Consider the following 57332-nt stretch of genomic DNA (forward strand, 5'->3'; position numbering starts at 1 on the left):
AGGCACTGGATTCTGATTCCAGCATTCCGAGGTTCGAATCCTCGTACCCCAGCCAATTTAAAAAGACGTTTGCTCACGCGAACGCACCCTGTTGGGGTATCGCCAAGCGGTAAGGCACTGGATTCTGATTCCAGCATTCCGAGGTTCGAATCCTCGTACCCCAGCCACATAAAACAAAAAAGCTCGCTTCGGCGGGCTTTTTTGTTTTTGTCCTTCGGTGAAATTCGCATGCCGGGCTGCCCCGGCATCAATGTTACAGGCCTAGCGCATACTTCAGCGCCTGCGTTTTCAGCACCCCTGCCCGCTGGGCAGCCATCAGGCCCATGTTGCGCAGCACGCGCAGCGGCCCCAGGTTGTTGCTGAATCCAGCATAGAAGAGATCCATGCCGCTCTGCATAATGTAGTTGTCCATCATCCGCCGCGTCTGATAGCGCTTAAGCACGCGCTGGCTGGCCCACTCCTCGCCCTGGCCGCGGGCAGTAATCAACACCTCCAGCAGGGCATCAGCGTCGCGATAGCCCAGATTAACCCCCTGCCCCGCCAGGGGATGGATCGTATGGGCGGCATCGCCTACCAGCGCCAGCCCAGGTTTCACATACTGTAGGGCATGGCGGCGGGTCAGCGGGAAGGCACCTGCCGCCACCGGCGTCACCTTGCCGAGCCGCGCCGGGAAGAACTTCTCAATCTCTTTTTGCAGCTGCGGCATCGTCAGGGTACGAAGCTGACGAATGCGCGCCGGGGTGTCATACCACACCAGCGAGGCCCAGCGATCGAACAGCGGCAGGAAGGCGTGCGGACCATGAGGAGTAAACTGCTGCCAGGTGCTGTCGCCCGGATCGTTTTCGCACTCAACGGTGATGAGCATACAGGACTGCTGATACTGCCAGGCATGAACGCCAATCCCCGCCCACTGTCGCACCTGCGAGTTGGCACCGTCAGCCCCAATCACCAGCTTTGCCAGCAGCGTCTCGTCATTATCAAACACCAGCTCATGCTGATGACCATGAGTGTGCATTGCTTTGAGCATCGCCGGGGCGCACAAGGTGACCTGCGGATGAGCCTCCAGCGCATCCCACAGTGCGCGCTGTAATACGTTATTCTCAACCATATAGCCGAGATGAGGCAGCTTAAGATCGCTGGCGTCAAAGACTACGTGAGCGTTCTCCCACTCCCAGGTCTCTAACCTGCGCCAGGGGTGGCAGCGCATCGCCAGCACGCTGTCCCAGACGCCTAACCCACGCAGCAGTGCCACAGATGCGGTGCTTATCGCAGAAATGCGCACGTCCGGCGCTATACTGGCGTCAAACGCAGGGGGTGCGGCCTGCTCGATCACCGTTACCGCAAAACCATGCTGCGCCAGGCCAAGGGCCAACGCGCCGCCGACCATACCGCCGCCAACGACGGCGACTTCAGTTGGTTGATTTATCATGGTCAATCGTCCTTATTTATAATTCTTTTAAGTTTACAGGATTTTCGATTTTGTGGGGTCGGGAGATGAACTATGGTCAGCGCCCGACCAAAGCATTACAATACGCGGCCTGAAATCCTCGCGTTTATTAGAGCAAGTCGATGACCAAAAAACTCCATATTAAAACCTGGGGCTGTCAGATGAACGAGTACGATTCATCGAAGATGGCCGATCTGCTGGATGCCACCCACGGCTATCAGCTGACCGACGTGGCGGAAGAGGCAGATTTGCTGCTGCTTAATACCTGCTCTATCCGCGAGAAGGCTCAGGAGAAGGTGTTCCATCTGCTTGGGCGCTGGAAGCTCTTAAAAGAGAAGAATCCGGATCTGATTATCGGCGTCGGCGGCTGCGTAGCCTCCCAGGAGGGCGATCTTATTCGCCAGCGCGCCCGCTGCGTCGACATCGTGTTTGGTCCACAGACCCTGCACCGCCTGCCGGAGATGATCAACTCAGTGCGCGGCAACCGCAGCCCGATCGTCGATATTAGCTTCCCGGAAATCGAAAAATTTGACCGCCTGCCGGAGCCGCGTGCCGACGGTCCGACCGCCTTCGTCTCTATCATGGAAGGCTGCAATAAATACTGTACCTACTGCGTGGTGCCCTACACCCGTGGTGAAGAGGTGAGCCGTCCCTGCGACGACATCCTGTTTGAGATCGCCCAGCTGGCGGCGCAGGGCGTGCGTGAGGTTAACCTGCTGGGCCAGAACGTGAACGCCTGGCGCGGCGAGAACTACGACGGCACCACCGGCTCCTTCGCCGAGCTGCTGCGTCTGGTTGCTGCCATCGACGGTATTGACCGCATCCGCTTTACCACCAGCCACCCGATTGAGTTTACCGACGATATCATCGAGGTCTACCGCGATACGCCGGAGCTGGTGAGCTTCCTGCACCTGCCAGTACAGAGCGGCGCGGATCGCGTCCTGAACCTTATGGGCCGGACCCATACCGCGCTGGAGTACAAGGCGATTATCCGTAAGCTGCGCGCGGCGCGTCCGGATATCCAGATCAGCTCCGACTTTATCGTCGGCTTCCCGGGTGAAACCACCCAGGACTTCGAGCAGACCATGAAGCTGATTGCCGAGGTGAATTTTGACGTGAGCTACAGCTTTATCTTCTCTGCCCGTCCGGGTACGCCGGCCGCCGATATGATCGATGACGTTCCGGAAGAGGATAAGAAGCAGCGTCTCTACATTCTGCAGGAGCGTATCAACCAGCAGGCGATGGCCTGGAGCCGCAAAATGATCGGCACCACCCAGCGTATCCTGGTGGAGGGGACCTCCCGCAAGAGCATTATGGAGCTGTCGGGCCGTACCGAGAACAACCGCGTGGTTAACTTTGAGGGTACGCCGGAGATGATCGGCAAGTTCGTGGACGTCGAGATCACCGATGTCTATACTAATTCATTGCGCGGTAACGTTGTGCGCACCGAAGCGGAGATGGGCCTGCGTGTAACCGAAACGCCGGAATCGGTGATTGCCCGCACCCGTAAAGAGAACGAACTGGGCGTCGGTCTCTACCAGCCCTGATCCCCCCGGCCTGCCCCTCCGGCAGGCCTTGTTTTTTCCGCCCATCGCCCCCATATCACTACTCCATCCGGCCAGTCAGGTAAAAGAGGAATCGATTGAATACTGAAACCTGTGAAATCACCCTTGAACCAGCTGACAATGCCCGTCTGCTGAGTTTATGCGGCCCGTTTGACGACAATATCAAACAGCTTGAACGTCGACTGGGCATCGAAATTAACCGCCGCGATAACCACTTCAAACTCACCGGACGCACCATTAGCGTTAACGCCGCCGCAGATATCCTGCGCAGCCTCTACGTTGATACCGCCCCGATGCGCGGCCAAACCCAGGATATTGAACCCGAACAGATCCATCTGGCCATTAAAGAGGCCCGCGTGCTTGAGCAGAGCGCCGAGAGCGTGCCGGAGTATGGCAAAGCGGTCAATATCAAAACCAAGCGCGGCGTAATCAAACCGCGTACGCCAAACCAGGCGCAGTACATCGCCAATATTCTCGATCATGACATCACCTTCGGAATTGGGCCGGCAGGGACAGGGAAAACCTACCTCGCCGTCGCCGCCGCGGTTGATGCCCTGGAGCGTCAGGACGTTCGCCGTATTCTGCTGACCCGTCCGGCGGTAGAAGCCGGTGAGAAGCTCGGCTTCCTCCCAGGGGATCTCAGCCAGAAGGTTGACCCGTATCTGCGTCCGCTGTACGACGCGCTGTTTGAGATGCTGGGCTTTGAGAAAGTCGAGAAGCTGATGGAGCGTAACGTGATTGAGGTTGCGCCGCTGGCCTACATGCGCGGCCGCACGTTGAACGACGCGTTTATCATTCTGGATGAGAGCCAGAACACCACCATCGAGCAGATGAAGATGTTCCTGACGCGTATCGGCTTTAACTCGAAAGCGGTGATCACCGGGGATATCACCCAGGTCGACCTGCCGCGCAGCACCAAATCCGGCCTGCGCCACGCGATTGAAGTCCTGGCAGAGGTCGATGAAATTAGCTTTAACTTCTTCCACAGCGAAGACGTGGTGCGCCACCCGGTGGTTGCCCGCATCGTGACCGCCTATGAGGCGTGGGAAGAGACAGAGCAGAAACGTAAAGCCGAGCTGGCCGCCGAGCGTAAGCGCGAAGCCCAGCATCAGGAGCATGAGCAGAAATGAGTTCGGTAATCCTCGATTTACAGCTGGCGTGTGATGACGCGAGCGGCCTGCCAGACGAAGCACAGTTTCAGGGCTGGCTGAACGCGGTTATCCCGCAGTTTCAGGAGGAGTCCGAAGTGACGATCCGCCTCGTGGATGAGGCGGAGAGCCACGAGCTTAACCTGACCTACCGCGGCAAGGATAAGCCCACCAACGTGCTCTCCTTCCCGTTTGAGGCCCCGCCGGGCATCGAACTGCCGCTGCTCGGCGACCTGATTATCTGTCGTCAGGTGGTTGAGCAGGAGGCCCGCGAGCAGGAGAAGCCGCTGGAGGCGCACTGGGCGCATATGGTGGTACATGGCAGTCTGCACCTGCTGGGCTACGATCATATTGAAGATGACGAGGCTGAAGAGATGGAGAGCCTGGAAACAGAGATAATGCTTGCTCTGGGCTATGAGGATCCGTACATTGCCGAGAAGGAGTAGCCTGGCTGCTCCTGAACCGTCTGGCGCTGAGTTTGCGCGCCGGACAACATATTTTTATTAACATGAGAACCCATACGACGCCATGAGCGACGACAATTCACACAGTAGCGACCCACTTAACAGCAGCAAAAAGGGATTCTTCTCCCTCTTACTGAGCCAGCTCTTTCACGGCGAACCGAAAAACCGTGACGAACTTCTGGCGCTGATCCGTGACTCCGGGCAGAACGAGCTTATCGACGAAGATACGCGCGACATGCTTGAAGGGGTAATGGATATTGCCGACCAGCGCGTTCGCGACATCATGATCCCTCGCTCGCAGATGATCACCCTGAAACGTAACCAGACGCTGGATGAGTGCCTCGACGTGATTATCGAGTCTGCCCACTCCCGCTTCCCGGTGATCAGCGAAGATAAAGATCATATCGAAGGGATTTTGATGGCCAAGGATCTGCTGCCCTTTATGCGCAGCGACGCCGAAGCCTTCAGCATGGAAAAAGTGCTACGTCCGGCGGTTGTCGTCCCAGAGAGCAAACGGGTCGACCGGATGCTGAAAGAGTTCCGCTCACAGCGCTATCATATGGCAATCGTTATTGATGAGTTTGGCGGCGTCTCGGGCCTCGTGACCATCGAAGATATTCTTGAGCTGATCGTCGGCGAAATTGAAGATGAGTACGACGAAGAGGAAGATATCGACTTCCGTCAGCTAAGCCGTCACACCTGGACGGTACGCGCCCTGGCCTCCATTGAAGATTTCAATGAGTCGTTTGGTACCCACTTCAGCGATGAAGAGGTGGACACTATCGGTGGGCTGGTGATGCAGGCCTTTGGCCATCTGCCGGCGCGGGGCGAATCCATCGACATCGATGGTTACCAGTTTAAGGTCGCGATGGCCGACAGCCGTCGTATTATTCAGGTTCACGTAAAAATGCCAGAAGACGCAGCGCAGCCTAAACTGGACGAGTAATCCACCTGGACGAGTAATGTAAATGGTATTTGCCTCACTGTTTGAGCGTCAGCGCATGCGTTTGCTGCTGGCGCTGTTATTAGGAGCCAGCGGAACGCTGGCTTTTTCTCCTTATGATATCTGGCCTGCCGCGCTTATCTCCCTTATCGGCCTACAGGGGCTGACGCTTAACCGCCGCCCGCTGCAGGCGGCGGCAATTGGCTACGCGTGGGGATTCGGCCTCTTTGGCACCGGCATTAACTGGGTCTACGTCAGCATCGCCCAGTTTGGCGGTATGCCGGGGCCGGTCAACGTCTTCCTCGTGGTGCTGCTGGCGGCCTACCTGTCGCTCTATACCGGTCTGTTCGCTGGCATCCTCTCCCGCCTCTGGCCGCGTACCAGCGCCATCCGCATGGCCATCGCCGCGCCGGTAGTGTGGCAGATCACCGAGTTCCTGCGCGGCTGGGTGCTGACCGGCTTCCCGTGGCTGCAGTTTGGCTACAGCCAGATTGACGGCCCGCTGAAGGGCCTTGCGCCGGTGATGGGCGTCGAGGCAATCAACTTCCTGCTGATGGTGATCAGCGGCCTGCTGGTGCTGGCGGCGGTACACCGCAGCTGGCGTACCCTGGCGGTAGCGGTGGTGCTCTTTGCCCTCCCCTTCCCGCTGCGCTACATTCAGTGGTTTACCCCGCTAACGGAGCGCACTACCCAGGTCTCGCTGGTGCAAGGCAATATCCCGCAGTCCCTGAAGTGGGATGAGGGGCAGCTGGTGAATACGCTCAACATCTATCTCAACGCCACCGAGCGGGAGATGGGCAAGTCGCAGCTCATTATCTGGCCAGAGTCGGCCATTCCCGATCTGGAGATCAACCAGCAGCGCTTTTTAAGCATGATGGACGATCTGCTGCGGGCGAAGGACACGACGCTGATTACCGGCATCGTCGATGCGCGTCTGAACAAGCAGAACCGCTACGACACCTACAACACCATTATTACGCTGGGCAAAGAGAGCGCGTATAGCTACAACTCTACGAATCGCTACAACAAAAATCATCTGGTGCCGTTTGGCGAGTTTGTGCCGCTGGAGTCTATTCTGCGTCCGCTGGCCCCGTTCTTCGATCTGCCGATGTCTTCGTTTAGCCGCGGTCCCTATGTGCAGCCGCAGCTCTCGGCCCACGGCTTTGAGCTGACTCCGGCCATCTGCTATGAGATCATCCTCGGCGAACAGGTGCGGGATAACTTCCGGCCGAACACCGACTTCCTGCTGACCATCTCCAACGATGCGTGGTTCGGTAAGTCCATCGGTCCGTGGCAGCACTTCCAGATGGCGCGGATGCGCTCCCTGGAGTTGGCCCGTCCGCTGCTGCGCAGCACCAATAACGGTATTACTGCCGTGATTGGCCCGCAGGGTGAAATTCAGGCCATGCTGCCGCAGTTCACTCGTCAGGTGCTGACCACCAAAGTCACTCCCACTACCGGCCTGACGCCGTACGCCCGTACCGGCAGCTGGCCGCTGTGGATCCTTACCGCGCTGTTCGGCTTTGGCGCGGTGATCATGAGCCTGCGCCAGCGTCGTAAATAGCCAGTCCCTCCCCTTACCCGGCCCGATTTTGTAGGCCGGGTAAGGCGCAGCCGCCACCCGGCAAATCCCCCTCTCACTTTCCCAACCTGGCACAGCAATTGCTTAATAATATCAGGCAGCTGCGGATCTTTGCCGATGCGCCATAACGGTGCACCAGCGGTGAACACCTGAAGCACTAAAAAGGTGCAATCGGCGTTTTCTGCCTCGAAATGGTGCGGTGCGCTTCGCAAAACTAAACAATAAAGCAGCAAAATGTTTACACCAAGCCACACTAAATGTTAACAAACACGCATAACACTGCATGCTTGTGCTGCAGGATATAACAACACAAACACACACACTGGGTATCAATGCGTCCCTGGCGCTGATGATGAAGGAGTTGGATATGCAATTACGTAAACTGACCGCGGCAATGCTGTTAGTGGGAATGAGCGCCGGTCTGGCACACGCCGAAGATGCAGCCGCGCCGGCAGCCGGCAGCACGCTCGATAAAATTGCCAAAAACGGTGTGATCGTGGTCGGCCACCGTGAATCTTCCGTCCCGTTCTCTTACTATGACAACCAGCAGAAAGTCGTAGGCTACTCACAGGACTACTCCAACGCGATCGTTGAAGCCGTTAAAAAGCAGCTGAACAAACCCGATCTGCAGGTCAAGCTGATCCCGATCACCTCCCAGAACCGTATTCCTCTGCTGCAGAACGGCACCTTTGATTTTGAATGTGGCTCTACCACCAACAACCTTGAGCGCCAGAAGCAGGCCGCCTTCTCTAACACCATTTTCGTGGTTGGCACCCGCCTGCTGGTGAAAAAAGGTGGCGACATTAAAGACTTCCCGGATCTGAAGGGGAAAGCGGTCGTGGTCACCTCCGGTACTACCTCTGAGGTGCTGCTGCACAAGCTGAACGACGAGCAGAAGATGGATATGCGCATCATCAGCGCGAAAGATCACGGCGACTCCTTCCGTACTCTGGAGAGCGGGCGTGCAGTAGCCTTTATGATGGATGACGCCCTGCTGGCAGGCGAACGCGCGAAGGCGAAGAAGCCGGACAACTGGGAGATCGTTGGCAAACCGCAGTCTGAGGAAGCCTACGGCTGTATGCTGCGTAAAGACGATCAGCAGTTCAAAAAGCTGATGGATGACACCATCGCCCAGGCGCAGACCTCCGGTGAAGCGGCGAAGTGGTTTGATAAGTGGTTTAAGAACCCCATTCCGCCGAAAAACCTGAACATGAACTTCGAGCTCTCTAGCGAGATGCAGACCCTGTTCAAAACGCCGAACGATAAAGCACTTAACTAACTAGAAACACAGGGCGACTATCGCCCTCTCGATTGACGGGAAGCACGGACAGACTAGACGCTGGAGGGTCGTTCCCCCATCCGGCGCGACGCTTACGCATAAAAAGGTGCGTAAAGCTTCTCACCAATCTTCGAGGGTAGCGCTGCTACCCTTTTTTTCTGAGGTACATGTATGTCAATAGACTGGAACTGGGGTATTTTTCTGCAACAGGCCCCGTTCGGCAACACCACCTATTTAGGCTGGCTGTGGAGCGGTTTTCAGGTCACGGTCGCGCTGTCGATTACCGCCTGGATCATCGCATTTCTTGTCGGCTCGCTGTTCGGTATTCTCCGTACCGTGCCCAACCGTTTCCTCTCCGGGATCGGTACTCTCTACGTTGAGCTATTCCGTAACGTTCCGCTGATCGTGCAGTTCTTCACCTGGTATCTGGTGGTACCTGAGCTGCTGCCGGAAGATCTCGGCATGTGGTTTAAGGCGGAGCTTGACCCCAATATTCAATTCTTCCTCTCGTCGATGATCTGCCTCGGGCTGTTCACCGCGGCGCGCGTCTGTGAGCAGGTGCGGGCCGCTATTCAGTCGCTGCCGCGCGGGCAAAAGAACGCCGGGCTGGCGATGGGGCTGACGCTGCCGCAGACTTACCGCTACGTGCTGCTGCCCAACGCCTACCGCGTCATTGTGCCGCCGATGACCTCCGAGATGATGAACCTGGTGAAAAACTCCGCCATCGCCTCGACCATCGGGCTGGTGGATATGGCCGCGCAGGCGGGCAAGCTGCTGGACTACTCCGCCCACGCCTGGGAATCTTTTACCGCGATCACCCTCGCCTACGTGCTGATTAACGCCTTCATTATGCTGGTAATGAATCTGGTGGAACGTAAAGTTCGCCTGCCGGGCAATATGGGGAGCAAATAACGATGTATGAATTTGACTGGAGTTCCATTCTCCCGGCGATGCCCTACCTGCTGGACGGACTGGTCATCACCCTGAAAATTACTATTACTGCGGTGCTGGTCGGCATCGTCTGGGGCACCATTTTGGCGGTGCTGCGCCTGTCGAGCTTTAAGCCGTTCGCCTGGTTTGCCACCGCCTACGTCAACGTGTTCCGCTCTATCCCGCTGGTGATGGTGCTGCTGTGGTTCTACCTGATCGTGCCGGGGCTGCTGCAAAACGTGCTCGGCCTGTCGCCCACCACCGATATTCGCCTGATCTCGGCGATGGTGGCCTTCTCGATGTTTGAAGCGGCCTACTACTCGGAGATTATCCGTGCCGGTATTCAGAGTATCTCGCGCGGGCAGTCTAGCGCGGCGCTGGCCCTGGGCATGACCCACTGGCAGTCGATGAAGCTTATCATCCTGCCGCAGGCCTTCCGGGCGATGGTGCCTCTGCTGCTCACCCAGGGGATCGTCCTGTTCCAGGACACCTCGCTGGTGTACGTGCTCAGCCTGGCGGACTTCTTCCGTACCGCGTCCACCATCGGTGAGCGTGATGGTACTCAGGTAGAGATGATCCTCTTTGCCGGCTTCGTCTATTTTGCAATTAGTCTCAGTGCTTCACTGTTGGTCAGCTATCTGAAGAAAAGGACAGTTTAATGATTTCCCTGAAAAACGTTTCAAAATGGTATGGTCACTTTCAGGTGCTAACCGACTGCTCCACGGAAGTGAAAAAAGGTGAAGTGGTAGTGGTTTGCGGGCCGTCCGGCTCCGGTAAGTCAACGCTGATTAAAACCGTTAACGGCCTGGAGCCGGTGCAGCAGGGTGAAATCCTGGTAAACGGCACCAAGGTGACCGATAAGAAAACCAACCTCGCCGAGCTGCGCTCCCACGTTGGGATGGTATTTCAGCACTTTGAGCTGTTTCCCCATCTGTCGATTATCGAAAACCTGACGCTGGCACAGGTAAAGGTATTGAAGCGCAACAAAGCGGCGGCGCGGGAAAAAGGCCTTAAGCTGCTGGAGCGCGTCGGGCTTTCCGCCCATGCCGATAAGTTTCCGGCCCAGCTCTCCGGCGGCCAGCAGCAGCGCGTGGCCATCGCCCGCGCCCTCTGCATGGATCCGGTGGCAATGCTGTTTGATGAACCCACCTCTGCACTCGATCCCGAGATGATCAACGAGGTGCTGGACGTTATGGTGGAGCTGGCGCAGGAGGGGATGACCATGATGGTGGTCACCCATGAGATGGGCTTTGCGCGCAAGGTCGCGACACGGGTGATCTTTATGGACGAGGGGAAAATCGTCGAAGACTCCGCCAAGGAGGATTTCTTCGCTAATCCAAAATCCGAACGGGCAAAGGATTTCCTCGCCAAGATCCTGCACTAATGTGGGTAATTGCCGGGCGGCACTGCGTTTGCCCGGCCTACAATGGGCACGGTGCAATGTGTAGGCCCGGTAAGCGCAGCGCCACCGGGCGTTACCATCTGCATTACGGCTCAAACGGCCGGCGCTGGAACTGGTCATGGCCGCACTTCGGACAGAGCGGCAGCGCATCCGGAGTGTAGACCGCCAGGTGGTAGTGGCACTTCTCACACACCAGGTTCCCCAGCCCTACAACTTCGCCGCTGTGGTAGACCCCGTGATGGTTCAGATCCTGAAACACCTCGCGCCACTCCAGCTGGGTTTTGTCGGTAATGTCCGCCAGCTCCTGCCAAAGGCTCTCTTTGATCACCCGCATAAATACGCTGTCGGTGACCTCCCCCTGGCTTTCGTTATAGCTGCGGGCAAACTCTTCGAGGTCGCGACGCAGGGCGCGCGTCAGCTCTTCGACCTCGGTTGGCGTTAACTCGCCCGTCTGGGTGACGCGCAGCCGCGCCTGCTCCACCAGCGCATCGATATCCCGATCGCCACTGCGCAAACGCTCGGTCAGCGTCGCAACCTGTTCACGATAATATTGAGCAACCTTGTTCATCCTTTCGCCTCCGGGCTGGGTAACGTCTTCTAATAATAGACCTTATTTTTCCGCCGCTTTGCTACCTTTGCCACAGCCTGTGTAAATTCGTGCAAGGATACCCGCTGGCCCTTTTCACCGCCGTCAGCGCGAAAGGCTGTTTTGAGACTGGCGTTTGGGCTATGCTATGCGGATCTTACACACCACATCTTAATGCTACGCTTGTAGCTGTATTGAAAACAGGACCACTGGCTGCCATGCAAGAGCAATACCGCCCGGAAGAGATAGAATCCAAAGTCCAGCTTCACTGGGAAGAGAAGCGCACATTTGAAGTCACTGAAGATGAGAGCAAAGAGAAGTATTACTGCCTCTCTATGCTTCCCTATCCTTCTGGCCGGCTACACATGGGCCACGTGCGTAACTACACCATTGGCGATGTGATCTCCCGCTATCAGCGCATGCTGGGTAAAAACGTGCTGCAGCCCATCGGCTGGGACGCATTCGGCCTGCCGGCGGAAGGCGCCGCGGTGAAGAATAACACCGCACCTGCGCCGTGGACCTACGACAATATCAACTACATGAAAAGCCAGCTCAAGATGCTGGGCTTTGGCTATGACTGGAGCCGCGAGCTGGCAACCTGCACCCCGGAATACTACCGCTGGGAGCAGAAGTTCTTCACCGAGCTGTATAAGAAAGGCCTGGTCTATAAGAAGACCTCGGCGGTGAACTGGTGCCCGAACGACCAGACCGTGCTGGCTAACGAGCAGGTGATCGACGGCTGCTGCTGGCGCTGCGACACCAAAGTTGAGCGTAAAGAGATCCCGCAGTGGTTTATCAAAATCACCGCCTACGCTGACGAACTGCTGAACGATCTGGATCATATGGATCAGTGGCCAGATACCGTTAAAACCATGCAGCGCAACTGGATTGGCCGCTCTGAAGGCGTAGAGATCACCTTTGACGTCGAGAACAGCGACGACAAGCTGACCGTCTATACCACCCGTCCGGACACCTTCATGGGCGTTACCTACCTGGCCGTGGCTGCGGGCCACCCGCTGAGCACCCAGGCAGCAGCCTATAATCCGGCGTTGGGCGACTTCATTGCCGAATGCCGCAACACCAAGGTTGCCGAAGCGGACATGGCGACAATGGAGAAGAAAGGCGTCGACACCGGCGTCCGCGCAATTCACCCGCTGACCGGCGAAACGATCCCGGTCTGGGCAGCGAACTTCGTGCTGATGGAGTACGGCACCGGCGCAGTCATGGCCGTTCCTGGCCACGATCAGCGTGACTACGAGTTTGCCACGAAATATGGTTTAGATATCAAGCCGGTAATCCTCGCGGCCGACGGCAGCGAGCCGGATCTCAGCGCCCAGGCGCTGACGGAAAAAGGCGTGCTGTTTAACTCCGGCGAGTTTAACGGTCTGGACTTCGAGGCTGCGTTTAACGCCATTGCCGACAAGCTGGCCGCTAACGGCGTCGGCGAGCGTAAGGTCAACTATCGCCTGCGCGACTGGGGCGTCTCCCGCCAGCGCTACTGGGGCGCACCGATTCCAATGGTGACCCTGGAAGACGGTACCGTGCTGCCGACTCCGGAAGATCAGCTGCCGGTTATTCTGCCGGAAGACGTGGTCATGGACGGTATCACCAGCCCGATCAAAGCCGATCCTGAGTGGGCCAAAACCACCGTCAACGGCCAGCCTGCGCTGCGTGAAACCGACACCTTTGACACCTTTATGGAGTCCTCCTGGTACTACGCGCGCTACACCTGCCCGCAGTACAACGAGGGGATGCTGGATCCGAACGCCGCCAACTACTGGCTGCCGGTGGATATCTACATCGGCGGTATCGAACACGCCATTATGCACCTGCTCTACTTCCGCTTCTTCCACAAGCTGATGCGCGATGCGGGCATGGTGAACTCTGATGAGCCAGCGAAGCAGCTGCTCTGTCAGGGCATGGTGCTGGCAGATGCCTTCTACTACGTGGGCGCAAACGGCGAGCGTAACTGGGTCTCCCCGAAAGAGGCTATCGTCGAGCGCGATGAGAAAGGCCGTATCGTGAAAGCGCAGGACGCGGCGGGCCATGAGCTGGTCTATACCGGCATGAGCAAGATGTCCAAGTCGAAAAACAACGGCATCGACCCGCAGGAGATGGTAGAGCGCTACGGCGCGGATACCGTGCGTCTGTTTATGATGTTCGCCTCGCCGGCGGACATGACGCTCGAGTGGCAAGAGTCCGGCGTTGAGGGGGCGAACCGCTTCCTGAAGCGCGTCTGGAAACTGGTCTACGAGCACACTTCTCAGGGCGATGCCCCGGCGCTGGACGTCGCCGCGCTGAGCGAAGACCAGCAGGCGCTGCGTCGTGACGTGCATAAAACCATTGCTAAAGTGACCGACGATATCGGTCGCCGTCAGACCTTCAACACCGCCATTGCGGCGATTATGGAGCTGATGAACAAGCTGGCGAAAGCGCCGCTGAACGGCGAGCAGGATCGCGCCCTGATGCAGGAAGCGCTGCTGGCCGTGGTGCGTATGCTCAACCCGTTCACCCCGCACGCCAGCTTCACCCTGTGGCAGGAGCTGAAAGGCGAAGGCGATATCGACAACGCGCCGTGGCCGGTGGCAGACGAACAGGCAATGGTTGAGAACACCACCCTGGTCGTGGTGCAGGTAAACGGTAAAGTACGCGGTAAAATCACCGTGCCGGTCGACGCCAGCGAAGAGCAGGTGCGCGAGCGCGCGGGCCAGGAGCCTCTGGTAGCAAAATATCTTGATGGCGTTACCTTACGTAAAGTGATTTACGTTCCAGGTAAACTGCTCAATCTGGTCGTTGGCTAAGCGCGGGAGGAAGCGTGCGATTTTTAACAACATTATTGTTGTCGTTGGCGGTGCTGGTCACCGCCGGATGCGGTTGGCATCTGCGTAACAGTTCAGCGATCCCTGACGAGATGAAAACCATGATTTTCGACTCGTCAGATCCGAACGGTCCGCTCAGCCGCGCGATACGTGCGCAGCTGCGCCTGAACGGCGTAACGCTGGTAGAGAAGAGCTCCGTGCGCCAGGATGTGCCCTCCCTGCGTCTGGGTACATCAACAGTTAGCCAGGATACTGCGTCGATCTTCCGCGATGGCCGTACGGCTGAGTACCAGATGGTGATGAGCGTCCAGGCGACGGTGCTGATCCCGGGCCAGGGCATCTATCCGCTGCACACCAAGGTCTATCGCTCATTCTTCGATAACCCGCAGACCGCGCTGGCGAAAGATGCCGAGCAGGAGATGATCGTTACGGAGATGTACGATAAAGCCGCCGAGCAGCTGATCCGTCAGCTGCCAAGCGTGCAAACGGCAGAGAAGCAGGAGAAAATGGCGGAAACCAAAGCAGAAGCCAAAGCGACCGACACCTCCTCCCGCGTCTCAACCACGCTGGGTAACTGATGTTAAAGCTGTACCCTGAACAGCTCCGCGCGCAGCTCAATGAAGGGCTGCGCGCGGCGTATCTGCTGCTTGGCAACGATCCGTTGCTGCTGCAGGAGAGCCAGGATGCAGTGCGTCAGGCAGCGGCGGCTCAGGGCTTTGATGAGCACCACACCGTTGCTCTCGACGCCAGCACCGACTGGACCGCGCTCTTCTCCCTCTGCCAGGCCATGAGCCTGTTCGCCAGCCGCCAGACGCTGCTGCTCCAGCTGCCGGACAACGGCCCTAATGCCGCCATCAATGAACAGCTCGCCACCCTGACAGGACTGCTGCATGACGATCTCCTGCTGATCGTGCGGGGCAATAAGCTCACCAAAGCGCAGGAGAATGCGGCCTGGTTTACCGCCCTGGCTAACCGTGCCGTGCTGGTCACCTGTCAGACGCCAGAGCAGGCGCAGCTCCCGCGCTGGGTCGCCAACCGCGCAAAGCAGAATAATTTACAGCTTGACGATGCCGCTAACCAGCTGCTCTGCTACTGCTATGAGGGTAACCTGCTGGCGCTGGCACAGGCGCTGGACCGTCTCTCTCTGCTCTGGCCAGACGGCAAGCTTACCCTGCCCCGCGTTGAACAGGCGGTGAACGATGCCGCACACTTTACCCCTTTCCACTGGGTGGATGCCCTGCTGGCGGGCAAGAGCAAACGCGCCCTGCATATTTTGCAGCAGCTGAAGCTTGAGGCCAGCGAGCCGGTGATCCTGCTGCGTACTGTGCAGCGTGAACTGCTGCTGCTGTTGACCTTAAAGCGTCAGATGGCACATGCCCCGCTGCGCACCCTCTTTGATAAACACCGGGTGTGGCAGAACCGCCGTGCCGTCACTACCGAGGCGCTCAATCGTCTGAGCCATGCCCAGCTCCGCCAGGCGGTGCATCTTCTGAGCCGCACCGAGCTAACCGTGAAGCAGGACTACGGCCAGTCGGTGTGGGCCGAGCTGGAAGGGCTCTCTCTGCTACTCTGTCATAAGTCGCTGGCGGACGTTTTTATCGATGGGTGAGATGAATCAGCTCCAGGCGCTGTTTGGCGGGACCTTCGATCCCGTCCACTACGGCCACCTTTTACCGGTAGAGGCGCTGGCAGAAGCGATTAACCTTGCGCGGGTGATCGTTATGCCAAACAACGTGCCGCCTCACCGCCCACAGCCGGAGGCCACCAGCCAGCAGCGTAAGGCGATGCTGGCGCTGGCGATAAACGACCGTCCGCTGTTTACCCTTGATGAGCGGGAGCTGCGGCGCGACACGCCGTCTTACACAGCGGAAACGCTGGAGATATGGCGTCAGGAGAGCGGCCCAGCCCGGCCGCTGGCCTTTATCATTGGCCAGGACTCGCTGCTCAGCTTCCCGACCTGGTATCGCTACGACAGCATACTTGGCTACTGCCATCTTATCGTCTGCCGTCGCCCCGGCTACGCGCTGGAGATGCGCGACGAGGTACATCAGCGCTGGCTGGAGCAGCACCTCACCACCGATGCCCGTGAGCTGCACACCCTGCCCGCCGGAAAAATTTTTCTCGCCCAGACCCCGTGGTTCGATATCTCCGCCACGCAGATCCGCCAGCGGCTGCGGCAGAATCAGCCCTGTGACGATCTGCTCCCGCCCGCCGTGCTCGACTACATCATGCAGCAGGGGCTGTACCGCTAACTCTCCGATTAGCGCATTAGGAGATTGACACGATCCTCCAGACTGCTATTCTCCGCTGCCAGACTTTTCCCTCCGCGGCAGTTCCATAGAAATTGTTTTACAAAAATGGCGATGCAATCTTGTGCGGAGGGTGGGATGATAGCCCACTTTCAGACACATATGGGCAACTCTTGTCCCGAAAAGGCCGGGCTTCAGGTATACTGGCTGACTATCTATTGAATATCGTTATTTGCATCCACCCAGGGGGAACACTTGCAGGGTAAAGCACTCCAGGATTTTGTTATCGACAAAATTGATGACCTGAAAGGTCAGGACATCGTCACCTTAGACGTTAAAGGTAAATCAAGCATCACCGACTGCATGATCATCTGCACCGGTACCTCTACGCGTCACGTTGTCTCTATCGCCGATCACGTGGTTCAGGAATCCCGCGCGGCCGGTCTGATCCCGTTTGGCGTAGAGGGTGAAAACGTTGCGGACTGGGTCGTGGTCGATCTGGGCGACGTCATTGTCCACGTGATGCAGGAAGAGAGCCGCCGTCTCTACGAGCTGGAAAAACTCTGGGGCTAATGGGTGAAGCTGCAACTGGTCGCCGTCGGCACGAAGATGCCCGACTGGGTACAAACCGGCTTTACTGAATATCTGCGTCGATTTCCGAAAGATATGCCGTTTGAGCTGGTAGAGATCCCTGCCGGCAAGCGCGGCAAAAATGCCGACATCAAACGCATCCTTGATAAAGAGGGTGAGCTTATGCTCGCTGCGGCAGGAAAAAACCGCATCGTCACCCTCGATATTCCAGGTAAGCCCTGGGATACGCCGCAGCTGGCCATCGAGCTGGAGCGCTGGAAGCAGGACGGGCGAGACGTCAGTCTGCTGATCGGCGGCCCGGAAGGGTTATCCCCCGCCTGCAAAGCGGCGGCAGAACAAAGTTGGTCACTCTCTGCGTTAACGCTCCCCCACCCGCTGGTCCGGGTTCTGGTGGCAGAAAGCCTCTATCGCGCATGGAGCATTACGACCAACCATCCCTATCACCGTGAGTAACGAAGAGCCTTAGGTAGATTAAGCAGCGGATGAAATTACAGAACTCTTTTCGCGACTATACGGCTGAGTCCGCGCTGTTTGTGCGCCGGGCAATCGTCGCCTTTACAGGGATCCTACTGCTCAGCGGCGTGCTCGTCGCAAACCTCTACAATTTGCAGATTGTCCGTCACACCGACTACCAAACGCGCTCCAACGAAAACCGCATCAAGCTCGTGCCGATAGCCCCGACCCGCGGCATTATCTACGATCGCAACGGTACGCCGCTGGCGCTCAACCGGACCATCTACCAGGTTGAGATGATGCCTGAGAAGGTGGATAACGTGCAGCAGACGCTGGACGCGCTGCGCGACGTGGTCGATCTCACCGATGAGGACATCGCCAACTTCAAAAAAGAGCGCGCCCGTTCACACCGCTTCACCTCTATTCCGGTGAAGTCTAACCTGACGGAAGTTCAGGTCGCGCGCTTTGCGGTTAACCAGTACCGCTTCCCGGGCGTGGAGGTGAAAGGCTACAAGCGCCGCTTCTACCCCTATGGCTCTGCCCTGACCCATGTGATTGGCTACGTATCGAAAATCAACGATAAAGACGTTGAACGCCTCGATAAAGAGGGCATCCTCGCCAACTATGCGGCAACGCACGATATCGGTAAGCTGGGCATTGAGCGCTACTACGAGAACGTGCTCCACGGCCAGACCGGCTATGAAGAGGTAGAGGTCAATAACCGTGGCCGGGTGATCCGCCAGCTGAAAGAGGTGCCGCCCCAGGCCGGGCATGATATCTACCTGACGCTGGATCTCAAGCTGCAAACCTATATCGAAACCCTGCTGGAGGGGAGCCGTGCGGCGGTGGTGGTCACCGATCCGCGCACGGGCGGCATTCTGGCGCTGGTCTCTATGCCAAGCTACAACCCGAACCTGTTTGTTGACGGTATTTCCAGCAAGGATTACAACGGCCTGCTGCACGATCCCAATACGCCATTGATCAACCGCGCCACCCAGGGCGTCTATCCACCGGCATCAACCGTGAAGCCTTATGTCGCGGTATCGGCCCTAAGCGCGGGAGTGATCACTCGCAACACCAGCCTGTTTGACCCCGGCTGGTGGCAGCTCCCTGGCTCTGAAAAGCGCTATCGCGACTGGAAAAAGTGGGGCCACGGTCATCTTAACGTCACCAAGTCGCTGGAGGAGTCTGCCGATACCTTCTTCTATCAGGTCGCCTACGACATGGGGATAGATCGTCTCAGCGAGTGGATGGGTAAATTTGGCTATGGCCACTACACCGGAATCGACCTCTCGGAGGAGCGCTCCGGGAACATGCCGACCCGCGAGTGGAAGCTAAAACGCTTTAAAAAGCCGTGGTACCAGGGCGATACCATCCCGGTGGGCATCGGTCAGGGCTACTGGACAGCGACGCCGATCCAGATGAGCAAGGCGATGATGATCCTCATTAACGATGGCGTCGTTAAAGTGCCACACCTGCTGATGAGCACGGCCGAGAATGGCCAGCAGGTGCCGTGGAAGCAGCCTGAGCAGCCGCCGGTGGGCGATATTCACTCCGGCTACTGGGAGATCGCGAAGGACGGCATGTACGGCGTGGCCAACCGTCCTAACGGCACGGCACACAAATATTTTGCTAATGCGCCCTATAAAGTCGCAGCGAAATCCGGTACGGCACAGGTGTTTGGCCTGAAGGCTAACGAAACCTATAACGCGCATAAAATTGCGGAACGCCTGCGTGACCACAAGCTGATGACGGCGTTTGCCCCCTATGACCATCCCCAGGTGGCGGTGGCGATGATTCTGGAAAACGGCGGTGCTGGCCCGGCGGTCGGGACCATTATGCGCCAGATCCTCGACCACATTATGCTGGGCGATAATAACACCGACCTGCCCGCCGAGAATCCATCGGCAGCAGCGGCTGAGGACCAATAACCATGACGGATAATCCGAACAAAAAATCGTTCTGGGATAAAATCCACATCGACCCGGCGCTGCTGCTGATCATCCTGGCGCTGCTCTTCTACAGCGCCATTGTGATCTGGAGCGCCAGCGGCCAGGATGTCGGCATGACCGAGCGTAAAATCGGCCAGATCGCTATGGGCCTGGTGGTGATGGTAGTGATGGCGCAGATCCCGCCGCGCGTCTATGAGGGATGGGCGCCCTATCTCTATATATTCTGCGTGATCCTGCTGGTGGCGGTAGACGCCTTTGGCGCGATCTCGAAAGGGGCGCAGCGCTGGCTTGATCTGGGTATTGTGCGTTTCCAGCCCTCGGAGATTGCGAAAATCGCCGTCCCGCTGATGGTGGCGCGCTTTATCAACCGCGACGTCTGTCCGCCTTCGCTGAAAAACACCGGCATTGCGCTGGTGCTGATCTTCATGCCCACCCTGCTGGTGGCTGCCCAGCCGGACCTCGGAACCTCGATTCTGATCGCCCTTTCAGGGCTGTTTGTGCTCTTCCTGTCGGGCCTGAGCTGGCGGCTGATTGGTATTGCCGTCCTGCTGGTAGCGGCCTTTATCCCGATCCTCTGGTTCTTCCTGATGCACGACTATCAGCGTCAGCGGGTCATGATGCTCCTCGATCCGGAAACCGATCCACTGGGAGCAGGCTATCATATTATTCAGTCTAAAATTGCGATTGGCTCCGGCGGCCTGCGCGGCAAAGGGTGGCTGCACGGTACCCAGTCGCAGCTTGAGTTCCTCCCCGAGCGCCATACCGACTTTATCTTTGCCGTACTGGCGGAAGAGCTGGGTTTGATAGGTATTCTTATCTTACTGGCGCTCTACCTGCTGCTGATTATGCGCGGCCTGTGGATTGCGGCCCATGCGCAAACCACCTTTGGCCGCGTGATGGCCGGTGGCTTAATGCTGATTTTATTCGTTTATGTGTTTGTTAATATTGGTATGGTGAGCGGTATTTTACCGGTGGTAGGTGTACCTCTACCGTTGGTAAGCTACGGTGGCTCCGCCCTGATTGTGCTTATGGCCGGGTTTGGTATCGTGATGTCGATCCATACCCACAGAAAAATGTTGTCGAAAAGCGTATAAGAGGTCCGCAATGCGAAAGCTTTGCCTTGCAGTTTGCGTAGCAGCAGGATTACTGACAGCGTGTTCAAGTAACGATGAGAGCCAGCAACCCCCAGCCGCTGCGCCGCAGCCTGCGGTCTGTAACGGCCCGACGGTTGAGATCGGCGGGGCCGAGCCGCGTTACGAGCCGCTGAACCCCTCGGTGAACCAGGACTACGAGCGCGATGGAAAATCCTACAAGATTGTGCAGGATACCTCACGCTTTACCCAGGCCGGTCTTGCCGCAATCTATGATGCGGAGCCAGGCAGCAACCTGACCGCCTCCGGCGAAACGTTCGATCCGATGCAGCTGACGGCGGCGCATCCGACGCTGCCGATCCCTAGCTATGCGCGTATTACCAACCTCTCTAACGGCCGGATGGTGGTGGTACGGATCAACGATCGTGGTCCCTACGGCAACGATCGCGTGATCTCCCTCTCCCGCGCCGCTGCTGACAGGCTGAACACCTCCAATAATACCAAGGTGCGTATCGATCCGATCATAGTCTCCCAGGACGGCTCCTTCTCTGGACCTGGCACAGTCTGTACTACTATTGCCCAGCAGACCTACGCCCTGCCCGCTCGTCCCGATCTGAGCGGCGGCATGGGCAGCGCCTCGTCTGCACCGCAGCCTGCCCAGCCAGCGGCAGATGTTCGCCCTATCAGCAATGATACGCTGCAAAGCGACGGTGCCACCGGTGCGCCGGTTGGCGGCAGTGGCTTCCTCGGCGCACCGACGACGCTGGCTTCCGGCGTGCTGGAGGGCAATGAACCGCCCGCACAGCCGCAACCCGCCGCAACTGCTGCCGCACCGGTCGTTGCAGCACCTGCTGTCGCGGCGCCGGTCACCGCGCCTGGCTCTGTACAGGGCAGCGTCCCTGCCGCGGCGCCTGCGCCTGCCGCTGCGGCCCCTGCGCCTGCTGCCACCGCCGGTGGCTATGTCGTGCAGGTGGGTGCCGTGAGCGATAAAGCGCGCGCCGAGCAGTATCAACAGCGTCTGGTCCAGCAGTTCGATGTGCCGGGCCGGGTAACGCAGAACGGTGCGGTCTGGCGTATCCAGCTCGGCCCGTTCAGCAGCAAAGCCGATGCCAGCGCGCTCCAGCAGCGTTTGCAGAGCGAAGCGCAGCTGCAATCCTTTATTACCAGCGCGCAATAAGCACCCTATGCGGCGTCTGACTTTGTCAACTTGTGTCAATTTCAGTCACAAAGTCATGCGGAAAGTCAGATGCCTGCCGGTATAGCTTTTGCTATAGTAAGGCACTTTTTTTAATTTCATCACGGATGTCGTTGTTCTGACCATGAAGACCACCTTTTCCGTTCGTTTCGTGAAGCGCCTCGCGCTCACCACCGCGCTGGCCGCCGCCACGCTCACCGCTGCCCATGCAGATGATCTGAACATCAAAACCATGATCCCGGGCGTTCCGCAAATTGACGCAGAGTCGTATATTCTGATCGACTACAACTCTGGCAAAGTGCTGGCGGAACAGAACGCCGATGCGCGCCGCGATCCGGCAAGCCTGACCAAAATGATGACCAGCTACGTCATCGGCCAGGCGATGAAGGCGGGTAAATTCAAAGAGACGGACCTGGTCACCATCGGTAATGACGCCTGGGCTACAGGCAACCCGGTCTTTAAAGGCTCGTCGCTGATGTTCCTGAAGCCCGGCATGCAGGTGCCGGTCTCCCAGCTGATCCGTGGTATCAACCTGCAGTCCGGCAACGATGCCTGCGTGGCGATGGCTGACTACGTCGCCGGTAGCCAGGACGCCTTTGTGGGTCTGATGAACAGCTATGTGAACGCCCTGGGGCTGAAAAACACCCACTTCCAGACCGTGCACGGTCTTGACGCCGAGGGCCAGTTCAGCTCCGCGCGCGATATGGCGCTGATTGGCCAGGCGCTGATCCGCGACGTGCCGAACGAGTACACCATCTACAAAGAGAAAGAGTTCACCTTTAACGGGATTCGCCAGACCAACCGCAACGGCCTGCTGTGGGACAACAGCCTGAACGTTGACGGTATCAAAACCGGTCATACGGACAAGGCGGGCTATAACCTGGTGGCGTCGGCAACCGAAGGCCAGATGCGCCTGATCTCCGCCGTGATGGGCGGCCACACCTTTAAAGGCCGTGAAACCGAAAGTAAAAAACTGCTGACCTGGGGCTTCCGTTTCTTTGAAACCGTTAACCCCATCAAAGCCGGCAAAGAGTTTGCCTCTGAGCCAGCCTGGTTTGGCGACAGCGATCGCGCCTCGCTGGGCGTAGACAAAGATGTCTACCTGACCATTCCGCGTGGCCGCATGAAGGATCTGAAAGCCAGCTACGTGCTGAACAGCAGCGAGCTGCACGCGCCGCTGGCGAAAAATCAGGTTGTGGGCACCATCAACTTCCAGCTTGATGGCAAAACCATTGAGCAGCGTCCGCTGGTGGTTCTTCAGGAGATCCCGGAAGGGAATTTCTTCGGCAAAATCATCGATTATATCAAGCTGATGTTCCACCACTGGTTTGGTTAAAAAATAGTCGCTTGAAAGTGTGATTTCCATCCCCATATACTATGCATCGTTGACACTCCCGCCCTCTGGCGGGAGTTGTTCTTTTATTACGCCGGAGCTGACATGAAAACCAAACTTAACGAACTGCTTGAATTCCCGACCCCCTTTACCTACAAAGTGATGGGTCTGGCGAAACCTGAGCTGGTTGATCAGGTGGTGGAAGTGGTACAGCGCCATGCGCCAGGTGATTACTCTCCCCAGGTAAAACCGAGCAGCAAAGGCAACTACCACTCGGTCTCTATCACTATTACCGCTACGCACATTGAGCAGGTAGAAACGCTGTACGAAGAACTCGGCAATATCGAAATCGTTCGTATGGTTCTGTAATCCCCCTGCTGTGAGCCGCTGACGTGTTGCCCGGCACTGGTCGGGTAACATCCTCCCTGTGGTATACTCTCCCCACCTTTTGTTCTCCCCCGGAGATGCTGTTTTGCTTCAGGATACGATCCTTATCCGCCATCTGGGCTTACAACCTTACGCGCCTGTTTCCGAGGCGATGCACACCTTTACCGATAACCGTGATGCCGCTACCCCCGATGAGGTGTGGCTGGTCGAGCACGAGCCGGTGTTTACCCAGGGGCAAGCGGGTAAAGCGGAGCATCTGCTGATGCCTGGCGATATTCCCGTTATTCAGAGCGATCGCGGTGGTCAGGTGACCTATCATGGTCCCGGCCAGCAGGTCATGTATGTGCTGCTGGATCTTAAACGCCGCAAGCTGGGCGTGCGCGAGCTGGTAACGGTACTTGAGCAGACCGTCGTCAACACGCTGGCGGAACTGGATATTGATGCGCATCCGCGTGCGGATGCACCCGGCGTGTATGTCGGTGAGAAGAAAATTTGCTCGCTCGGTCTGCGGATCCGCAAAGGCTGTTCGTTTCATGGGCTGGCGCTGAATATTGCTATGGATCTTGCGCCGTTCCGCCGGATTAATCCCTGCGGCTATGCAGGAATGGAGATGGCTCAGGTTAGCGAGTGGATTGACACTGCGACCACCGCCTCGCTCGCGCCCAGACTTATCGCAAACTTACTTAAACTGTTAAATAATCCGCCTCATCAATATATTAGCGAATAATATATCCTATATCCGTCGATAAAATTTTATCGACGGTCTTAAAATCTCATTGACCCCCTTCCTAAAAAGACCGATCCTGTCATTCATGCCCCTGTTACTAAAGGGTAATTTAGGTTACACCGGGCGAGCCAGGCCGGTAGTACGCTTTTTTGCAGGCGATAAAACACCCTGCATTATTATTAAATTGTTGAAATACAATGGAATGCGCGTATCCGCTCAGTATGTGGGTACATTAATGACACAAGAATATAATTTCAACTATCATTCATAATGTGAATGAATATGGAGTTTGAGCGTGGATGATAACGGTCCGTCGGACAAACGAATAACCGAGCGTCGCGAAGAGGATAGACCCCAAATCTTCCGTACGCTGCGCAATATCGATCTCAATTTATTGACGATCTTTGAAGCCGTATATGTTCATAAAGGTATTGTTAACGCGGCGAAGGTGCTGAACCTGACGCCATCAGCGATTAGCCAGTCTATTCAGAAACTACGCGCCATCTTTCCCGATCCACTGTTTATCCGTAAGGGTCAGGGGGTCACGCCTACGGCGTATGCTACGCATTTACATGAGTATGTGAGCCTCGGGCTGGAGTCGATTCTCGGCGCGCTGGATCTCACCGGCAGCTATGATAAGCAGCGAACCATCACCATCGGGACGCCCCCCTCGCTAGGCACCCTGCTGATCCCGCCGATCTACAAGGCCATAAAAGCGGCGCATCCGCATCTGTTGATCCGCAATATTCCTATTCTGGATGCGGAGAATCAGCTGGGCCAGTTCCAGACTGACCTGATCATCGATACGCATGTCACCGGCACCCGAACGCTTAACCATCACGTTCTCTATCACGATAAGCTGATACTGATCTGTCGTAAGGATCACCCCTGCCTGGCGCAGCCGCTGACGGTAGAGACGCTGGGTCAATATGAACATACGCTGCTCATGCTAGAGGGACAAAGTATGGGTACGATGCGGCAGAAGGTACGGGAGCTGTTCCCGGAGCAGCCGGTGAGCTTTAGCAGCTACAATATGTTTACAATTGCGGCACTCATTAGCCACAGCGATATGCTGGGCCTGATGCCGTCACGCCTGTTCACCTTCTTTAACTCTTGTTGGCCTTTGACGGAAATCGATTTCCCACCGCTGAACAATGCAACCGTGGAGGTTTCCCTCTATTACAACAAGTTAAGCCTGCGCGATCCGGTTCTGGAGAACGTCATCAGCGTGATTCGAAATGCCTTTGAGAAGGAATAGCCGCCAGGGCTGATGTTCGACGATCGCAGGACATAGGGCACAAAACAACAACTATTTTACAATTTGCCGGGCCGGCAGGCTGCTTTATCGCCTCTATAGATGATATACTGCCGCCCAGCTAATTCAAAAATAGTTGAGAAATACAACATTCCCTTGAATTGAAATGCTCCCTTCGTTATTCGCAACTGGAACACGCACGCTATGAGTAAACCCATTGTGATGGAACGCGGTGTTAAATACCGCGATGCCGATAAAATGGCCCTTATCCCGGTTAAAAACGTGGTAACAGAGCGTGAAGCCCTGTTAAGAAAACCGGAGTGGATGAAGATCAAACTGCCGGCAGACTCCTCCCGCATCCAGGGTATTAAAGCGGCCATGCGCAAAAACGGCCTGCATTCCGTCTGTGAAGAGGCGTCCTGCCCTAACCTGGCGGAGTGTTTCAATCACGGTACGGCGACCTTCATGATCCTGGGTGCCATCTGTACCCGCCGCTGCCCGTTCTGCGACGTTGCCCACGGCCGCCCGGTCGCCCCTGATGCCAATGAGCCGCTGAAGCTGGCGCAAACTATTGCCGACATGGCGCTGCGCTATGTGGTGATCACCTCCGTTGACCGCGACGATCTGCGTGACGGCGGCGCTCAGCACTTTGCCGACTGCATCACCGCTATCCGCGAGAAGAGCCCGAGCATCCGCATTGAGACCCTGGTTCCTGACTTCCGTGGTCGTATGGATCGCGCGCTGGATATCCTCTCCGCTACGCCGCCGGACGTCTTTAACCACAACCTCGAGAACGTTCCACGTATCTACCGCAAGGTGCGTCCAGGTGCGGACTACAACTGGTCCCTGAAGCTGCTGGAGCGTTTTAAAGAGGCGCATCCGGATATCCCGACCAAATCGGGCCTGATGGTTGGCCTGGGCGAGACCAACGAAGAGATCGTTGAGGTGATGCGTGACCTGCGCCGCCACGGCGTAACCATGCTGACGCTCGGCCAGTATCTGCAGCCAAGCCGTCACCACCTGCCGGTACAGCGTTACGTCAGTCCAGAAGAGTTTGACGAGATGAAAGCCGAAGCGCTGGCGATGGGCTTCACCCACGCGGCCTGTGGCCCGTTTGTTCGCTCCTCTTACCATGCCGACCTGCAGGCAAAAGGGATCGAAGTAAAATAGTTCTGCAATAACTACTTACACTATTGCCATAAAAAAACCGGCCTGTGCGCCGGTTTTTTTTATCGCAAGCCATCCGGCATTGCCATTACTCTTTGTGAGAGAGCTTCTCTGCCGGGATGTCACCGTCGACGCTCTTTTTCGCGCTGGTGTCATCGTCATTCATCGCTTTCTTAAAGCCTTTAATGGCTGCGCCAAGATCACCGCCGAGGGTACGCAACTTCTTCGTCCCAAACAGCAAAACAACCAGTGCGGCAACTACCAGCAGCTTAGTAATACTAATCTCACCCATAAATACCTTCTTTACTGAAAACAGGCTGCGAAATGCGCCGTTGAAACCTGACTCTATTAACGGACATTCGGCGCGCGCACACAATAGCAATCTGTAACAAGGTGAATCAAGTGTTGTTTAAAAAAACATCACAATAATTGTGGAGGCGCAAAGCGACGGTGGCGCAGTATCGGCAGCTTCTCTCGCGTCTCCTGCACCCGCGCAGCGCTCACTTCGGCATAGATCAGCTGCGGCTCCTGGGCCGCTGCTGCGACGGTCACGCCTTGCGGATCGACTATCCGGCTCTGGCCAATGTTTTTATTACCGCACTCGCCAGCGGCCACCAGATAGCAGGTGGTGTCCAGCGCCCGCGCCGCCAGCAGCGTCGCCCAGTGATGCTCTTTTAGCGGCCCGCGCACCCACGCAGCGGGTAGCACCAGCAGATCGGCCCCCTGCAGGGCCAGACTCAGCGCCAGCTCAGGAAAGCGCAGATCGTAACAGGTCATCAGCCCAATCTTCATGCCTGCCACCTCAATCAGCGGAGGGATGACGCTGCCCGCATCTACCCGGCTCGACTCGAGAATGCTGAAAGCATCGTAGAGATGCAGCTTGGCGTAGCGGGCAACGATCTGCCCTGCCCGCAGTACGACCAGGGTATTGACCGCCCTGCCCTGAGTGGAGGGCACGTGAATGGTCAACACCGTGGTCATCGCGTTCTTCCGGCTCTCTGCCCGCAGCTGCGTCAGAAAGCCGCCGTCCAACGGCTGTGCCGAGGCTACCGACAGACCCGGATCGCTGTCGCTACGGGCCAGCAGCGCCTCGGGTAATACCAGCAGCGCAGCTCCCTGCTTTGCCGCCTGCGCCATCAGGGCGACACAGATCCGGGCATTGCTCTCCCACTCCGCCGTCACGACAAACTGTCCCGCTGCCACAATCATCTTCTCGCCCCTCTGTCCGTTGCGTTAAACTTAGCGACCTGATACATCAAATAGCAGGAATTGACGGTGATACAACTGTTTTTTGCGGTTTTTATCGGCGGCGGGACCGGCAGCGTGCTGCGCTGGTTTCTCGGTATGAAGCTCAATCCGTTACATCATGCGATCCCTATCGGCACGCTAACGGCTAACCTGGCCGGGGCGTTTATTATCGGGATGGGGCTGGCGTGGTTTAACCGGATGACGCATATCGATCCGCTCTGGAAGCTGCTTATCACTACCGGCTTTTGCGGCGGCCTGACAACCTTCTCAACGTTTTCCGCTGAGGTCGTATTTCTCCTGCAGGACGGGCGTACGGGCTGGGCATTGCTGAACGTCGCGGTGAACCTGCTGGGTTCGTTTGCCATGACGGCGCTGGCCTTCTGGATCGTCTCTGCCACACACGCGCAGTGATGGCAAATACGTCGGGTGGCGCTGCGCTTACCCGACCTACGAAACTATCCGACCCACTGAATGCAGGCGAAAAAAAACCCGCTTCTCAGCGGGTTTTAGAGTTCTGTCTTATCGCTAACTTAGATAGGCATTACGTTAGCAGCAGAAGGGCCTTTGGCACCGTTAGTGATTTCAAACTCTACGCGCTGACCTTCAGCCAGAGTTTTGAAACCATTGCTCTGGATTGCAGAGAAGTGTACGAACACGTCTTTGCTGCCATCTTCCGGAGTAATGAAACCGAATCCTTTGGACTCATTAAACCACTTAACGTTACCTTTAATCTTAGACATCAAAATTACCTTTACATGAAAAACGACACAAATGCTGTGTCGGGTATCAGTACAACAATTGTCATGACTTTTGTCCAGTCGATATTCGTTAAAAAGTGATAAATGTCGCTATCTTTTTTTATCCAGCTGCAATATTTGCTCTTTTTTCACCGGGGAAGTGCGATGGATTAAAAAATAGAGCGCCGGGATGACAAACATCGATAGCAGGGGTGCAGTGAGCATGCCGCCTATCATCGGCGCGGCAATTCGCCGCATCACCTCTGCACCGGTGCCGTCCCCCCACATGATGGGCAGCAGCCCCGCCATGATGGTGGCCACGGTCATCACCTTGGGTCGTACACGCAGCACCGCTCCCTCGTGGATCGCCTGCATCAATAGCGGATTCCTGGCGTTCCCTGCATAGACGCCGTGTCGAACCAGCGCCTGGTTGAGGTAAAGCACCATAATGACGCCAAATTCGGCGGCCACCCCCGCGAGGGCAATAAACCCCACCGCGCCGGCTACCGACAGGTTATATCCCAGTAGCCAGAGCAGCCAGACGCCGCCAATCAGCGCAAAGGGCAGCGTGCCCATAATCAGTAGCGCATCGGTTACCCGCTTAAAGGTGAGATAGAGCAGCACAAAAATAATCGCCAGCGTCACCGGCAGGACCATTTTTAACGTCGCCGTTGCTCGCTCAAGGTACTCAAACTGTCCGGACCAGGAGAGGGTTACCCCCTGCGGCAGCGTGACCTGCTCCGTTACCCGCTGCTGCATCTCGGCCACGGCGGACTTAAGATCCCGCCCGCGCAGATCGACATAGATCCAGTTCGACAGGCGAGCATTTTCGCTCTTCAGCATCGGCGGCCCCTCGCTGACCACGATCTCCGCCAGTTCGCCCAGCGCCACCTGGCTACCGTTTTCGGTCACCACCGGCAGGGCGCGCAGCTTGCTCACGTTGTCGCGCAGATCGCGCGGGTAGCGAATATTGATTGGGTAGCGCTCGCGCCCGGCCAGCACCTCGCCGACGTTCTCCCCGCCCACCAGCGTCGAGATCAGCGACTGTAGCGCCTTCACCGACACGCCATAGCGCGCCGCCTGCTGGCGGTTGATGTTGATATTGATATAGCGCCCGCCCGCCAGCCGCTCCGCCAGCGCGGAGGTCACGCCGGGCACGTTTTTTACCACCTGCTCAATCTGCTGCGCCACGCTCTCGATATCGGCAATTGAATTACCGTTCACCTTAATTCCCACCGGGCTTTTAATGCCGGTCGCCAGCATATCCAGCCGGTTGCGGATCGGCGGCACCCAGACGTTGGCAATCCCCGGCACGCTGACGGTCCTGTCCAGCTCCTCCACCAGCTTTGCTGGCGTCATGCCCGCCCGCCACTGGTCGCGCGGCTTAAAGCGAATCGTGGTTTCGATCATGGTGAGCGGTGCGGGATCGGTAGCCGTCTCCGCCCTCCCCGCTTTACCCATCACGCTCGCCACCTCCGGCACGCTTTTGATCAGCCGATCGGTCTGCTGAAGCAGCCTCGCCGCCTCGCGGGCCGAGATGCCCGGCAGCGTGGAGGGCATATAGAGCAGATCGCCCTCGTCCATCGGCGGCATAAATTCGCTGCCGAGACGGCTGAGCGGCCAGAGCGTCGCCAGCAGCAGCAACAGGGCCAGCGCCAGCGTGGTTTTCGGCCACGCCAGCACCTTGTCCAGCAGCGGTGCGTAGGCTCGCGTTAGCCAGCGGTTGAGCGGGTTGGCCTGCTCGTCAGGGATACGCCCGCGAATAAACAGCCCCATCAGTACCGGCACCAGCGTGATCCCCAGCCCTGCCGCCACCGCCATCGACCAGGTTTTGGTGAAGGCGAGCGGGGAGAACATCCGCCCCTCCTGCGCCTCTAGCGAAAATACCGGAATAAACGACAGGGTGATGATCAGCAGGCTACAGAAGAGCGCCGGACCCACCTCCACCGCCGCCTGCTCGGCGATCCGCCAGTACTCTCCCCCCGCGGGCTGACGCCCTGGATGCTCGTGTCGCCACTGCTCCAGCACCTTGTGCATGTTTTCGATCATCACAATGGCGGCATCGACCATTGCGCCGATGGCGATGGCGATGCCGCCCAGGGACATGATGTTGGCGTTGATCCCCTGGTAGTGCATGATAATAAACGCCCCAAGGATGCCCAGCGGCAGCGAGACGATAGCCACCAGCGCCGATCGAAAATGGAACAGAAACAGGGTGCAGATCAGCGCAACGACAATAAACTCCTCGAGCAGCTTATGGCTAAGGGTCTCTACGGCGTGCTCAATCAGCGTCGAGCGGTCATAGACTGGCACAATCTCCACTCCCGCTGGCAGATTACGCTGAAGATCGCGCAGCTTTTTCTTCACCGCATCCAGGGTCTCCAGCGCATTCTTACCGTAGCGCATAACGATAATGCCTCCGGCCACCTCGCCTTCGCCGTTATACTCCGCCACGCCCCGGCGGATCTCCGGCCCGTTGCGAATGCTGGCAACGTCCCCCAGCAGCACCGGCAAGCCGCCGCGGCTGTCGATAACGATCTGGCGAAACGCAGACAGGCTTGTAAGATAGCCAGTGGTGCGCACCATATACTCGGCTTCGCCCATCTCCAGCAGCGCACCGCCGCTCTCCTGGTTCGCCGCCTGGACCGCATCAATCAGCTGCTGGTGGGTGATATTCAGCGCCCGCATCCGCGCCGGATCGGGGATGATTTGGTACTGACGCACCATGCCGCCGACGCTGGCGACCTCTGCCACGTTGGGGACGGTTTTCAGCTCAAACTTCAGCGTCCAGTCCTGCAATGCGCGCAGATCGGCAAGGCTGTGTTTACCGCTGCGATCGACCAGAGCATATTCGTAGATCCAACCGACGCCGGTCGCATCCGGCCCCAGCCCGACGTTAACCCCGGCAGGCAGCTGCCCCTGGATCTGGCTCAAATACTCCAGCACCCGCGAGCGGGCCCAGTAGAGATCCGTCCCGTCCTCAAAGAGGATGTAGACATAGGCATCGCCGAACATGGAGAAGCCGCGCACCGTTTTCGCCCCCGGTACCGAGAGCATGGTGGTGGTCAGCGGATAGGTGACCTGATCCTCAATAATCTGCGGCGCTTTGCCAGGGTAGCTGGCGCGTACGATCACCTGCACGTCGGAGAGATCGGGCAGCGCATCCAGCGGCGCGCGCTGAATCGACCATAGCCCCCAGACCGCAATGACCGCGGCAGCAAGCAGGATCAGCAGGCGGTTGCGCAGCGAGGCGCGAATGACGGCGGCGATCATGGCATCACCTCCCCGCCGTGCATGGCGTGGTTATGGTCATGCTGGTGCTCCATCGCCGGAGCGGCAACCGGCGGTGCGTCCGCCGTGGGCTGCGGCAGGGCACTGCGCAGGCTGGCTTCGGAATCAATCAGGAACTGACCTGAGGTCACCACGCTGTCGCCTGTCTTCACGCCGGTAAGGATTTGCGTCCAGCCCCCGGAGGTGATGCCGGTCGTTACGTTGACCGCCTGGAAGTGGCCGTCGCCGGTGGCCAGCAGCAGCCGGGACTGGGTGCCGGTATCAATCACCGCCTCCTCCGGTACCGCCAGCACCGGCGGACGGGCGGCGCGCTCTGCCAGCGCTACCGTCAAAAACATGCCCGGCTTCAGCTTCTGCTGCGGGTTATCCAGCACGATGCGCGCCTTCAGGGTGCGGGTGGTGGTCTCCAGCTGCGGCAGCAGCTCGCTCACCCGGCCACGAAACGCCTCACCGGGCAGGCTGTCGGCGGTGGCGATAATCTCGCTGCCCACGCTCAGGGTCTGCATCTCTGCTGGCGCGTAATCTACCACCAGCCAGACGGGGTCAAGGCTCGCCAGCTCAAACAGGGGCTGCGTCGCCTCTACCCTCGCCCCCTCCCGCGCATCAAGCTTCACCACGTAGCCGTCGCGCGTCGCGCGTAGGGTCAGCCGCGTCTGGGGTTTGCCGCTGCGCTCCAGCTCACGCACGATCGCGTCGGGCATAAACTGCAGGGCAAGGCGCGCCCGGGCGGCCTGGGTCAGGGTAGCATCCCCCAGCTGGCGCACGGCCAGATACTCCTGCTGCGCTGCCGTCCACGCGGGGATCCACAGGCGAGCCAGCGGATCGCCCGCCTTCACCCACTGCTGTGGTGCCCGTACGGTGAGGGACTCAACGACGCCCGAGGCGGGTGCAGGCACGATCTGAATACTGCGCTCGTCGGTGGTCACCGTGGCATACGCGGAAAACGCCGGAGCCATAACACGCATCTGCGCCCTGGCGGTGGTCATGCCGAGGTTTTGCTGCTGCCGGGCGCTTACCGCAACGCCCGCCGCCTCCGGCGCGTCATCGGCATAGCGGGGCTGCAGATCCATATCCATAAAGGGCGATTTACCCGGCTTGTCGAATCGCTGGTCAGGCACCATCGGATCGTACCAGTAGAGCACCTTACGCGCGGGCTGCTCCGCTGCTGCGGGTGCCTGCTGGCGTTGACCGGCAAGATAGCCCGCTCCGGCGGCCAGCATGGCGATGAGCACAAACAGAATCATTAACTTTTTCATTGCGCCAGCTCCTCGGGGATCAGCCAGTGAATAGCGGCCCACGTCCGGGCCATCTCTTTTTCCGCCTGGGTGGCGGCCAGCTCGCTATCCAGCAGGCTACGCCGAGCCTCCAGCAGCGCCGTAAGATCGGACTGTCCGGCGCGGTACTGTGCCGCCAGCAGGATCAGGCGCTGCCTGAGCAGGGGTAATACCTCGTGCCGCTGACGCGACCAGCGGATCTGCGCCGCCCGGTAGTCAGCCACCAGGGTGCGGATCTGAGCCGTGTGCTGGCGTTCGGTCAACGCCAGACGATCGTTGGCCTGCATCGTGCGGGAGAGATCGGCGGCGTGATCTTTGTCCTGCCGATGCGACTGGAATAGCGGCAGGTCGACGGTAAACATCACGCCAGCGAGATCGTCATTGCCTTCGGAGCGATGTCCGTAATAGACCTCCACCTCGACGTCCGGGATCGCCGCAATGGCGGATTCTGCGGAGCGGGCCTTCGCGGTATTGGCCTCCCGCGTGGCGGCCAGCACCTCTGGATGCAGGGTAATGCTCTCCTCCAGGGTGCGCTCCTCTGCCGGAAGCCGCTGGTAGGCAGGCAGCTTCCCGGCAGCGACGGTGATCGTCTGTCCAGTAAGCTCGAACAGGCGGGTCTGCGCGATCTGCACATCGCGTTCGGCAAGGGTAACGTTATCGCGCATGGCGCTTTCGGTAATGCGCAGCGCCAGCACGCTCTCCGGGGCGGCGCTGCCTGCCCCCACGCTGGCTTTTTGCACGCTCTGCTGGCGGCGTGTCTCAGCCAGCAGCTGCCGGGCCACCTCAAGGCTGCGGGATGAAAGGGCCAGATCCAGCCACGCCTGGGCGGTATCCCGCTGCAGCGCGGCGCGGATCGCCTGGGCCTTTGCGTTGACGCTTTGCGACTCCGTCAGCAGGGTTTGCGCTTTCCGCTCGCGCTTATCCGCGCTGACGTACTGCTGCATGACGCCGACGCGCTGCATGGTCATCCCTTCCCGGGTAAAGCGGCGATCGTTACTGCCCTGCACCGGCAGGTTTTCAAGACCAAACTTCAGCTTTGGATCGGGCAGCTCGCGGGCCGATTCCGCCATAGCGTTGAGCGCCTGCGCCTCGTTATGGCTGGCGGAAAGTTCGGCAGAGTAACGCTCGGCGGCGACAAGGGTTTGCGGGAGGGTATACGGCTCCGCCTGCGCGGCAGAGACGAACAGAATGAACAGCACGCCAGAGGGCGCACTGGAGAAAAAAGAGAACATAGTAGAACCTCTGTTAATCGTAAATTAATTAAATTCAACGGATTAACAGGTATCTACTCCCTAAACCGGCAAAAACGGATCGTTGCCGGCGGCCCTGCTGCGGGTGGGGTGAGCGACCATTCGGTAGGAGGGGTATCAACACAGGCGGGCAAACTGACGGCAAGGGTGATATCCACCGGCAATGCCGCCAGCGATCCGTGCCCGGACTCCTTCTGCATCGCATCCGGCACGCAGTGCTTATCGCACAGAGGAGCCTGAAGCGCCTGGGGCGTTGGGGCCTCCGGCGTCTGCATATGTCCCACATGCTGGAGCATGGCACTTTCACCCTGCATATCCAGGGTGCAGTCGTGGGAAGCAATCGCCACCTGGCTCTGGAACAGCAGCCAGCCGAACGCCATCAACAGCATCAGAAGATGCCGTTTGAGAAAGCGTAGCCGCCGAAGCCAGGATGCGTGCATAAAAACCACATAAAGAGAGTGAGATTGGCGAGTATACGCAGCGATCGTTTAATCCTGAAAGATTTATTTGATAGCTTTATTGCGCAGAGTGCAGAATTTTTACCTGGGTAACTAATTCGCCAGATAATCCGCGCTACTTCGCTATTTATTGATTTTTGTCAGCTACCGGTTCGCTTCTGTTCGGCACATTGCATGCCTTAATGATGAGAGGGAACCATGTTGACCTTTATTGAACTCCTGATGGGCGTGGTCGTGATCGTTGGCGTTGCGCGCTACATCATCAAAGGCTATTCAGCCACCGGCGTGCTCTTTGTTGGCGGTCTGGTACTGCTGATCGCCAGCGCGCTGATGGGCCACAAAATTCTGCCGTCGAGCGCCACCAGCACCGGCTACAGTGCCACTGATATTGTCGAATACATCAAGATCCTGCTGATGAGCCGCGGCGGCGATCTCGGCATGATGATCATGATGCTCTGCGGCTTTGCCGCCTATATGACCCATATCGGCGCAAACGATATGGTGGTTAAGCTCGCCTCCCGGCCGCTGCGCTATATCAATTCGCCCTATATCCTGATGATCGCCGCCTACTTCGTAGCCTGCCTGATGTCGCTGGCGGTCTCCTCGGCCACCGGGCTGGGCGTACTGCTCATGGCCACTCTCTTTCCGGTGATGGTCAACGTCGGCATCAGCCGCGGCGCGGCGGCAGCCATCTGCGCCTCACCGGCAGCGATTATCCTCTCCCCAACCTCCGGGGACGTCGTGCTGGCAGCCAAGGCTGCAGAGATGCCGCTGATCGACTTCGCCTTTAAAACCACGCTGCCCATCTCTATCGCCGCGATTATCGCGATGGCGATTGCCCACTTCTTCTGGCAGCGCTGGCTGGACAAAAAAGAGAATATCTCCCATGAGATGCTGGATGTGAACGATATCACCACCAGCGCGCCGTCGTTCTACGCCATCCTGCCCTTCACCCCTATCGTCGGCGTGCTGATCTTCGACGGCAAATGGGGGCCAGAGCTGCACATCATTACTATTCTGGTGATCTGCATGCTGCTGTCGGCGGTGCTGGAGTTTATGCGCGGCTTCAATACCCAGCGGGTCTTCTCCGGCCTGGAGGTGGCGTATCGTGGTATGGCGGACGCTTTTGCTGGAGTAGTGATCCTGCTGGTTGCCGCCGGGGTCTTTGCCCAGGGGCTGAGCACCATCGGTTTTATTCAAAGTCTGATCTCCATCGCCACCTCCTTCGGTTCGGCCAGCATCATTTTAATGCTGGTGCTGGTGACGCTCACCATGCTGGCGGCGATGACCACCGGTTCGGGCAATGCGCCCTTTTACGCCTTCGTGGAGATGATCCCGAAGCTGGCCAGCGAGGCAGGCATTAACCCGGCCTACCTGTCGATCCCCATGCTGCAGGCCTCTAACCTCGGGCGAACCCTCTCCCCGGTCTCCGGCGTAGTGGTTGCCGTGGCCGGGATGGCAAAAATATCGCCCTTCGAGGTGGTAAAACGTACCTCGGTGCCGGTTCTGGTGGGGTTAATCGTGGTCATTGTCGCTACGGAAATACTCGTTCCCGGTACGGCCCTACGCTAAGCACCACACGAAAAAGCGCCTGTTCGGCGCTTTTTTTATGCTTTAATAACTTTCTGGAACTATTTAAATATATTCATCAGGAATTGAAATGTTCAGAAAGGAGTTCGTACCTCTGCTCGCCGCCGCAGCGGCCATGCTCTGGAGTGCCGCCGCCCCCGCCGCCCCGCTGAGCGCCACCCAGTACGGTGATTTCGATCGCTATGTGCTGGCGCTCTCATGGCAGACCGGGTTCTGCCAGAGCCAGCACGATCGCCGCCAGCGCGAGCCGGACGAGTGTCGCCTGCAGAAAGAGAGCGATAACAAAGACGATTTTCTGACCGTTCACGGCCTGTGGCCCGGCCTGCCTAAATCTATCGCCGCACGCGGGGTCGACGATCGCCGCTGGATGCGCTACGGCTGTGCCACCCGTCCCATCCCCAATATGCCGGAGGCCCGCGTCGGGCAGAAGTGCGCCAGCGCCGAGACCGGCCTGTCGCTAGAGAGTGCGGCAAAGCTTAACAGCGTAATGCCGGGAGCCGGGGCAAACTCCTGCCTTGAGCGCTATGAGTATGCCAAGCACGGCGTCTGCTTTGGTTTCGATCCGGATGCTTACTTTGGTGTGATGGTGCGTATGGCCAGCGAGATCAAACAGAGCGCGCTGGGTAAGTTTATTGCTGCCAACTACGGGGAGCGGGTCAGCCGCAGCGATTTTGACGCCGCTTTCGCCCGGACATATGGCGTTGATAGCGTGAAGGCTGTAAAGCTGACCTGCAACGGTAACCCGGCCTATCTGACTGAAGTGCAGATTACCCTCAAGGCGAGCGCGATAAACGCGCCGCTCTCGGCCACCTCATTTATTGCCCAGCCGCATCCCGGCAACTGTGGTAAACAGTTTGTTCTGGATGAAGTGGGATATTAACGAGAACCCGCCTACCCTCTGGGAATTATCAGAGGACAGGCAGGATAGAAGCGGCGTTAGGCTGGCGGAAGGTTAATATTGCCGTTGCTCAGCGCCGTTACGCTGGCTCTGGCCGCTTCCGGGCTTTGCGCGCCGGGCACCAGAATGATTTTGCGGCAGTCATCCTGACGCTTATCAAACATCTCATAGCCACGGGCCGCATCTTCAAGCGGCAGATAGTGGGTCACAATCTCCTCCGGCTTCAGTAGACCCTGCTCAACCAGTGGCAGCAGCTCCGGCAGCCAGGCGTGAACGTGGGTCTGGCCCATACGGAATGAGATACCTTTATCGAAGGCGTCACCAAACAGGAAGCCGTGAATAAAGCCTGCATAGACCCCCGGGACGCTGACAATCCCACCCCGGCGCACGGCGGCGATTGCCTGACGCAGCACCTTACCGCTGCTGCCCTCCAGCTTGAGGTTAGTCAGCACCGTTTCGGTGGTGCTACCTTTGGCCTCGAAGCCAACGGCATCAATCACCGCATCTACGCCGCGATTGCCTGGGGTATTTTCAATGATAACCTCGGCCGGATCGTCATGCTTATCAAAGTTAATCGGGATAACCCCATAACGCTCTTCAGCAAAGCGCAGACGGTAGTCATTGTGGTCGACCATAAAGATCTGCTCGGCTCCCAGCAGTCGGGCGCAGGCGGCGCTAAGCAGGCCTACCGGACCCGCCCCGTAGATGGCGATCCGTGAACCTTTTTTGACCTCGCCGTTTTTTACCGCCTGCCAGGCAGTCGGCAGGATATCGGAGAGGAACAGCACCTTATCATCAGGGAGCAGCTGCGGCACCTTGAAGGGGTTAACGTCACCCTTGGGTACGCGGACATACTCCGCCTGGCCCCCGGGCACACCGCCGTAGAGGTGGCTATAGCCAAACAGCGCGGCCGGCGGTGGGATCTGTTTTTTATTCAGCGATGCGCCTCGGCCAGCGTTAGTGGTTTCACAGGCGGAGTATTGATGCTGTTGGCAGAAGAAACAGCTGCCGCAGGCAATCACGAAGGGGATCACCACCCGCTCGCCTTTCTGGATATTTTTTACGTCGCGCCCGACTTCAACCACTTCACCCATAAACTCATGGCCGAAAATATCCCCGTGCTCTGTTTTAGGGATTTTACCGTGGTAGAGGTGCAGGTCGGAGCCGCAGATGGCGGTCGCGGTGATGCGCAGAATAATATCGTCCTGCTGTTCAATAATCGGATCCGGCACGCTCTCGACGCGAACGTTATGGGGACCATGATACGTCAATGCTTTCATTCAGACCTCCGCTACTCCCCTGAGATCGGGAGAGTGAAAATTGGGCTTGCACGGATCAAGGTTAGTCAGTCCAGACGCCAATCTGGGCGGCGGGGTGAATCGACGGCGGTTTTGAGAGTAATCTTAGCGAGAAAAAGGCATGATAAAAAAAGAGGCTACCCGAAGGTAGCCTCGCTGCTCACAGTGCAGGTGTCTTACTTGCTTATTATACGCTGGTACGGATCAGGTGGTCGAAGGCGCTCAGAGAGGCTTTCGCACCTTCGCCGGTGGCGATGATGATCTGTTTGTACGGTACGGTAGTACAGTCGCCCGCTGCGAACACGCCTTTCACGCTGGTTTCGCACTTGGCATCGATGATGATCTCACCCATGCGGTTACGTTCAACCGCGCCTTCCAGCCAGTTGGTATTCGGCAGCAGACCGATCTGCACGAAGATACCTGCCAGTTCGAGGTGATGCACATCGCCGCTCACCCGGGCGCGGTACTCAAGGCCGGTCAGTTTGGTGCCGTCGCCTTTCACTTCGGTAGTCTGGGCGTTAAGAATGATATCGACGTTTTTCAGGCTGCGCACTTTATCCTGCAGTACCTTGTCGGCTTTCATCTCTGGCGCAAACTCGAGCAGGGTAACGTGTTCAACGATACCGGCCAGGTCGATAGCCGCTTCAACGCCGGAGTTACCGCCGCCGATGACCGCAACACGTTTACCTTTGAACAGCGGGCCGTCACAGTGCGGGCAGTAGGTTACGCCGCGGGTACGGTACTGCTCTTCACCCGGCACGCCCATGTTGCGCCATTTCGCACCGGTGGCAATGATCACGCTGCGTGCTTTCAACACTGCGCCAGACGCGGTTTCGATCTGGTGCAGGCCGCCCTCTTCTGCCGCCGGGGTCAGTCGGGTTGCGCTCTGCGTGTCGATAACGTCAACATCATAATCATCAACGTGGGCTTTCAGCGCGCCAGCCAGCTTCTGGCCTTCGGTTTTCGGCACGGAGATGTAGTTTTCGATATCCACGGTGTCGAGCACCTGGCCACCGAAACGCTCGCCCATCAGGCCGGTACGGATCCCTTTACGCGCCGAGTAGACTGCCGCCGCGGCACCCGCAGGACCGGAACCGACGATCAGCACATCGTAAGCGTCACGTTTGTTCAGCTCTTCCGCCGCGCGTTTTTCAGCGCCGGTATCTACTTTAGAGACGATCTCGGTCAGGGTCATACGGCCTGAACCAAACTCAACGCCGTTCAGAAAGACCGCAGGAACGCCCATGACGTTGCGATCGGTGATTTCGTTCTGGAACACGCCGCCGTCAATCGCCGTATGCTTGATGCGTGGGTTGAGCACGGACATCAGGTTCAGCGCCTGGACCACGTCCGGGCAGTTGTGGCACGAGAGCGAGTAGTAGGTTTCAAACTCAAAATCCCCTTCCAGTGCGGCGATCTGCTCAAGCATCTCTTTTGCTTCTTTTGAAGGGTGACCACCGGTCCACAGCAGCGCCAGGACCAGAGAGGTAAATTCGTGGCCCAGCGGAGAGCCGGCAAAGCGCGGACCTTGGTTGGAGCCTGGATTGGTAATCAGGAACGACGGTTTACGCACCGGCAGCTGGTTGTCTTCTTTAAAGGAGACTTTATCAGACAGCTCGGCAATTTCAGCCAGCAGTTCGCGGATCTCTGCTGATTTAGCGCTATCGTCCAGCGTGGCAATCAGCTCAACAGGTTTGGTCAGACGCTCAAGATAAGCCTTAAGCTGGGTTTTCATTGTAGTATCAAGCATTAGGGTCACCTCTGAGTTAAAAACATCATCATGCAAGCTGCCTCAATGGGGCTGCCTGGATGCAACTTGAATCATGTTGTTAGAGAAAAACGGGTGCATAGCGCACCCGTGATAGATAGGCCCGTGCAAGCGCAGCGCCGCCGGGCTTTTCAGGCTTAGATTTTACCAACCAGATCTAAGGATGGAGCCAGGGTCGCTTCACCCTCTTTCCATTTAGCCGGGCACACTTCGCCTGGGTGAGCAGCAACGTACTGCGCCGCTTTGATTTTACGCAGCAGGTCAGATGCGTCACGGCCAATGCCTTCTGCAGTCACTTCGATCGCCTGGATGATACCCTGCGGGTCAACGATGAAGGTACCGCGGTCAGCCAGACCTTCGTCTTCGCGCATGTTTTCGAAGTTACGGGTCAGCGCGCCAGTCGGGTCGCCGATCATCGCATATTTGATTTTTGCGATGGTGTCAGAGCTGCTGTGCCACGCTTTGTGGGTGAAATGGGTGTCGGTGGAGACGGAGTACACGTCCACGCCCAGTTTCTGCAACTCATCGTAGTGATCGGCTACGTCGCCCAGCTCGGTCGGGCAAACGAAGGTGAAGTCAGCCGGATAGAAAAAGAAGACGCTCCAGCGGCCTTCGGTATCTTTCTCGGTCACTTCGATGAATTCACCGTTTTTGAACGCCTGGTTTTTAAAAGGTTTGATCTTGGTATTGATTAAGGACATCTATACTTCCTCCGTGGTTTCGATGAGATGTAAGGTACCGAATTTTGATGGCAACGGCTAATGCGTTTGCTTTATCAAATCAATCAGCGATATCTAACAACGTAAAAGCCGTAACGGCGTCGGGGATTACATCACTCCCCCGATCAAAGGGCAATGCACCGCTGTAAGGTGTGGCCTATGACTGTGATAGGTTCGACCGTTTTAAGCATTCTGTGTGCCGCGTCGTTTAATGCAGGTTAATTTATGATATATTTCTCCCCGCTTGCAAGGCTATTTCTGCGCAGCAATATGCAGCAATATATTGAGATAAAAAATGACTAACCTATACGATTTAAAAAAATTCGATCTTAATCTGCTGCTTATTTTCGAGTGTATTTACCAGCATCAGAGCATCAGTAAAGCGGCTAAAGCGCTATTTATTACCCCCTCTGCGGTTAGCCAGTCTTTACAGCGTCTGCGCGCGCATCTTGACGATCCGCTCTTCATTCGCAGCGGAAAAGGGGTTGCGCCTACCACCGTGGCGATTAATCTGCATATGCATCTGGAGGTGAATCTTAGCCAGCTCGAACAGACCATTAATATGATGAACAGAAACGAGCTGAGTAAAAAGTTTGTTCTCTATACGCCGCAGCTGCTGATGAGTGAAGGGAGCACGGCGCTGGTGAATGCGCTACGCAGGCAGGCCAGCTATGCTATTGAGCATCATGATATTTTCATCACCCCGCAGTCCGCCGAAGAGTTGCTGACCTACCGCAAAGCCGATCTCATCATCTCGCTTTTTCCTATCGTTAACCCAGCGATTATCTGTGAAAAACTCTCTTGCGAGCCGTTAGTGCTGGTATGCAGTGAAAATCACCCGCGTCTTAAAGGAAAAATAACCCTTAACGATGCGCTGGGTGAGGGTTTTACCTTCTATAGCACACCAGAAAAAGGCGCGCTGGCATTACAGGAAGAGATCGAAGCCGTATTGCCGAAGCGTAATATCGTTTTCAGCAGCGACTCATATATGTCAATTATTAATATTATTAGCCAGTCTGAGCTTATTGGGCTGATGCCGCTGTCGACTTTTAACCACTATAAAAAGATAATGAATTTAAAAATAGTCGATCTCGGCATCACCCTGCCTACCTTCGATATATTTATGCTTTACAATCGCGCATCGCTAAACGGTAGCGCCTTCGCCAGCTTAATTGAGACAATAAAGCTGGCGGATCGGTAGTACAGCGCAGCAATCAGAGCTTGCAGAGTCGCTCGGCAGCAGCCCGCAGCGTCGCTTCCTGCTTGGCAAAGCAGAGGCGTATCAGCTTGTGCGGGAAAGGCTCGGCGCAAAATACCGACAGCGGAATGGCCGCCACGCCCACCTCTTTGGTTAACCACTGGCAGAAACTGACATCATCCAGATCGGAGATGGCGCTGTAGTCCACCAGCAGGAAGTAGGTCCCTTCGCAAGGCAGGATCTCCAGCCGACTCTGACTCAGAGCATCAATCAGCAGATCGCGTTTGGCCTGGTAAAAAGCAGGCAGCTGTTGATAGTGCTCCGGCTCCGCCCGCAGCATATCCGCCAGCGCCAGCTGGGCTGGGGTATTGACCGCAAAGGTCAGGTACTGGTGCACCTTACGCAGCTCGGCGCTGATGGCCGTCGGGGCGACGCAGTAACCCACCTTCCAGCCGGTCATATGGTAGGTTTTCCCGAAGGATGAAACCGCTACCGCCCGCTGGCGTAGCTCAGGATGGGCGAGCACGCTGGCATGGCCCTCGGGAACAAAACAGATGTGCTCGTAGACCTCATCGCTCAGCACATAGATTTCACGCTCAGCAATGGCCTGCCACAGTGCAGCAAAGTCCTCGCGCTGCCACACTGTGGCCGACGGGTTATGCGGCGTATTGAGGATCACCAGCCGGGTCTTATCGCTCAGCAGCGCGGCAAAGGCCTGCCAGTCAACGCGAAAGTGCGGCGGCTGCAGTGCAATACGCTTTACTACCCCGCCCGCCAGCTCAACCGCAGGAGCATAGCTGTCGTAGCTTGGATCGAAGCAGATCACCTCATCGCCGCTGCGTACCAGCGCGGTAATGGCGGCATAGAGCGCCTCGGTGGCCCCGGCGGTGATGGTGATCTCGCTGTTAGCATCAGGCTGGTGACCATACAGGGCCGCGGTTTTATCAGCAATGGCCTCCCGCAGCGCCTGCACGCCGGTCATCGGTGCATACTGGTTTGCACCCTGGGCCACGTGATACGCCAGCCGCTCCTGCAGATAGCGCGGACCATCATAGTCAGGAAAACCCTGCGACAGATTAATCGCCTGGTGTGCCTGCGCCAGTGCGCTCATCTGGGTAAATATCGTGGTACCAAGGTTGGGCAGTTTACTCTTCGGAATCAGTGTGTTATTGCTCATGAATGCGTGCCTGCATGTAATACTGATGTTGCTGCCACTATAACACGATGTTAGTATTTGGCAATCAAGACGCTTAGACGTCTAAACAATAATGTTATTCCTCTGCTCACACGACTCAGGAGCGCTATGACATATCCTCTGCAACTCCCGGCGCTGGTTGAAGCCTGCCACTGGCTGGGCGCTAAAGGCTGGGCCCCGGCCACCGGCGGCAACATGTCGGTGCGGGAAAATGCTGACTGGTGCTGGCTAAGCGAATCCGGTAAAGATAAGGGCAGCCTGACGGTGGAGGACTTTTTACAGGTAGAGATCGCCACCGATCGCGCCCCCTCCGGACGGAAACCCTCTGCCGAGACCGGCCTGCATACCCTGATCTATCGTCTCTATCCGGAAGCTAACGCCGTACTGCATGTACATACGGTCAATGCCACGGTGCTGTCACGCGTTGAGAAATTGGCGACGCTCACGCTTGTGGGATACGAGATGCAGAAATCCCTCAGCGGGCAGACCAGCCACCTCGACAGGGTCTCTATTCCCCTGTTTGATAACGATCAGGATATTCCCGCCCTTGCCCGGCGCATTGAGGATTATGCCCGCCAAAGGCCGTTACGCTACGGCTTCCTGCTGCGCGGCCACGGTCTGACCTGCTGGGGACGCAGCGTGGCGGAAGCCCGCCGCCACCTTGAGGGGCTGGAGTTTTTATTTGAATGTGAAATGCAGCGTCGACTGCTGGAGAGATGATGATACGCGCCATCGTTACCGATATTGAGGGCACCACCAGCGATATCCGCTTCGTGCATAACGTGCTGTTTCCCTACGCCCGCGAGCGGCTGGAGGCGTTCGTCACCGCCCAGCAGTATGCCGAGCCGGTGAAATCCATTCTCGATAATCTGCGGGATGAGATCGCCCGGCCGGATGCCACCACCGCTGAGCTGGTTGAGACACTGTTCCGCTTTATGGATGAAGACCGTAAGTCGACGGCGCTGAAGGCATTGCAGGGGATTATCTGGCACGACGGCTACGTCAACGGCGACTTTACCGGCCATCTCTATCCCGACGTGCTGCCTGCGCTGGAGAAGTGGAAGGCACAAGGGATTGATCTCTATGTTTATTCCTCTGGCTCGGTGGCGGCGCAAAAACTGTTATTTGGCTACAGCGATGAAGGTGATATTACTCATCTGTTTAGCGGCTACTTTGATACCCGCATAGGTGCCAAGCGTGAAGCCAGCGCCTACAGCACTATCGCCGAGCAGCTGGCGCTGCCGCCGGTGTCGATCCTCTTCCTGTCGGATATTCATCAGGAGCTGGACGCCGCCGCAGAGGCCGGTTTGCGCACCGTGCAGCTGATTCGTGGCGATGATGATGCCGCCAGCCAGCATCACCAGGTGCACAGTTTTAACGACATCAACCCGGAGCAGATCCCCTCATGAGCGCATTAACTGTCTATTCCGCCAATGATTCCCGCCAGCCTACGTGGCACAGCACCGACGCGGGTGAGATCCAGCAGCAGCTTAACGCCAAAGGCGTGCGCTTTGAGCGCTGGCAGGCCGACCGCGATCTCGGCGCCGATCCTGCGCCAGAGGCGGTGATCGACGCCTATCAACACGCGATCGATCGGCTGGTTGCCGAGAAAGGCTATCAGAGCTGGGATGTGATCAGCCTGCGCGCCGATAACCCTAACAAGCAGGCGCTGCGGGAGAAGTTTCTCAGTGAGCACACCCACGGCGAAGACGAAGTGCGTTTTTTTGTCGAGGGCGCGGGCCTGTTCTGCCTGCACATTGGCGATGAAGTCTATCAGGTGCTGTGCGAGAAAAACGATCTGATTTCGGTGCCGGCCGGGACGCCACACTGGTTTGATATGGGCTCCGAGCCGAACTTTACCGCCATCCGGATTTTTGATAACCCGGAGGGATGGGTTGCGCAGTTTACCGGCGACGCCATCGCCGACGGTTATCCGCGCCTGGCGTAAATTTTACCGTGACACGCTCCCCGGTGGCGCTTCGCTTACCGGGGCTACGATTCCCTATACTTTAAAAACGCCCGCCGCCACTTCATCCGGCGTGACGACGCCGGTATCCAGCACCCAGCCGCTAATCAACGCCGCGGGGGTAACGTCAAACGCCGGGTTATAGACCAGCGTCGAGTCGGGTGCCCACTGCACCGCTCCGAAGCTGCCCGCCACGCCGGTCACCTCGCTGGCCGCGCGCTGCTCAATAGGGATCGCCTCCCCGTTCGGGCAGAGCGGATCCAGCGTGGTCTGCGGGGCTGCAACATAAAACGGAATGCCATGATAGCGGGCCAGCACCGCCAGCGAGTAGGTACCGATCTTATTCGCTACGTCGCCGTTGGCGGCAATCCGATCCGCGCCAACCCACACCGCATCCACCTCTCCCTGCGCCATCAGGCTGGCCGCCATCGAGTCGGTGATCAACTGGCAAGGAATGCCCAGCTCCGCCAGCTCCCAGGCCGTCAGACGCCCCCCCTGCAACAGCGGGCGCGTCTCCCCTACCCAGACGTTGACCACCTTGCCGTCGGTAAAGGCCTGGGAGATCACCCCCAGCGCCGTCCCTACGCCTGCGGTCGCCAGCCCGCCGGTGTTGCAGTGCGTCAGCAGGCGGCTGCCGGGCGATACCAGCGCGCTGCCTGCCGCTGCGATGCGCGCGCAGAGCTGCTTATCTTCCGCAATCAGCCGCTCGGCTTCGGCCACCAGCGCCGGGACAAAATCCGCCTCCGCCAGGGCCAGCTTCATGCGGTCGAGGTTGTTCATTAGGTTCACCGCCGTTGGACGGGCTGCGCGCAGCGTCTCCAGCGCCTGGGCTAGCGCCGGTTTGCTCGCGCCCCGCTCGGCCAGCAGGGCCAGCAGCAGGCTGGCGGAGAGGCCAATCAGCGGCGCACCGCGCACCCGTAGAGCGTGAATATGGCCCACCAGCGTCTCCACCCTATCGGCAAGCAGCCAGCGTTTCTCCTGCGGCAGCGCCTGCTGATCGAGAATAAAGAGCTGATTATCGGTGACGCGCAGACTGGTGGTCTGGAGTGGCTGCATAGCGTTAAATCCCTGTTGCGTTGATGTATCGTATTGTGTCAGGATGAATTACAGATGTATAGACGTCTGAATGGCTTTATAAACAGAAAATTGAGGATACTGGCAATGTCGCAATACCGAACTTTCAACGCCGCCGACGCGGTGGCCTACGCCCAGCAATTTGCTGGTCTGGAGCAGGCATCCGAGCTGGTTAGCGCGCATGAAGTCGGTGACGGCAACCTGAATCTGGTGTTTAAAATTTTCGACGCCGAGGGTGTAAGCCGGATCGTCGTTAAGCAGGCCCTGCCCTATGTGCGCTGCGTGGGCGAATCCTGGCCGCTGACCCTCGACCGCGCCCGGCTGGAGGCCCAGACCCTGCTGGAGCACTATCGGCACTGCCCGGCCCATACGGTGAAGATCCACCACTTCGATCCTGACCTGTCGGTGATGGTGATGGAGGATCTCTCCGATCACCGTATCTGGCGCGGGGAGCTGATCAAGGGCGCATACTATCCGCAGGCCGCTCGCCAGCTGGCAGCCTACCTGGCCCAGACCCTGTTCCACACCAGCGATTTCTATCTTACCCCGGCGCAGAAAAAGGCCCAGGTAGCGCAGTTTATCAATCCGGAGATGTGCGGCATCACCGAAGATCTCTTCTTTGACGACCCGTACCGCGTTCACGAGCGCAACAGCTACCCGACGGCAATTGAGGCTGACGTAGTTGCCCTGCGCGACGATACCGCCCTGCTGCTGGCGGTCGCCGCCCTCAAACAGCGCTTCCTCTCCCATGCCGAAGCACTGCTGCACGGCGACATCCACAGCGGCTCGATTTTTGTTGCCGAGGGCAGCCTGAAGGCGATTGACGCCGAGTTTGGCTACGTGGGGCCGATTGGCTTTGACGTCGGCACCGCTATCGGCAACCTGCTGCTTAACTACTGCGGCCTGCCGGGGCATCTGGGTATCCGCGATGCCGCTGCCGCCCGCGAGCAGCGCCTGAGCGATATTCACGAGCTGTGGAGTACCTTTGCGGAGACCTTCCTCGCGCTGGCCGCAGAGAAGACCCGCGACGTAGCGCTGGCCCATCCGGGCTATGCCGCTCAGTTCCTGCAGAAGGTGTGGCACGATGCGATAGGCTTCTGCGGTACAGAGCTGATCCGCCGCAGCGTCGGCCTCTCCCACGTGGCGGATATCGATACCATCGCCGATGAGGAGATGCGTCACGAATGCCTGCGCCACGCTATCCATTTAGGCAAGGCGCTGATCGTTATTGCCGATCGCATCCACAACGTTGATGAGCTGATCGCCCGCGTTCGGCAGTACAGTTAACAGTTGACGTTACGGGTTTTGTAGGCCGGGTAAGGCGAAGCCGCCACCCGGCGATTTATCATGCCAAATACTCAATCACCGACAATCCACCGTTATAGTCGGTGCTGTAGATAATCCCCTGCGCATCGACAAACACGTCGCAGGACTGGATCACCTGCGGACGCCCCGGGCGGGTATCCATCATCTTCGCCGGAGCGGCGGGCACCAGCGCGCCGGTCTCTACCGGGCGGTACGGGTTAGAGATATCGTAGGCCCGCACCCCAGCGTTCTGGTAGGTGGCAAAGATCAGCGTCGAGCTGATAAAGCTCCCCGGCCGGTTCTCGTGCAGGTTATGCGGCCCAAAGTGCGCCCCTTTCGCAACGTAGTCGATCTCATCCGGCTGCGGGAAGGTAGAGATGCTTACCGGATTAGCCGGGTCGCGAATATCAAACAGCCAGATCAGCTTCTCGCCATCCTGCTGGTTATCCAGCACCGCCTCGTCCAGCACCACCAGCAGATCCCGGTCCGGCAGCGGCAGCGCGGTATGGGTTCCACCGCCAAACGGCGGGCTCCAGTTGCGGTGGCTGATGAGCTTCGGCGCGCTGCGATCCTTAACATCCAGCAGCGTCAGGCCGCCGTCGCGCCAGCTGCCGTAGGCGGTGTCCCCGGCGATAATGGCGTGGTGCAGAGCGTAACGCTTGCCCTCCGGCCACGTTGGGATCTCCCCCGCCGCCTGGTTCATCCCCGGCAGCCACCAGCGCCCCGCCACCTCCGGCTTACGCGGATCGGCAAGGTCGACGGTGAGGAAGATGTAATCGCTGAAGCCGTCGATTAAAGCGGAAACGTAGGCCCAGCGGCCGCCCACGTACCAGATGCGGTGAATGCCGATGCCGTCCAGCCCCAGAAAGCCAATCTCTTTCGGCTGGTCCGGCATGGAGATATCAAACACCCGCAGCCCGGCACTCCAGCCCTTGTCCTGCACGTCGCTCACCGTCTCCCCCACCGAGCGGGTATAGTAGACCTTCTCGTCGGCGAAACGGGCGTCAGCGAAGAGATCCCGGGCGTTGATCACCAGCAGCAGATCGTCATGGGCCTGCAAGTGGACGTTCCAGGTTCCCGGCGGCGCGGGAACGTAGCCAGCGGGGCGTGGGTTTTTCGGGTCGCGCACGTCGACAATCGAGAAGCCCTGGGAGACCATATGGCCGATATAGGCGAAGCCACGATGCACCATCAGCTGCACGCCGTCGGGCCGCCCGCTCTGATCCGAGTGACCAATCAGCCGCATATTGCGGCTGTAGTCAGGACGCGGAAGTTGCATTGTCATAGCGGTTCCTTCGCCGGATGGCGGCTACGCCTTATCCGGCCTACACGATCGTAGGCCCGGTAAGCGCAGCGCCACCGGGCAATCATTATTTCGCTTTCGCTTGCAGAGTGGCGAACCACGGGGCGATAAAGTCTTCGGTCTGGCCCCAGCCCGGAATGATTTTACCCAGGGATGCGACGTTCACCGCCCCCGGCTGGGCAGCCAGCAATGCCTGCGGAATTGCAGCGGCTTTGAAGTCGTAGGTGGCAGGGGTCTGCTCCCCGGCGAGCTTGTTGGCGATCAGACGCACGTTGGTCGCACCAATCAGCTTCGGATCCACCGCCACGCTCACCTTCCAGGGGCTGTTGGACTCGCGCATCAGCTGCAGATCCTGGTTGGAGACGTCGATGCTGTAGAGCTTGATCTCGGTACGGCCGTTCTCTTTCAGCGCTTTGTAAGCGCCCTGGCTGAAGGCGTCCCAGGTGCCCCAGATCGCGTCGATCTGCCCTTTCGGGTACTTCGCCAGCACCGCGCCAACTTTGTTCGCCGTATCGCCCTGCACGTCGGAAGAGACCGCCCCGATGGACTCCAGCTCTTTAATGCCTGGGTTCTGCTTCAGCAGCGTCTGGTAGGCGGCCTGACGGCGCTCCATCGGCGGGAAGCCGGCCACCCACAGCTTGATGATGTTGGCCTTGCCGTTGAAGTCTTTCACCAGCTCGCCAAAGGAGAGGTTGGTCAGTGAGGCGTCATCCTGCTGGGTGACGGTCACGCCGGGGATAGTCCCGTTGATAGCGGTATCAAATACCGAGACGGCAATGCCTGCGTCTACCGCTTTTTTTACCAGCGCCGTTGAATAGGGATCGCGACCCTGGGAGAGAATAATGCCGTCATACTTCTGGCTGATGGCCTGGTTAACGAAGTCCTGAAACTTAGCGTCGTCGCCGTTGCTCAGGAAGGTGCTGATTTTAAAGCCAAGCTTTTTGCCCTCCGTCAGCGCGCCGGAGACGAACTGGGTAGTGTTATCGTCCGAGCCCAGGTTACGGATCAGCGCAATGCGCACCGGTCCGCTATGGTTTGCCAGCGCGGCTGGAACCGGAGCAGGTGTCGCCGCGTAGCCAGGAATTGAACTCAGCAGGCCCAGCGCCAGCAGTGAGAGTGCAAATTTTTTCATCTCTGTTTCCCCTGATAAAAGTAAATTAACGACGCTGGAAATAGGTCAACGCCAGAGCACCGGCCAGCACCAGTCCCTTAATAATGTCCATTGCGTAGTAGGGCACGGAGAGCATCACCAGCCCGTTTGACAGCACCCCGAGGATCACCGCCCCCACCAGCGTGCCGAGCGCGTTCGGCTTGCCGGATCCGGCCAACGAGAAGCCGATCCACGCCGCCGCCACCGCGTCCATCAGGTAGCCGCCCCCGGCGTTCACCTGCGAGGAGCCAATGCGCGAGGCCAGCAGAATGCCGCCGAGTCCCGCCAGCAGGGAGGCAATGACATAGGCCGCCACCTTGTAGCGGGTGGTGCGAATACCGGAGAGGCGTGCCGCCTCCGGGTTACCGCCGATGGCGTACATCCGCCGTCCGTGGGTGGTCAGCGACAGGCCAAGCTGTGCCACCACGGTGACCACCAGCATCACAATCACAATGATCGGCACCTGACCGAGCAGGCTAAAGCCCGCTGGGATCATCCCCTCCGCCATCTCGCCGCTCGGCAGCAGCATGTTTTCGGTGATCGACCCGCCATAGCTGTAGGTCATCGCCACACCCTGGATGACAAACAGGCTGCCCAGCGTGGCGAGCATGTCAGGGATGCGCAGAACAACAATCAAAAAGGCGTTAAACAGGCCCACCAGAGTACAGAGCGCCAGGGTCACCAGAATGGCTTCGGTGGTACCGAAGCCGTGCCAGACGAAGAGCGAGATCACCAGCGCGTTAGCCAGCGATGCCGTTGACCCCACGGAGAGATCGAACCCACCGATGGTCAGCGAAATCGAGACGCCAACGGCAATCACCGTCACGATGGCAATCGAGCGCAAAATGTTGATGATATTAAAGGGGTCGAGGAAGTTATCCGAGGCGATGCCAAAGATAGCCACCAGCAGCACCACGGTCAGCAGCATGCCCCACTTATAGAGAAAATCGAAAAACTGCTGACGGCCAGACGCCGCTGCTTTTACTGAAAGGGCTTTGCTCACGCCGCCGCTCCTCCGGTCGAATAGTAAAGTAGTGTCTCTTCCCGCGCCTCGGCCCCGGCTATCTCCGCCACGATGCGGCCATCCCACAGCACGCAGATGCGATCGCAGAGCCCCACCAGCTCGGCAAACTCGCCGGAGGCGTAGACGATCCCCTTGCCCTCCCGGGCGAGGCCGTCAATCAGGCGGAAAAGATCGGTTTTGGCTTTCACGTCGACGCCCTTGGTTGGCTCGTCGAAGATCACCACGCTGGCGTTGCCGCGCAGCCATTTGCCTATCGCTACCTTCTGCTGGTTGCCGCCGGAGAGGCGACGCAGGATCTGCCCCGGACCAGTGGTGCGCACGCCAACGCGCTCAATCACCGTCTGCGCCCAGCGCCAGGCTTTGCGATGGCCGAACAGGCTCCAGCGGGAGAAGCTGCTGTCCGCGCTGACCGCCAGGTTCATGGCAATCGGCTCGTCAATAAAGATGCCCTCTTTGCGCCGCTCCTCGGGGATCAGCGCCATGCCGCGGATAACGGAATCCGCCGGATCCCGGGGCCGCCACGGCTGGCCGTTCAGCTCTCCACCGGTGACGCGACTCTTTTCCGCACCAAACAGCGCCTTGCAGAGCTCGGTTTTGCCCGCGCCCGCCAGACCGGCAATGCCGAGGATCTCCCCCCGGCGCAGGTGCAGGGAGATATCTTTCAGCAGCTTCTCGTCATGCAGCCCCTCCACGCGCAGCAGGGTCTCCTCTCCGTGAGGCGGACGGCGCGGGGGATAGATATCGTTCAGCCGGTGGCCGAGCATCTTCTCCACGATCGCCTCCCCGCTCAGGGCGGCCATCGGGCCGGACTCCACCAGCCTGCCGTCACGCAGCACCGTCAGGGTGTCGCAGATCGCCTTCAGCTCGTGAATGCGGTGGGAGATAAAGACCACGCCGATCCCCTGCTGCTGTAGCCGTCTTACCACGGTAAACAGGCGTTCGCTCTCATGTTGATCCAGCGGGGCGGTAGGCTCATCGAGGATCAAAAAGCGGCAGCGATGGGAGAGCGCGCGGGCCAGCAGGATCTGCTGCTTCTCCGCGAGGGTGCAGGTGTCGATCGCGCGTTTGACGTCGAGGGTGACGTCAAGCTGAGCCAGCGCATCCCGCGCATGCTGGCGAACGGTCGACCAGCGCCAGGCGTAGCCCGGCTCGGCCAGCTTATCGAGCATGATGTTTTCCGCGATGCTGAGGCCGGGGACCAGCGCCACGTCGACCTCCTGCTGCACCAGATGGATGCCGAGGCGTTTGGCATCCAGCGGAGAGCGAATAGAGACCGGCTGGTCATCAATGACGATTTCACCTTCATAGCCTGCCCAGGTGCCGCACAGCACCGCCATCAGCGTGGATTTCCCCGCGCCGTTGGCTCCGGTCAGGGCATGCACCGATCCGCCGCGCAGGCTGAAGTTCACCTGCGTCAGAGCATTAACGCCAGCAAAGGCGAGGCTAATCGCGCGCATCTCGAGATGGTTAATGCTCATCTGTGAGGGCTTCCTGGGATTAATAGATTGATTTAACGAATTTTTCATAGCCGCGCTTGACTGGCAACAGCGGAAAAGGCATAAGATAAAGCGAAATATTATTAGCCATCCGGATGTCCAGACATAACATCGGGTTAGCGATTCCGCACAAGGACACAGACATGAGCAACACCGATATCCGCGTTGTACCCGGCCCGGCCAACTACTACTCCCACAGCGGCAGCCTGGCGCGCCTGAACGATTTTTATACGCCGGAGCAGCTCTCCCGCGCGGTCTTAATTTATGGCGAACGCGCCATCGCTGCCGCCCGCCCCTACCTACCGGAGAGCGTTAACGCGCCTGGGGTCAAACACCTGCTGTTTAAGGGGCACTGCAGCGAGCACGACGTTACCGCGCTGGTAAACGACGCGGGCAGCGATCGCAGCGTGGTGATTGGCATCGGCGGCGGTGCGCTGCTGGATACCGCGAAGGCGGTGGCGCGCCGCTTAGGCCTGCCGGTGGTGGCGATCCCGACCATTGCCGCCACCTGCGCGGCCTGGACCCCGCTCTCGGTCTGGTATAACGACGCGGGTCAGGCGCTGCATTTTGAAATTTTCGACGACGCCAACTTCCTGGTGCTGGTGGAGCCGCAGATTATTCTCGATGCCCCGGTGGAGTATCTGCTGGCGGGTATCGGCGATACGCTGGCGAAGTGGTATGAGGCCGTGGTGTTGGCCCCGGATCCGGCCAGCCTGCCGCTGACCGTGCGGCTGGGGATCAACGGCGCGCTGGCGATCCGCGACGTGCTGCTGGAGAGCAGTGAAACCGCGCTGGCGGATCAGCAGCGTGGGGAGCTGACCCAGGCGTTCCGGGACGTGGTGGATGCGATCATTGCCGGTGGCGGGATGGTGGGCGGGCTCGGCGAGCGCTACACCCGCGTTGCCGCAGCCCATGCGGTGCATAACGGCCTGACCGTACTGCCGCAGACCGATAAGTTCCTGCACGGCACCAAGGTAGCCTACGGTATTCTGGTGCAGAGCGCCCTGCTCGGCCAGGACGCCGTGCTGGCCCAGCTGGTCGATGCCTTCCAGCGCTTCAACCTGCCGACCACGCTGGCAGCGCTGGAGGTAGACATTCATAACCGTGACGAGCTGGATCGGGTTATCGCCCACACCCTGCGCCCGGTGGAGTCGATTCACTATCTGCCGGTGACGTTAACGCCGGAAACATTGCGTGCAGCGTTTGAGAAGGTAGAGGCGTTTACCCTATAAGCGTTTGGCCTTATTGGCAGGCGCTAATAAGAGCGTATAACGTGATGGTGTACCCTCCACCTATCAGGAGTCACCATGCAATACGATCTTAACGGTAAACGTGCGCTGGTCACCGGCGCAAGCCGCGGTTTGGGTAGAGCCATTGCGCTGTCGCTGGCGCGAGCAGGCGCAGACGTCGCCATCACCTACGAAAAATCTGCCGATAAAGCCCAGGCGGTAGCGGACGAGATCCGCGCCCTTGGGCGCACCGGAATTGCCATCCAGGCCGACAGTGCCGACGTCAACGCCATCCAGACCGCGGTGGCGCAAACCGTCGGGCAGCTGGGCGGACTGGATATTCTGGTTAATAACGCCGGAATTGCGCGCGGCGGTCCGCTGGAGGAGATGTCGATCGAGGATATCGATGCGCTGATTAACGTCAATATTCGTGGCGTGGTGATTGCCACCCAGGCGGCGATCCCGCATCTCGGCGAAGGTGGACGGATTATTACTATCGGCAGCTGTCTGGCTAATCGCGTGGCCTTGCCGGGGATTGCCGTCTATTCGATGACCAAATCGGCGCTTAACTCGCTGACGCGCGGGCTGGCGCGCGATCTGGGGCCGCGTGGGATCACGGTGAATCTGGTGCACCCCGGGCCGACCGACAGCGATATGAACCCGGCGGACGGAGAAGGTGCCGAAGTGCAGCGTCAGGGCATTGCGCTGGGGCATTACGGTGAGGCGGACGATATTGCCGACGCGGTAACGTTTCTCGCCAGCCCGGCCGGGAGGCATATTACCGGCACGGGTATTGACGTTGATGGCGGCCTGAACGCCTGATCAGCAGCAGCGCGCTCCGCCTTTACCGCCGTAGCGCGCATCCTGGCGATCGCGGAAGAACTCTTCGTAGCTCATCGGGGTCTGGTCCGGGTGGTTAAGCTGCATATGGGCGACGTAGTTGTCGTAGTCCGGCACGCCAACCATCATTTTAGCGGCCTGGCCTAAATACTTCCCGGCCTTAGCAAGGGTATCAAACATCATTGGCTCCCAGCCCCTCCCCGCATTGGGAGAGGGGCATAATTACACTCAGTGCGCCCGTTTCGCCTGGGCCACCACCTGCTCAGCATCGGCTGGCATTGGCTCGTACGGGGTCTCTTTCGCCGTCGGCTGGCGCTCTTTCAGCGCCGCCAGCGCGGTCTTCAGCGAGTAGACCGCCAGCACCACGACCACCACCATAAAGAAGATGGTCAGCCCGGCGTCCAGACGGTTATTAAACACCAGCTGGCGCAGCTGTGACTCGGTATACTGGGCCGGAATGCTGCCGCTGTCGATCATCCCCTGGAAGCGGTTGGCGATCACCAGGAAGCCAACTTTTACGTCCGGGCTAAAGGCTTTCTGCCAGCCTGCGGTCAGGGTACAGACCAGCAGCCAGGCGGTTGGCAGGAGAGCCACCCACGCGAAGCGCTGGCGTTTCATCTTGAACAGTACCACCGCGCAGAGCATCAGCGCCATCCCGGCCAGCATCTGGTTGGCGATACCAAACAGCGGCCAGAGGGTGTTGATCCCGCCGAGGGGATCCACCACCCCCTGATGGAGGAAGTAGCCCCACGCCAGCACGCAGAGCGCCGTCGCCAGCAGGTTAGCGGGCAGCGAGTCGGTACGCTTCAGCCCTGGGCTTACCACCCCCAGCAGATCCTGCAGCATAAAGCGCGCCGCACGGGTGCCCGCATCCACCGCCGTCAGGATAAACAGCGCCTCGAAAAGAATAGCGAAGTGGTACCAGAAGGAGACGTCCATCAGGCCACCCAGCGCGCCGTGAAGGATATAGGCCATCCCCACCGCCAGGGTCGGTGCGCCGCCCGCACGGGAGATAATGGTCTGCTCGCCTACCTCGTTAGCGATCTGGTTGAGCGTATCCGGGGTGATGCTAAAGCCCCAGCCACTCACCACCTGCGCCGCCGAGGCGACCACGTCAGCCGTACCGGCAGGCGCCAGCACCGCCATCGGGCTGTTCATCGCAAAGTAGACGCCCGGATCGATAATGCAGGCGGAGACCAGAGCCATGATGGCTACGAAGGACTCCATCAGCATCCCGCCGTAGCCAATCAGGCAGGCCTGGCCCTCGTTGGCCAGCATCTTCGGCGTGGTGCCGGAGGAGATGAGCGCATGGAAGCCCGACACTGCCCCGCAGGCGATGGTGATAAACAGGAACGGGAAGAGGTTACCGGTCCACACCGGGCCGGTGCCGTCAACAAACTTGGTCAGGGCAGGCATGGTGAGCGTCGGACGCATAATCAGGATGCCGATCGCCAGACCAATAATGGTGCCGATTTTCAGGAAAGTAGAGAGGTAGTCGCGCGGGGCCAGCAGGAGCCACACCGGCAGCACCGCTGCGATAAAGCCGTAGCCCACCAGCATCCAGGTAAGCTGCACGCCGGTAAAGTCGAACATCGGAGCCCAGGTTGGGCTTTCGGCGACCCAGCCGCCGGAGATAATAGCGAAAATCAGCAGCACGAGGCCGATCACCGAGACTTCACCGATGCGCCCCGGGCGCAGATAGCGAATATAGATCCCCATGAAAATCGCCAGCGGGATGGTAAAGGCTACGGTGTAGGTCCCCCACGGGCTATGGGTCAGGGCCTTGACCACGATCATCGCCAGCACTGCCAGGATGATCACCATGATCATAAAGCAGGCCACCAGCGCGATGACTCCCGCCGTCGGTCCCATCTCCTCTTTCACCAGCTCACCCAGCGAGCGGCCGTCGCGGCGGGTGGAGACGAAGAGCACCATAAAGTCCTGCACTGCCCCAGCGAGCACCACCCCGGCGAGGATCCAGATCATCCCCGGCAGGTAGCCCATCTGCGCCGCCAGCACCGGCCCCACCAGCGGTCCTGCCCCAGCGATCGCGGCAAAGTGGTGGCCAAACAGCACCTTTTTATCGGTTGGCACGTAGTCCAGCCCGTCGTTATGGCGTACGGCGGGCGTCATGCGGGTCGGATCCACTGCCAGCACGTTGCGGGCGATGTACTGACCATAAAAGCGATACGCAATCAGGTAGATACAGACCGACGCCACCACAATCCAGAGGGCATTGATCTGTTCACCACGGTTAAGCGCAATATAGCCGAGGGCAAAAGCTCCCACTACCGCGAGCAATGCCCAAATAAGGTATTTCCCTGAGTTTTGCATAGTCGTTTTCCGTTGGCTGAGGCAGGAAGATGTTACATTTTGTTTCTAGATCAGGCGGCGGGTTTTAACAATGTTGTTACGTCAGAAAGCAGAGGGGCAACCGGTTATTTACAACACTCTGT

At 58.5% G+C, this 57332-nt stretch carries 53 protein-coding genes and 2 tRNA genes (1 of these 55 running past the window's edge); 35 read left to right on the plus strand and 20 right to left on the minus strand.

Annotation, left to right across the window (positions count from 1 at the left end; translation table 11 throughout):
• Together RTX96_RS11270 and RTX96_RS11275 are read left to right on the plus strand one after the other, a co-directional pair.
• Window positions 1-55, plus strand: a tRNA-Gln gene (locus RTX96_RS11270); it begins 120 nt to the left of the window's first position.
• Between the two features lie 37 nt (window positions 56-92).
• Window positions 93-167: transfer RNA gene (locus RTX96_RS11275), tRNA-Gln, on the plus strand.
• Between the two features lie 86 nt (window positions 168-253).
• Here RTX96_RS11275 and ubiF read toward each other — a convergent pair.
• The gene (gene ubiF, locus RTX96_RS11280) at window positions 254-1429 is read right to left on the minus strand and encodes a 3-demethoxyubiquinol 3-hydroxylase (RefSeq protein ID WP_312670989.1); all 1176 of its coding nucleotides are present in this window, start codon (window positions 1427-1429) and stop codon (window positions 254-256) included.
• Window positions 1430-1569: 140 nt separating this feature from the next.
• On the opposite strand from ubiF, the gene miaB reads away from it, so the two are divergent.
• From miaB to RTX96_RS11325, 9 genes are all read left to right on the plus strand, one after another.
• A complete protein-coding gene (miaB, locus tag RTX96_RS11285; RefSeq protein WP_312670990.1) occupies window positions 1570-2994 on the plus strand; it encodes a tRNA (N6-isopentenyl adenosine(37)-C2)-methylthiotransferase MiaB in 1425 nt (474 codons plus the stop codon).
• A gap of 95 nt (window positions 2995-3089) precedes the next feature.
• Entirely contained in the window at window positions 3090-4142 is a 1053-nt protein-coding gene (locus RTX96_RS11290) for a PhoH family protein (RefSeq protein ID WP_103819861.1), read from the plus strand.
• Window positions 4139-4606 carry an rRNA maturation RNase YbeY gene (gene ybeY / locus RTX96_RS11295; RefSeq protein WP_042392058.1) on the plus strand — a complete coding sequence of 156 codons (468 nt, stop codon included), beginning with the start codon at window positions 4139-4141 and terminating at the stop codon, window positions 4604-4606. Before RTX96_RS11290 ends, ybeY begins: the two co-directional genes overlap by 4 nt.
• 82 nt (window positions 4607-4688) lie before the next feature.
• Window positions 4689-5570 carry a CNNM family magnesium/cobalt transport protein CorC gene (gene corC / locus RTX96_RS11300; protein WP_042392057.1) on the plus strand — a complete coding sequence of 294 codons (882 nt, stop codon included), beginning with the start codon at window positions 4689-4691 and terminating at the stop codon, window positions 5568-5570.
• A 22-nt stretch (window positions 5571-5592) separates the two neighbouring features.
• Window positions 5593-7131 carry an apolipoprotein N-acyltransferase gene (lnt, locus tag RTX96_RS11305; protein WP_103819862.1) on the plus strand — a complete coding sequence of 513 codons (1539 nt, stop codon included), beginning with the start codon at window positions 5593-5595 and terminating at the stop codon, window positions 7129-7131.
• A gap of 385 nt (window positions 7132-7516) precedes the next feature.
• Window positions 7517-8428 carry an amino acid ABC transporter substrate-binding protein gene (locus RTX96_RS11310; RefSeq protein ID WP_312670991.1) on the plus strand — a complete coding sequence of 304 codons (912 nt, stop codon included), beginning with the start codon at window positions 7517-7519 and terminating at the stop codon, window positions 8426-8428.
• A 171-nt stretch (window positions 8429-8599) separates the two neighbouring features.
• Complete coding sequence (gltJ, locus tag RTX96_RS11315; protein WP_103819863.1) at window positions 8600-9340, plus strand: glutamate/aspartate ABC transporter permease GltJ; 741 nt, start codon at window positions 8600-8602, stop codon at window positions 9338-9340.
• A gap of 2 nt (window positions 9341-9342) precedes the next feature.
• Window positions 9343-10017 carry a glutamate/aspartate ABC transporter permease GltK gene (gene gltK, locus RTX96_RS11320; protein WP_103819864.1) on the plus strand — a complete coding sequence of 225 codons (675 nt, stop codon included), beginning with the start codon at window positions 9343-9345 and terminating at the stop codon, window positions 10015-10017.
• The gene (locus RTX96_RS11325) at window positions 10017-10742 is read left to right on the plus strand and encodes an amino acid ABC transporter ATP-binding protein (protein ID WP_042392048.1); all 726 of its coding nucleotides are present in this window, start codon (window positions 10017-10019) and stop codon (window positions 10740-10742) included. Before gltK ends, RTX96_RS11325 begins: the two co-directional genes overlap by 1 nt.
• Window positions 10743-10845: 103 nt before the next feature.
• Here the strand turns inward: RTX96_RS11325 and RTX96_RS11330 are convergent, their stop codons facing one another.
• Complete coding sequence (locus RTX96_RS11330) at window positions 10846-11328, minus strand: zinc ribbon-containing protein (RefSeq protein ID WP_103819865.1); 483 nt, start codon at window positions 11326-11328, stop codon at window positions 10846-10848.
• Between the two features lie 236 nt (window positions 11329-11564).
• On the opposite strand from RTX96_RS11330, the gene leuS reads away from it, so the two are divergent.
• From leuS to lipA, 14 genes are all read left to right on the plus strand, one after another.
• On the plus strand, window positions 11565-14147 hold the full coding sequence (gene leuS, locus RTX96_RS11335) for a leucine--tRNA ligase (RefSeq protein WP_312670992.1): 2583 nt from the start codon (window positions 11565-11567) through the stop codon (window positions 14145-14147).
• A 14-nt stretch (window positions 14148-14161) separates the two neighbouring features.
• The gene (lptE, locus tag RTX96_RS11340; protein ID WP_312670993.1) at window positions 14162-14743 is read left to right on the plus strand and encodes an LPS assembly lipoprotein LptE; all 582 of its coding nucleotides are present in this window, start codon (window positions 14162-14164) and stop codon (window positions 14741-14743) included.
• Complete coding sequence (holA, locus tag RTX96_RS11345; RefSeq protein ID WP_103819868.1) at window positions 14743-15774, plus strand: DNA polymerase III subunit delta; 1032 nt, start codon at window positions 14743-14745, stop codon at window positions 15772-15774. The genes lptE and holA overlap by 1 nt, the downstream gene beginning before the upstream one ends.
• Window positions 15767-16417 carry a nicotinate-nucleotide adenylyltransferase gene (nadD, locus tag RTX96_RS11350; RefSeq protein WP_312670994.1) on the plus strand — a complete coding sequence of 217 codons (651 nt, stop codon included), beginning with the start codon at window positions 15767-15769 and terminating at the stop codon, window positions 16415-16417. The genes holA and nadD overlap by 8 nt, the downstream gene beginning before the upstream one ends.
• A 252-nt stretch (window positions 16418-16669) precedes the next feature.
• Entirely contained in the window at window positions 16670-16987 is a 318-nt protein-coding gene (gene rsfS, locus RTX96_RS11355) for a ribosome silencing factor (protein WP_103819869.1), read from the plus strand.
• Between the two features lie 3 nt (window positions 16988-16990).
• Complete coding sequence (gene rlmH, locus RTX96_RS11360; protein ID WP_042392035.1) at window positions 16991-17458, plus strand: 23S rRNA (pseudouridine(1915)-N(3))-methyltransferase RlmH; 468 nt, start codon at window positions 16991-16993, stop codon at window positions 17456-17458.
• A 29-nt stretch (window positions 17459-17487) separates the two neighbouring features.
• The gene (gene mrdA, locus RTX96_RS11365) at window positions 17488-19389 is read left to right on the plus strand and encodes a peptidoglycan DD-transpeptidase MrdA (protein WP_312670996.1); all 1902 of its coding nucleotides are present in this window, start codon (window positions 17488-17490) and stop codon (window positions 19387-19389) included.
• Between the two features lie 2 nt (window positions 19390-19391).
• Window positions 19392-20504, plus strand: a complete 1113-nt coding sequence (gene mrdB / locus RTX96_RS11370) for a peptidoglycan glycosyltransferase MrdB (RefSeq protein WP_103819871.1) — start codon at window positions 19392-19394, stop codon at window positions 20502-20504.
• 10 nt (window positions 20505-20514) lie between these two features.
• On the plus strand, window positions 20515-21678 hold the full coding sequence (gene rlpA, locus RTX96_RS11375) for an endolytic peptidoglycan transglycosylase RlpA (RefSeq protein ID WP_312670997.1): 1164 nt from the start codon (window positions 20515-20517) through the stop codon (window positions 21676-21678).
• Window positions 21679-21820: 142 nt separating this feature from the next.
• Window positions 21821-23032 carry a D-alanyl-D-alanine carboxypeptidase DacA gene (dacA, locus tag RTX96_RS11380; RefSeq protein ID WP_103819873.1) on the plus strand — a complete coding sequence of 404 codons (1212 nt, stop codon included), beginning with the start codon at window positions 21821-21823 and terminating at the stop codon, window positions 23030-23032.
• Window positions 23033-23134: 102 nt separating this feature from the next.
• On the plus strand, window positions 23135-23398 hold the full coding sequence (ybeD, locus tag RTX96_RS11385) for a DUF493 family protein YbeD (protein ID WP_042392026.1): 264 nt from the start codon (window positions 23135-23137) through the stop codon (window positions 23396-23398).
• 103 nt (window positions 23399-23501) lie between these two features.
• On the plus strand, window positions 23502-24143 hold the full coding sequence (lipB, locus tag RTX96_RS11390) for a lipoyl(octanoyl) transferase LipB (RefSeq protein ID WP_103819874.1): 642 nt from the start codon (window positions 23502-23504) through the stop codon (window positions 24141-24143).
• Between the two features lie 295 nt (window positions 24144-24438).
• Window positions 24439-25401 (plus strand): YbeF family transcriptional regulator, encoded by a 963-nt coding sequence (locus RTX96_RS11395; protein ID WP_312670999.1) that lies wholly within the window; start codon window positions 24439-24441, stop codon window positions 25399-25401.
• Between the two features lie 201 nt (window positions 25402-25602).
• Entirely contained in the window at window positions 25603-26568 is a 966-nt protein-coding gene (lipA, locus tag RTX96_RS11400) for a lipoyl synthase (RefSeq protein WP_103819876.1), read from the plus strand.
• An 85-nt stretch (window positions 26569-26653) separates the two neighbouring features.
• Here lipA and tatE read toward each other — a convergent pair whose 3' ends face one another.
• Entirely contained in the window at window positions 26654-26857 is a 204-nt protein-coding gene (gene tatE, locus RTX96_RS11405; RefSeq protein WP_103819877.1) for a twin-arginine translocase subunit TatE, read from the minus strand.
• Window positions 26858-26985: 128 nt separating this feature from the next.
• Window positions 26986-27774 (minus strand): deaminated glutathione amidase, encoded by a 789-nt coding sequence (locus tag RTX96_RS11410; RefSeq protein ID WP_312671001.1) that lies wholly within the window; start codon window positions 27772-27774, stop codon window positions 26986-26988.
• Between the two features lie 66 nt (window positions 27775-27840).
• On the opposite strand from RTX96_RS11410, the gene crcB reads away from it, so the two are divergent.
• Complete coding sequence (gene crcB / locus RTX96_RS11415; protein WP_103819879.1) at window positions 27841-28224, plus strand: fluoride efflux transporter CrcB; 384 nt, start codon at window positions 27841-27843, stop codon at window positions 28222-28224.
• A gap of 119 nt (window positions 28225-28343) precedes the next feature.
• Here crcB and cspE read toward each other — a convergent pair whose 3' ends face one another.
• From cspE to RTX96_RS11440, 5 genes are all read right to left on the minus strand, one after another.
• Entirely contained in the window at window positions 28344-28553 is a 210-nt protein-coding gene (cspE, locus tag RTX96_RS11420) for a transcription antiterminator/RNA stability regulator CspE (protein ID WP_004100146.1), read from the minus strand.
• Between the two features lie 108 nt (window positions 28554-28661).
• Entirely contained in the window at window positions 28662-31823 is a 3162-nt protein-coding gene (locus RTX96_RS11425) for an efflux RND transporter permease subunit (protein WP_312671004.1), read from the minus strand.
• Window positions 31820-33097, minus strand: coding sequence for an efflux RND transporter periplasmic adaptor subunit (locus RTX96_RS11430; protein WP_312268866.1), 1278 nt, complete (start codon window positions 33095-33097; stop codon window positions 31820-31822). The genes RTX96_RS11425 and RTX96_RS11430 overlap by 4 nt, the downstream gene beginning before the upstream one ends.
• Window positions 33094-34347 (minus strand): TolC family protein, encoded by a 1254-nt coding sequence (locus tag RTX96_RS11435; RefSeq protein WP_312671005.1) that lies wholly within the window; start codon window positions 34345-34347, stop codon window positions 33094-33096. Before RTX96_RS11435 ends, RTX96_RS11430 begins: the two co-directional genes overlap by 4 nt.
• A gap of 53 nt (window positions 34348-34400) precedes the next feature.
• Window positions 34401-34754: a DUF2946 domain-containing protein gene (locus RTX96_RS11440; protein ID WP_312671007.1), complete on the minus strand. Its 354-nt coding sequence runs from the start codon at window positions 34752-34754 to the stop codon at window positions 34401-34403.
• A 267-nt stretch (window positions 34755-35021) separates the two neighbouring features.
• On the opposite strand from RTX96_RS11440, the gene dcuC reads away from it, so the two are divergent.
• Window positions 35022-36395 (plus strand): anaerobic C4-dicarboxylate transporter DcuC, encoded by a 1374-nt coding sequence (gene dcuC / locus RTX96_RS11445; RefSeq protein WP_312671009.1) that lies wholly within the window; start codon window positions 35022-35024, stop codon window positions 36393-36395.
• Window positions 36396-36483: 88 nt separating this feature from the next.
• Window positions 36484-37293 carry a ribonuclease I gene (gene rna, locus RTX96_RS11450; RefSeq protein WP_103819885.1) on the plus strand — a complete coding sequence of 270 codons (810 nt, stop codon included), beginning with the start codon at window positions 36484-36486 and terminating at the stop codon, window positions 37291-37293.
• A 56-nt stretch (window positions 37294-37349) separates the two neighbouring features.
• Here rna and RTX96_RS11455 read toward each other — a convergent pair whose 3' ends face one another.
• The 3 genes from RTX96_RS11455 to ahpC all read right to left on the minus strand — a co-directional run bounded on the left by RTX96_RS11455 (window position 37350) and on the right by ahpC (window position 41078).
• Window positions 37350-38591, minus strand: a complete 1242-nt coding sequence (locus RTX96_RS11455; RefSeq protein ID WP_103819886.1) for a zinc-dependent alcohol dehydrogenase — start codon at window positions 38589-38591, stop codon at window positions 37350-37352.
• Window positions 38592-38796: 205 nt separating this feature from the next.
• A complete protein-coding gene (ahpF, locus tag RTX96_RS11460) occupies window positions 38797-40359 on the minus strand; it encodes an alkyl hydroperoxide reductase subunit F (protein WP_312268860.1) in 1563 nt (520 codons plus the stop codon).
• A gap of 155 nt (window positions 40360-40514) precedes the next feature.
• Window positions 40515-41078 carry an alkyl hydroperoxide reductase subunit C gene (ahpC, locus tag RTX96_RS11465; protein ID WP_103819888.1) on the minus strand — a complete coding sequence of 188 codons (564 nt, stop codon included), beginning with the start codon at window positions 41076-41078 and terminating at the stop codon, window positions 40515-40517.
• A 313-nt stretch (window positions 41079-41391) separates the two neighbouring features.
• Here ahpC and citR point away from each other — a divergent pair, with 313 nt between their 5' ends.
• Window positions 41392-42297, plus strand: a complete 906-nt coding sequence (gene citR, locus RTX96_RS11470) for a DNA-binding transcriptional repressor CitR (RefSeq protein ID WP_312671013.1) — start codon at window positions 41392-41394, stop codon at window positions 42295-42297.
• 13 nt (window positions 42298-42310) lie between these two features.
• Here the strand turns inward: citR and RTX96_RS11475 are convergent, their stop codons facing one another.
• Window positions 42311-43471, minus strand: coding sequence for a pyridoxal phosphate-dependent aminotransferase (locus RTX96_RS11475; RefSeq protein WP_312671015.1), 1161 nt, complete (start codon window positions 43469-43471; stop codon window positions 42311-42313).
• Between the two features lie 126 nt (window positions 43472-43597).
• Between RTX96_RS11475 and RTX96_RS11480 the strand changes: the two genes are divergently transcribed.
• The 3 genes from RTX96_RS11480 to RTX96_RS11490 are packed head-to-tail and all read left to right on the plus strand — an operon-like array spanning window position 43598 to window position 45437.
• The gene (locus tag RTX96_RS11480) at window positions 43598-44209 is read left to right on the plus strand and encodes a methylthioribulose 1-phosphate dehydratase (RefSeq protein ID WP_103819891.1); all 612 of its coding nucleotides are present in this window, start codon (window positions 43598-43600) and stop codon (window positions 44207-44209) included.
• Window positions 44209-44898 carry an acireductone synthase gene (gene mtnC / locus RTX96_RS11485; protein WP_103819892.1) on the plus strand — a complete coding sequence of 230 codons (690 nt, stop codon included), beginning with the start codon at window positions 44209-44211 and terminating at the stop codon, window positions 44896-44898. The genes RTX96_RS11480 and mtnC overlap by 1 nt, the downstream gene beginning before the upstream one ends.
• Complete coding sequence (locus RTX96_RS11490; protein WP_312671017.1) at window positions 44895-45437, plus strand: acireductone dioxygenase; 543 nt, start codon at window positions 44895-44897, stop codon at window positions 45435-45437. The genes mtnC and RTX96_RS11490 overlap by 4 nt, the downstream gene beginning before the upstream one ends.
• A gap of 54 nt (window positions 45438-45491) precedes the next feature.
• Here the strand turns inward: RTX96_RS11490 and mtnA are convergent, their stop codons facing one another.
• The gene (gene mtnA / locus RTX96_RS11495; RefSeq protein ID WP_312671019.1) at window positions 45492-46511 is read right to left on the minus strand and encodes an S-methyl-5-thioribose-1-phosphate isomerase; all 1020 of its coding nucleotides are present in this window, start codon (window positions 46509-46511) and stop codon (window positions 45492-45494) included.
• Between the two features lie 105 nt (window positions 46512-46616).
• On the opposite strand from mtnA, the gene mtnK reads away from it, so the two are divergent.
• The gene (gene mtnK / locus RTX96_RS11500; protein ID WP_312671020.1) at window positions 46617-47816 is read left to right on the plus strand and encodes an S-methyl-5-thioribose kinase; all 1200 of its coding nucleotides are present in this window, start codon (window positions 46617-46619) and stop codon (window positions 47814-47816) included.
• A 58-nt stretch (window positions 47817-47874) separates the two neighbouring features.
• On the opposite strand, the gene RTX96_RS11505 is transcribed toward mtnK, so the two are convergent.
• The 4 genes from RTX96_RS11505 to RTX96_RS11520 all read right to left on the minus strand — a co-directional run bounded on the left by RTX96_RS11505 (window position 47875) and on the right by RTX96_RS11520 (window position 52789).
• Window positions 47875-49119: an LVIVD repeat-containing protein gene (locus RTX96_RS11505; RefSeq protein ID WP_312671021.1), complete on the minus strand. Its 1245-nt coding sequence runs from the start codon at window positions 49117-49119 to the stop codon at window positions 47875-47877.
• 85 nt (window positions 49120-49204) lie between these two features.
• Window positions 49205-50269, minus strand: a complete 1065-nt coding sequence (locus RTX96_RS11510; protein WP_312671022.1) for a sugar ABC transporter substrate-binding protein — start codon at window positions 50267-50269, stop codon at window positions 49205-49207.
• 25 nt (window positions 50270-50294) lie between these two features.
• Window positions 50295-51290: an ABC transporter permease gene (locus tag RTX96_RS11515; RefSeq protein WP_042391985.1), complete on the minus strand. Its 996-nt coding sequence runs from the start codon at window positions 51288-51290 to the stop codon at window positions 50295-50297.
• Complete coding sequence (locus RTX96_RS11520) at window positions 51287-52789, minus strand: sugar ABC transporter ATP-binding protein (RefSeq protein WP_312671023.1); 1503 nt, start codon at window positions 52787-52789, stop codon at window positions 51287-51289. The genes RTX96_RS11515 and RTX96_RS11520 overlap by 4 nt, the downstream gene beginning before the upstream one ends.
• Before the next feature lie 161 nt (window positions 52790-52950).
• Between RTX96_RS11520 and RTX96_RS11525 the strand changes: the two genes are divergently transcribed.
• Both RTX96_RS11525 and RTX96_RS11530 read left to right on the plus strand, forming a co-directional pair.
• A complete protein-coding gene (locus RTX96_RS11525) occupies window positions 52951-54039 on the plus strand; it encodes an oxidoreductase (protein ID WP_312671024.1) in 1089 nt (362 codons plus the stop codon).
• A 75-nt stretch (window positions 54040-54114) separates the two neighbouring features.
• Window positions 54115-54858 (plus strand): 3-oxoacyl-ACP reductase family protein, encoded by a 744-nt coding sequence (locus RTX96_RS11530; RefSeq protein WP_312671025.1) that lies wholly within the window; start codon window positions 54115-54117, stop codon window positions 54856-54858.
• Here RTX96_RS11530 and RTX96_RS11535 read toward each other — a convergent pair whose 3' ends face one another.
• Both RTX96_RS11535 and cstA read right to left on the minus strand, forming a co-directional pair.
• Complete coding sequence (locus RTX96_RS11535) at window positions 54859-55056, minus strand: YbdD/YjiX family protein (RefSeq protein WP_312671026.1); 198 nt, start codon at window positions 55054-55056, stop codon at window positions 54859-54861.
• 48 nt (window positions 55057-55104) lie between these two features.
• On the minus strand, window positions 55105-57210 hold the full coding sequence (gene cstA, locus RTX96_RS11540) for a pyruvate/proton symporter CstA (RefSeq protein ID WP_312671028.1): 2106 nt from the start codon (window positions 57208-57210) through the stop codon (window positions 55105-55107).
• Window positions 57211-57332 lie beyond the last annotated feature (122 nt).

It is taken from the genome of Pseudescherichia sp. (genome assembly GCF_032052675.1).
Taxonomy (GTDB): Bacteria; Pseudomonadota; Gammaproteobacteria; order Enterobacterales; family Enterobacteriaceae; genus Pseudescherichia.

Bases quoted from the DNA above. Each gene is read 5' to 3' on its own strand.
- ybeD (WP_042392026.1), top strand. From the start codon at position 23,135: ATGAAAACCAAACTTAACGAACTGCTTGAATTCCCGACCCCCTTTACC.
- leuS (WP_312670992.1), top strand. From the start codon at position 11,565: ATGCAAGAGCAATACCGCCCGGAAGAGATAGAATCCAAAGTCCAGCTT.
- rlpA (WP_312670997.1), top strand. From the start codon at position 20,515: ATGCGAAAGCTTTGCCTTGCAGTTTGCGTAGCAGCAGGATTACTGACA.
- cspE (WP_004100146.1), bottom strand. From the start codon at position 28,553: ATGTCTAAGATTAAAGGTAACGTTAAGTGGTTTAATGAGTCCAAAGGA.
- RTX96_RS11410 (WP_312671001.1), bottom strand. From the start codon at position 27,774: ATGATTGTGGCAGCGGGACAGTTTGTCGTGACGGCGGAGTGGGAGAGC.
- RTX96_RS11475 (WP_312671015.1), bottom strand. From the start codon at position 43,471: ATGAGCAATAACACACTGATTCCGAAGAGTAAACTGCCCAACCTTGGT.
- cstA (WP_312671028.1), bottom strand. From the start codon at position 57,210: ATGCAAAACTCAGGGAAATACCTTATTTGGGCATTGCTCGCGGTAGTG.
- mrdB (WP_103819871.1), top strand. From the start codon at position 19,392: ATGACGGATAATCCGAACAAAAAATCGTTCTGGGATAAAATCCACATC.
- mrdA (WP_312670996.1), top strand. From the start codon at position 17,488: ATGAAATTACAGAACTCTTTTCGCGACTATACGGCTGAGTCCGCGCTG.
- citR (WP_312671013.1), top strand. From the start codon at position 41,392: ATGACTAACCTATACGATTTAAAAAAATTCGATCTTAATCTGCTGCTT.
- RTX96_RS11440 (WP_312671007.1), bottom strand. From the start codon at position 34,754: ATGCTGTTGATGGCGTTCGGCTGGCTGCTGTTCCAGAGCCAGGTGGCG.
- RTX96_RS11325 (WP_042392048.1), top strand. From the start codon at position 10,017: ATGATTTCCCTGAAAAACGTTTCAAAATGGTATGGTCACTTTCAGGTG.
- ahpF (WP_312268860.1), bottom strand. From the start codon at position 40,359: ATGCTTGATACTACAATGAAAACCCAGCTTAAGGCTTATCTTGAGCGT.
- RTX96_RS11425 (WP_312671004.1), bottom strand. From the start codon at position 31,823: ATGATCGCCGCCGTCATTCGCGCCTCGCTGCGCAACCGCCTGCTGATC.
- rna (WP_103819885.1), top strand. From the start codon at position 36,484: ATGTTCAGAAAGGAGTTCGTACCTCTGCTCGCCGCCGCAGCGGCCATG.
- RTX96_RS11510 (WP_312671022.1), bottom strand. From the start codon at position 50,269: ATGAAAAAATTTGCACTCTCACTGCTGGCGCTGGGCCTGCTGAGTTCA.
- mtnC (WP_103819892.1), top strand. From the start codon at position 44,209: ATGATACGCGCCATCGTTACCGATATTGAGGGCACCACCAGCGATATC.
- mtnK (WP_312671020.1), top strand. From the start codon at position 46,617: ATGTCGCAATACCGAACTTTCAACGCCGCCGACGCGGTGGCCTACGCC.
- RTX96_RS11480 (WP_103819891.1), top strand. From the start codon at position 43,598: ATGACATATCCTCTGCAACTCCCGGCGCTGGTTGAAGCCTGCCACTGG.
- dcuC (WP_312671009.1), top strand. From the start codon at position 35,022: ATGTTGACCTTTATTGAACTCCTGATGGGCGTGGTCGTGATCGTTGGC.
- lipA (WP_103819876.1), top strand. From the start codon at position 25,603: ATGAGTAAACCCATTGTGATGGAACGCGGTGTTAAATACCGCGATGCC.
- ahpC (WP_103819888.1), bottom strand. From the start codon at position 41,078: ATGTCCTTAATCAATACCAAGATCAAACCTTTTAAAAACCAGGCGTTC.
- RTX96_RS11535 (WP_312671026.1), bottom strand. From the start codon at position 55,056: ATGTTTGATACCCTTGCTAAGGCCGGGAAGTATTTAGGCCAGGCCGCT.
- RTX96_RS11530 (WP_312671025.1), top strand. From the start codon at position 54,115: ATGCAATACGATCTTAACGGTAAACGTGCGCTGGTCACCGGCGCAAGC.
- holA (WP_103819868.1), top strand. From the start codon at position 14,743: ATGTTAAAGCTGTACCCTGAACAGCTCCGCGCGCAGCTCAATGAAGGG.
- corC (WP_042392057.1), top strand. From the start codon at position 4,689: ATGAGCGACGACAATTCACACAGTAGCGACCCACTTAACAGCAGCAAA.
- RTX96_RS11505 (WP_312671021.1), bottom strand. From the start codon at position 49,119: ATGACAATGCAACTTCCGCGTCCTGACTACAGCCGCAATATGCGGCTG.
- nadD (WP_312670994.1), top strand. From the start codon at position 15,767: ATGGGTGAGATGAATCAGCTCCAGGCGCTGTTTGGCGGGACCTTCGAT.
- gltK (WP_103819864.1), top strand. From the start codon at position 9,343: ATGTATGAATTTGACTGGAGTTCCATTCTCCCGGCGATGCCCTACCTG.
- miaB (WP_312670990.1), top strand. From the start codon at position 1,570: ATGACCAAAAAACTCCATATTAAAACCTGGGGCTGTCAGATGAACGAG.
- RTX96_RS11430 (WP_312268866.1), bottom strand. From the start codon at position 33,097: ATGAAAAAGTTAATGATTCTGTTTGTGCTCATCGCCATGCTGGCCGCC.
- RTX96_RS11310 (WP_312670991.1), top strand. From the start codon at position 7,517: ATGCAATTACGTAAACTGACCGCGGCAATGCTGTTAGTGGGAATGAGC.
- RTX96_RS11525 (WP_312671024.1), top strand. From the start codon at position 52,951: ATGAGCAACACCGATATCCGCGTTGTACCCGGCCCGGCCAACTACTAC.
- RTX96_RS11435 (WP_312671005.1), bottom strand. From the start codon at position 34,347: ATGTTCTCTTTTTTCTCCAGTGCGCCCTCTGGCGTGCTGTTCATTCTG.
- RTX96_RS11490 (WP_312671017.1), top strand. From the start codon at position 44,895: ATGAGCGCATTAACTGTCTATTCCGCCAATGATTCCCGCCAGCCTACG.
- tatE (WP_103819877.1), bottom strand. From the start codon at position 26,857: ATGGGTGAGATTAGTATTACTAAGCTGCTGGTAGTTGCCGCACTGGTT.
- ybeY (WP_042392058.1), top strand. From the start codon at position 4,139: ATGAGTTCGGTAATCCTCGATTTACAGCTGGCGTGTGATGACGCGAGC.
- lnt (WP_103819862.1), top strand. From the start codon at position 5,593: ATGGTATTTGCCTCACTGTTTGAGCGTCAGCGCATGCGTTTGCTGCTG.
- gltJ (WP_103819863.1), top strand. From the start codon at position 8,600: ATGTCAATAGACTGGAACTGGGGTATTTTTCTGCAACAGGCCCCGTTC.
- RTX96_RS11520 (WP_312671023.1), bottom strand. From the start codon at position 52,789: ATGAGCATTAACCATCTCGAGATGCGCGCGATTAGCCTCGCCTTTGCT.
- ubiF (WP_312670989.1), bottom strand. From the start codon at position 1,429: ATGATAAATCAACCAACTGAAGTCGCCGTCGTTGGCGGCGGTATGGTC.
- RTX96_RS11455 (WP_103819886.1), bottom strand. From the start codon at position 38,591: ATGAAAGCATTGACGTATCATGGTCCCCATAACGTTCGCGTCGAGAGC.
- RTX96_RS11330 (WP_103819865.1), bottom strand. From the start codon at position 11,328: ATGAACAAGGTTGCTCAATATTATCGTGAACAGGTTGCGACGCTGACC.
- dacA (WP_103819873.1), top strand. From the start codon at position 21,821: ATGAAGACCACCTTTTCCGTTCGTTTCGTGAAGCGCCTCGCGCTCACC.
- mtnA (WP_312671019.1), bottom strand. From the start codon at position 46,511: ATGCAGCCACTCCAGACCACCAGTCTGCGCGTCACCGATAATCAGCTC.